Below are 48,808 nucleotides of genomic sequence, written 5' to 3'. Positions count from 1 at the left end.
CGCAGGAGCTGGGCGCCGAAACCGCAACCCTTTCCGATCCGCAGGAAGATAAAGCCATTCTGCGCTACGCGCGGGAGCACAACCTGGGCAAGATTGTCATTGGACGTCGCCAGCACCGCCGCTGGTTTAGCCGCGAATCTTTTGCCGACAGGCTGGCCCGCCGCGCGCCGGATCTTGATTTAGTCATCGTCGCGCTGGATGACAAGCCCGCCCCCCTGCCCAACCGTACGCCGGACGCTCGCACCTTTGGCGATAAATGGCGCATTCAGATCCGGGGCTGCATGGTGGCCGTGGTCCTCTGCGCCCTGATTACGGTGATTGCCAGCCAGTGGCTCATCGCCTTCGACGCCGCCAATCTGGTCATGATTTATCTGCTCGGCGTCGTTGTGGTCGCGCTCTTTTATGGCCGCTGGCCGTCGGTGCTGGCGACGGTGATCAACGTCATCAGCTTCGATCTTTTCTTTATTGCTCCGCGCGGGACGCTTGCTGTCTCGGACGTGCAGTACATTCTGACCTTTGCCGTGATGCTTACCGTCGGGCTGGTGATCGGGAATCTGACGGCAGGCGTGCGCTACCAGGCACGCATTGCCCGCTATCGCGAGCAGCGCACGCGCCATCTGTATGAAATGTCAAAATCGCTGGCGGTTGGCCGCACGCAGCGAGATATCGTGCAGACCAGCGAGCAGTTTATCCGTTCGACCTTTCATGCCAGTAACCTGATTTTGCTCCCCGACGAACAAGGGCGCCTTCGCCCGCTGACCTCCCCTTCGGGGATGACGCCCTGGGATGAAGCGATTGCCCGCTGGAGTTTCGATAAGGGTTTACCTGCCGGCGCCGGCACCGACACGCTGCCCGGCGTGCCTTACCAGATCCTGCCGCTGCGCAGCGCGGATAAAAATCACGGGCTGGTCATCGTCGAGCCGTCTAACCTGCGTCAGCTGATGATCCCCGAGCAGCAGCGCCTGCTTGAAACCTTCACCCTGCTGGTCGCCAGCGCCCTTGAACGGCTGGCGCTCACCGCCAGCGAAGAGCAGGCGCGGCTGGCAAGCGAGCGCGAAAGTATTCGCAACTCGCTGCTGGCAGCGCTGTCTCACGATTTGCGCACCCCGCTTACCGTGCTGTTTGGCCAGTCCGAAATTCTGACGCTGGATCTGGCGGCGGAAGGATCAAAGCACGCGATGCAGGCCAGCGAAATTCGCCAGCACGTGCTGAATACCACGCGCCTGGTGAACAACCTGCTGGACATGGCGCGCATTCAGTCCGGCGGGTTTAACCTCAAAAAAGAGTGGCTCACCCTTGAGGAGGTTGTCGGCAGTGCGCTGAAGATGCTGGAGCCGGGTCTCGGCGGGCGCCATATTGAGCTGGACATGCCGGAACCCCTGACGTTAATCCATGTGGATGGCCCGCTGTTTGAGCGCGTGCTGATTAATCTTCTGGAAAATGCCGCTAAATACGCCGGGGCAAAGGCCCGGCTGGGGATTGCTGCCAGGGTGGATAAACGTGTGCTGCGGCTCGACGTCTGGGATACCGGGCCGGGTATTCCGGCCGGACAGGAGCGCGCCATATTCGAAAAATTTGCGCGCGGTAATAAGGAATCCGCCATTCCTGGCGTTGGGCTGGGGCTGGCGATCTGCCAGGCGATTGTCGACGTGCATGGCGGCACCATTTCCGCAGAGAACCGCCCGGAAGGTGGGGCTCGCTTTTGTGTTACACTTCCTCTGGAAAGCCCACCAGAACTTGATGAATTACCAGAGGATTTGTGATTAACGTTCTGATTGTTGAAGATGAGCTCGCTATCAGCCGATTTCTGCGTACCGCGCTGGAAGGCGACGGTTTGCGCGTTCATGAAGCCGGAACGCTTCAACGAGGGTTGATTGAAGCCGCGACCCGCAAGCCAGATCTGGTGATCCTGGATCTGGGACTTCCGGATGGCGACGGCATCGATTTTATTCGTGAGGTGCGTCAGTGGAGCCAGATGCCTATTCTGGTGCTCTCTGCCCGCACCGAAGAGACGGATAAAATCGCCGCGCTGGATGCCGGAGCGGATGATTATCTGATCAAACCGTTTGGCATTGGCGAGTTACAGGCCCGGCTTCGTGTGGCGCTGCGTCGACACAGTGCCACCTCCCCTTCCGACCCGGTGTACGCCTTTGGCGATATCCGCGTCGATCTTGCTGCACGCCGCATCGTAAGAGGAGAAGAAGAGATCCACCTTACGCCTATTGAGTTTCGTCTGCTGGCCGTGCTGCTCAATAACCATGGTAAAGTGTTAACGCAGCGACAGCTGTTAAGCCAGGTCTGGGGGCCGAATGCTGTCGAGCATAGTCACTATTTACGCATTTATATGGGACACCTTCGCCAGAAGCTTGAAGCCGATCCCGCGCGTCCTCGTCATTTATTAACAGAAACCGGTATCGGATATCGGTTTATGATCTGAATAAGTATTCACTTTAATTTTAAATAAAAACTTACCAACCTGAATATAGCCATGAAAATAACGATGAGATTATTTTCACGGCTATATTCGCCCTCTTTAAACACAATTAAAACATCAATTTAACACCGAACCAACAAAACAGCATTTTGATCTGCGTTATTCACTCAAAACGACTAATTATTTCTGAAATGATCGGTTATTGGTGATCTGTTTCACAGTTAATCCCTTTTTCCTGGATAAAATGACCATGCTTTCAATTACTGAAAGGAAATTGAACATGGAAAACAATAATCGTTTAATGCCCCATATAAGGCGGACAACACATATCATGATGTTTGCCCACCGAAACTGTTTTGACTTTCATCTCTTTAACGCCCGGTAGTCCTTCGACTTCTGGCGCATCTGCTTACAGGTTATCCTGAAACACGCTATTTTACAGGCTGTTGCCTGTGAACACCTGCGCTCATTCCTTGTGATTCAGATTCTCCGCAACCGGGCGGACTGAATTCTACTCAGCAAAAAAGCAATTAACTGATTTCGTATCAGCGGACACGCTTTGCTTTTTTTTCCGGAAATAATCGATTTCTTTACCGCAAGAAGTCGAGGGCCCCATATTGCCTGAAATAAAGAGATAAAGATGAAAACGTTAAAAATTGCCGTCAGCCGTGCCTGCCCTGAATGCTTTACCACTTCGCGCGACATTGTGGATATCACCGCATCGGATTATATTGATGTGGCAGCCGTGGTTCTGGCCGTCAGCGATATTTTCAATGGCGCCATAGAAGAAATAGAAGCCACGGGATTCGGTATTCCGGTGTTTATTGCCACGCATAAAGAAGAAAGGGTTCCGGCTGAATTTCTGTCGCGTATTCACGGCGTTTTTGAGTACTCCGACACCAGCAATGCGTACTACGGACGCCAGCTTGAAGCGGCTGCGCAGAAGTACGAAACCCAGCTCCGCCCGCCGTTCTTCCGCGCGCTGGTCGATTACGTCCAGCAGGGGAACAGTGCGTTTGACTGCCCCGGACATCAGGGAGGCCAGTTCTTCCGCCGCCATCCGGCCGGAAACCAGTTTGTCGATTTCTTTGGCGAAACGCTTTTCCGCGCCGATCTGTGCAATGCCGACGTGGCAATGGGCGATCTGCTGATCCATGAAGGCGCGCCATGCATCGCCCAACAGCATGCGGCAAAAGTCTTTAATGCGGATAAAACCTACTTCGTGCTGAACGGCACCTCCTCTTCCAACAAAGTGGTGCTCAATGCCCTCCTCACGCCAGGCGATCTGGTGCTGTTCGATCGCAATAACCATAAATCTAATCACCACGGAGCACTGTTACAGGCAGGCGCGACGCCGGTGTATCTGGAAACGGCGCGCAACCCGTACGGGTTTATCGGCGGTATTGACGCACACTGTTTCGACGAGAGTTACCTGCGGGAACTGGTGTCAGAGGTCGCGCCTGGTCGCGCGCGGGATGAACGTCCGTTCCGTCTGGCGGTGATCCAGCTGGGCACCTACGACGGTACCATTTATAACGCCCGTCAGGTGGTGGATAAGATTGGTCACCTGTGCGATTACATTCTGTTTGACTCCGCCTGGGTGGGTTACGAGCAGTTTATCCCGATGATGGCCGACTGCTCGCCGCTGCTGCTGGAGCTGAACGAAAACGATCCGGGCATTCTGGTTACCCAGTCGGTGCATAAGCAGCAGGCGGGCTTCTCGCAAACCTCGCAAATCCATAAGAAGGACAGCCATATAAAAGGCCAGGCGCGCTATGTCCCGCATAAGCGCCTCAACAACGCCTTTATGATGCACGCCTCCACCAGCCCGTTCTATCCGCTGTTTGCCGCCCTGGATATCAACGCCCGCATGCACGAGGGGCAAAGTGGGCGCAACATGTGGATGGACTGCGTGGTGACCGGTATCGAAGCACGGAAACTGATCCTTCAGAACTGTCAGTTTATTCGTCCGTTCGTGCCAGAGACGGTGGATGGCCGTCCATGGGAAAGCTGGGATACGGCAGAGATTGCAACCGATCTGCGCTTCTTCCATTTTGTTCCGGGCGAACGCTGGCACGCCTTTGAGGGATATGCCGAGCATCAGTATTTTATCGATCCCTGCAAACTGCTGCTGACCACGCCAGGCATCAACGCCCGCACCGGCGAGTACGATGATTTCGGCGTGCCCGCCACCATCCTCGCCAACTTCCTGCGTGAAAACGGCATCGTGCCTGAAAAATGCGACCTCAACTCCATTCTCTTCCTGCTCACCCCGGCGGAGGACATGGGCAAATTGCAGCAGCTCGTCGCCCAACTGGTGCGCTTCGAAAAACTGCTCCAGAGCGATGTGCCGCTGAAAGAGGTTCTGCCCTCTCTTTATAAGCAACATCCGGAACGTTATGCGGATTATACCCTGCGTCAGATTTGTCAGGAGATGCACGACCTCTATGCCCGCCATAACGTGAAGCAGCTGCAAAAAGAGATGTTCCGCAGGTCTCACTTCCCGCGCGTCATGATGAACCCGCAGGAGGCGAACTATGCCTATCTGCGCGGTGAGGTCGAGCTGGTGTCCCTGCGCGACGCGGAAGGCCGTATCGCCGCGGAAGGCGCGCTGCCTTACCCACCGGGGGTGTTGTGCGTGGTTCCGGGGGAAGTCTGGGGCGGTTCCGTGCTGCGCTACTTCGCCGCGCTGGAAGACGGGATCAATCTGCTGCCGGGCTTTGCGCCGGAGTTACAGGGGGTTTACGTCGAGGAGTGTGACGGTCGCAAACAGGTGCGCTGCTACGTCATCAAACAACCTGCCGCTCAGCCATCGCTGCTGAAAGGAGAAAAATTATGAGTAAGGCCAACAAGATGGGCGTGGTGCAACTCACTATTCTCACCATGGTGAATATGATGGGTTCGGGGATCATCATGCTGCCCACCAAGCTCGCTGAAGTGGGGACGATTTCGATTATCTCCTGGCTTGTTACCGCCGTGGGTTCGATGGCGCTGGCATGGGCCTTTGCCAAGTGCGGAATGTTCAGCCGCAAGTCCGGCGGGATGGGTGGCTATGCCGAATATGCGTTCGGTAAGTCCGGTAACTTTATGGCGAACTATACCTACGGCGTGTCGCTGCTGATCGCCAACGTGGCGATTGCCATTTCCGCTGTCGGTTACGGTACGGAGCTGTTTGGGGCGACGCTGACCCCGGTGCAGATTGGGCTGGCAACCATCGGCGTGCTGTGGATCTGTACCGTCGCCAACTTTGGCGGCGCGCGCATCACCGGACAACTTAGCAGCATTACCGTCTGGGGCGTGATCATCCCGGTTGTCGGCCTGTGCATCATCGGCTGGTTCTGGTTCAGCCCGACCCTGTACGCCAACTCCTGGAATCCGCATCACGTACCGTTCTTCACTGCCGTGGGATCGTCCATCGCCATGACGCTGTGGGCCTTCCTCGGGCTGGAGTCAGCCTGTGCGAATGCGGAAGTGGTGGAAAACCCGGAGAAAAATGTGCCGATCGCGGTACTCGGCGGGACGCTGGGGGCGGCGGTGATCTATATCGTCTCGACCAACGTGATTGCGGGAATTGTGCCCAACATGGATCTGGCCTACTCCACGGCGCCGTTCGGGCTGGCGTTTGCGCAGATGTTTACGCCGGAGGTAGGGAAAGTGATCATGGGACTGATGGTGATGTCCTGCTGCGGCTCGCTGCTGGGCTGGCAGTTCACCATCGCTCAGGTGTTTAAATCCTCGGCTGACGAAGGCTATTTCCCGAAAATCTTCTCCCGCGTGACCAAAGCGGATGCACCTGTGCAAGGGATGCTGGCGATTGTCATCTTCCAGAGTGGTTTGTCGCTGATGACCATCAGCCCGTCACTGAACAGCCAGTTTAACGTGCTGGTCAACCTGGCGGTGGTGACGAACATCATTCCGTACATTTTGTCGATGGCGGCGCTGGTGATTATTCAGAAGGTGGCGAAGGTTGATCCGCGCAAAGCCCGTGCGGCCAATATTGTGGCGCTGATTGGCGCAATTTACAGCTTCTATGCGCTCTATTCCTCCGGCCAGGAAGCGATGCTGTATGGTGCGATGGTGACCTTTATGGGCTGGACGCTGTACGGTCTGGTGTCGCCGAGATTTGAATTGAAGAACAAGCACAGTTAGGTAAAAGCAAAACGGCAACCCTGAGGTTGCCGTTTTTAGTGTTTTCTCTCTCCCCGTGCGAGAGGGCCGGGGTGAGGGCATCAGCCTGCACCAAACACCACTTACGCGTTTTTCAGCACTTCGCTGACAATCTCTACCGCTTCTTTCTCAATCTGCTGACGATGCTCAGCGCCGAGGAAGCTTTCGCAATAGATTTTGTACGCATCTTCCGTACCGGATGGACGCGCGGCGAACCAGCCGTTTTCGGTCATCACCTTCAGGCCGCCGATGGATGCGCCGTTACCCGGCGCCGCCGTCAGACGCGCGGTGATCGGGTCACCAGCCAGGGTACTGGCACTGACCATCTCCGGAGAGAGTTTTGACAGAGCTGCTTTTTGCGCAGACGTGGCGCCAGCCTGGATACGGTTATAGCTTGGCGCACCGAAACGTTCCGCCAGCTCGTTGTAATGTTCCTGCGGGTTCTTACCGGTGACCGCGGTGATTTCCGCCGCCAGCAGGCACATGATGATGCCGTCTTTATCGGTTGACCATGGGGTGCCGTCGAAGCGCAGGAAGGATGCCCCCGCGCTCTCTTCACCGCCAAAGCCGAAGCTGCCGTCGTGCAGACCGTCAACAAACCACTTGAAGCCCACCGGCACTTCCACCAGCTTGCGGCCCAGCGCATCGACCACACGGTCAATCATGGCGGAAGAGACCAGCGTTTTACCCACCGCGACCTCTTTGCCCCACTGCGGACGGTGCTGGAAGAGATAATTAATGGCCACAGCCAGGTAGTGGTTCGGGTTCATCAGCCCAGCCGGGGTGACGATACCGTGACGGTCGTAGTCCGGGTCGTTAGCAAACGCCAGATCGAACTTGTCGCGCAGCGCCAGCAGGCCAGCCATTGCGCATTCGGAGGAGCAGTCCATACGGATCGCGCCGTCTTTGTCCAGGTGCATAAAGCGGAAGGTCTGATCGACGTGATCGTTCACGATGGTCAGATCCAGCTTGTAGTGCTCGGCAATGCGTTTCCAGTATTCAATACCGGAGCCGCCCAGTGGATCCACGCCCAGCTTCAGACCGGCTTTCTGGATAGCGGCCATATCGACGATATCCGCCAGCCCTTCCACGAACGGCTGAACCAGATCCTGCTCTTTCACGTGGCCGGAGGCCATGGCTTCATCCAGTGAGATACGCTTCACGCCGTTCAGACCGTTAGCCAGTAACGCGTTGGCGCGATCTTCCACCACTTTCGTGACGTTGGTATCCGCCGGGCCACCGTTTGGTGGGTTGTACTTGATGCCGCCATCTTCCGGTGGGTTGTGGGACGGGGTGATCACAATGCCGTCAGCCTGCGCGCCACCTTTTTTGTTGTGTACCAGAATAGCGTTAGACACCGCAGGCGTTGGCGTGAAACCGTTGTTCTCCTGAACAATCACGTCTACGCCGTTCGCCGCCAGCACTTCCAGCACGGAGATAAAAGCAGGTTCAGACAGGGCGTGGGTATCTTTCCCTACATAGCACGGACCGGTGACGCCATTTTTGGCGCGCTCTTCCGCGATGGCCTGAGCAATGGCCAGAATGTGCGGTTCGTTAAAGCTGTGGCGCGCCGCGCTGCCGCGGTGGCCAGATGTACCAAACTTCACTGCGTGTTCTGCGTTGCCCACCACCGGTTTCAGCACGTAGTACTGCGCGGTCAGTTGAGCGACGTTAATCAAATCGCGTTGTTGCGCAGGTTGTCCTGCACGGCTGTGATTTGCCATTGCCTGGTCCTTCTGATGCAAGGGTTAAATTGTACCGCAAACCTTTTCGATCAATTCCGCCGGGAACTGCATGGACTGCATGATATGTTCGATCATGCTGCACTTGCGGCCCGTATTGGTATTGGTGATCACCCAGTATGGCGTACCGGGAACGTGTTTGGGTTTGGTTTGGTTGCCATTTTGCAGCAAGGTCTGCTCGTCGCCTGCGAAATAAACGCGCGTGCGACCGTGCAGCGACTCTGTCGCTTCTGCAAATGCGTTGTTATCCAGTGAGTAAAGTGTAGACAGCACCAGCATAAAGCGGTTAACGGCCTTTTTCTGCTCGGCATATTCATCGGACAGCAGCAGCTCGCGCATCGCGCGCACTTTGTCCTTTGCCGGCATGACGGCAGGTTTTACTTGTGCAACAACGCTCGGCTGAGACACGACATCTTTAGTGACAGGAGTGGGCTGTGAGGCGGCGGAAATTTTAAGCATGCGCCGTAAAATGTCGGACGCGCTCTCCCCAATATGCCGCGTCTGGCTGGCAATATACTGATAGAGTTCGTCATCAACTTCGATTGTTTTCATCTTAATCCAGTGCGATATCTTATCTGAATACAAGTCGTTGAGATTATAAGGTCAAATCCCAACAGCGGATAGCGTCAAACCAGGTTGGCGGCAAAAGTCAGATTAAACTGGATCCTTGCCCCCGGGCGGCAGAATGGTCAACATGATACCCTAACCTGACAAACCTAAAAAAAGAACTTTGCCATGAAATTGAATACCCGAGCGCAAACTGCACAATCGCCGAACAATAATTCTCCCATCGTACTGGTTCACGGCCTGTTTGGTAGCCTGGATAATCTGGGTGTGCTGGCGCGCGATTTAGTGACCGATCACGAGATCCTCCAGGTTGATATGCGCAATCACGGTCTTTCAGGGCGCTCGGAGGAGATGACATACGCAGCCATGGCGCAGGATCTGCGGGACACCCTCGATGCGAATAATATTCAGAAAGCGACGCTTATCGGGCATTCAATGGGCGGTAAAGCGGTGATGGCGCTCACTGCGCTGGCACCTGAGCGAATTTCCGGGCTGGTGGTCATCGACGTTGCGCCCGTCAATTACGACGTTCGCCGTCACGATGAGATTTTTGCCGCCATCAATGCGGTCACCGAAGCGGGTGTCGCAACCCGCCAACAGGCGGCTGCCGTTATGCGCGAGCATCTTGATGAAGAAGGCGTGGTCCAGTTCCTGCTGAAATCGTTTGTTGACGGGCAATGGCGCTTTAACGTCCCGGTGCTGTGGGATCAGTATTCGCATATTGTGGGCTGGGAAGCCGTCCCCGCCTGGCCGCACCCTACCCTTTTTATTCGCGGCGGCAACTCCCCTTACGTCACTGACGCGTACCGTGACGCGCTGCTGGCGCAATTCCCGCAGGCTCGCGCTCACGTCATTGCGGGTGCCGGGCACTGGGTACACGCGGAAAAACCGGATGCCGTCCTGCGCGCCATTCGCCGCTATCTTACTGATACAGCGAATTGATTAAAAAGCCAGCGACCGGAAGACGACGGGCTTCCAGTCGTTGGCGTGTGGATTTGGGTGATGTATGATGGCGCGCTTATCGCCCGGGCATTAGCAGGGCGGCGTGTTTCCCCCGAAGTCTCAGAATCATGGCCAAAGAACAAACGGACCGTACGACACTAGATCTGTTCGCGAATGAGCGTCGACCGGGACGACCGAAAACGAATCCGCTTTCGCGCGATGAACAGCTGCGTATCAATAAACGCAACCAGCTTAAACGCGATAAAAATCGTGGGCTTAAGCGTGTCGAACTGAAGCTGAATGCCGATGCCGTCGATGCGCTTAACGAGTTAGCTGACGCGCGCAACATCAGCCGCAGCGAACTGATCGAAGAGATGCTGATCGCCCAGCTTGAGACGTTACGCGGCAAGGCGTGAGTCAGAAAATCCCCAATATTACCTTTTTCATGTAGCACAGAGTGCAGTCCTGCGTGATAGCTGTTTCCGCAGGGTTGCCTGTTCTGCTATTATTGCCCTTATCCGTGGTCAATTTGCGCCACCATACCATTAAGTTTCAAGAGGTTATTTTACTCATGGCAATCATCGGCATTTTCTTTGGCAGTGATACCGGCAATACTGAAAATATCGCAAAAAACATTCAAAAACAGCTCGGTAAAGACGTTGCTGATGTGCATGACATCGCCAAGAGCAGCAAAGAAGATCTCGAGGGCTATGACATCCTGCTGCTGGGCATCCCCACCTGGTACTACGGTGAAGCACAGTGTGACTGGGACGATTTCTTCCCGACGCTGGAAGAAGTAGACTTCAACGGCAAGCTGGTTGCCCTGTTTGGCTGTGGCGATCAGGAAGACTATGCTGAGTATTTCTGTGATGCGCTGGGCACTATTCGCGACATCATTGAGCCACGCGGTGCGGCGATCGTCGGTCACTGGCCAACGGCGGGTTACCATTTCGAAGCTTCCAAAGGTCTGGCAGATGACGATCACTTCGTTGGCCTGGCCATTGATGAAGACCGTCAGCCAGAGCTGACCGCTGAGCGTGTAGAAAAATGGGTTAAGCAGGTTCGGGAAGAGTTGAACCTGGACGATATCCTTAACGCCTGATATCCCTGCGGCGCAACTCCGGTTGCGCCCGTTTTCCAGGTAAAACCGATTAAATTAATTGCTACAAACTTTTAACTTTTTCGCCCAGACCTGTACAATATCCCCCTGGTAAAAAGTGGGTGCCATCGAACAAGTTTGTTGGTGATACCACGTTTTTATAAGCATACTTTGCTTGAGACTTGCAGTTTTCATTTAGCCATGGCAGTTCTATAATGAGACGCATTATCCCAAGTGCATTTTCTGTCACTTCTTCTTTTGAAGTGAATCGTTTAGCAACAGGACAGATTCCGCATGACTGACAACAATACCGCATTAAAGAAAGCTGGCCTGAAAGTAACGCTTCCTCGGTTAAAAATCCTTGAAGTGCTTCAGGGGCCAGACAATCACCATGTCAGTGCGGAAGACCTTTATAAGCGTCTTATCGATATGGGTGAAGAGATTGGGCTGGCAACCGTCTATCGTGTGCTGAACCAGTTTGATGACGCGGGCATTGTTACTCGTCATAATTTCGAAGGCGGTAAATCCGTGTTCGAGCTGACTCAGCAGCACCACCACGATCACCTGATCTGCCTCGACTGTGGCAAGGTCATTGAATTTAGCGATGATTCCATTGAATCGCGCCAGCGTGAAATCGCCGCCCGTCATGGCATCCGCCTGACCAACCACAGCCTGTACCTGTACGGTCACTGTGCTGAAGGTGATTGCCGCGAAAATGAACATGCGCACGACGCAAAATAAGTGAGTGTTCATACTCTGAGCCAGCCGTGAGGTTGGCTTTTTTTTGCCTGAAAAAAGCCCGGTGACGCTGCGCCACCGGGCGTAAAGCAACTTATTTATTGTTATTGCGTATCTCGTTCCAGATCTTATCGCAACGCTTCGCCACTTCCTGATCGTTACCGGTTTTCCGCGCCTGGATACAGGCCTGGTAATCCATCACGCGAACATTTTCCTGCGTCGCAAACTGCTCATGCGCTTTCTCTTTTTTCAGCACATTCAGCACGCTCTGACAGGCTTCAATTTTCTCCGGCGATCCTTCGGCAGTATTAATACAGGCGCTATACGCCTCCTTCAGACGGGAGTCTTCTTTCTGCGCCTGATCATGCGCACACGCCACCAGCCCCGAAGCCAGCAGCGCAACGATTACCATTTTTTTCATCATATGCAGTCTCCATGCTGGCGGGATCTCGCCCGCCAGCGTGTTCATCAGAAGATTGTGAATGGCGCAATGACCATGAATTTCACGTCACGCTCATCCTGGAAGATGTTGCCGTAACCGCCCGCATAGCTCGGGATATCGGAGTGGTTGTCATACTGGGTGAAGTGCAGTTTGAACATCGTGCCTTTCGCACGGCCCTCCTGAAGGGTATAAATCGCATCCAGACTGTATGAAGACTCTTTCAGACGGTAGTTCGGATCGTAGTAGGCGTCTGGCGTAGCCATATCCGCTGGCTTCGCATCCCAGGCGTACGCGTAGGATGCTCCCACTGCCCAGCCGGGCAGGTTCCAGTTTTTCAGGTCATACATTGCCCCGAAGAAGACCGCCTTTTCGCCGTCGGCGTTAAAGTCAGAGCGGTTATCCCACCAGATATCCAGACGACCGTTAGAGGAGGCGTAGGTAGGCGTCATACGTTGCAGGAAGTAACCCTGCTGCCCTTCTGCCTTGACCCATGTTCCCTCCAGACGCAAATCAACCTGACCTACCTTGTAGCCGAAGGTCAGCGCCTGTAACCACGCGGTGCCGTCATAGATATCATTTACGCTGCCATCACTGACCTTGTCGCGCGTACCGTAGAACTGATAGCTGGTGCTCAGCGGGCTACCCGCGATATCAAATTTGTAGCTGGCTTTAGCAAAGTACTGATCGATATAGCCTTCAGCCTGACCAAATGCAGCTTCCAGCACCAGATCGTTTTTAAAGTCGTACTTCGCTCCCAGCGAGTGGAGATAATCAACTTTGGTTTTTTTATCGTTCTGATAGAACTTGTCCATCTCAATGTGCCACGGCGCTTTGTACTCGTTGGTCCACATATAGGAGAAGCTCAACGCCCCCGCATCGCCGTAGTCAAAATTAGCACCGGCTTCCGCCCCCTGATAGGTGCCTGGCATAAAGCTCCAGTGCGGCGCTAACAGCGTCTGACCGGTTGGCTGGATATAACCTCCGCGCGCCCAGACCGGACCATATTTGAATTTTGCAGCCGCTTTATACAGGCTGATTCCGCTTTTATCGCCGGACCAGTCTTCGTCGTAGGCTTTATTGCTGGAGGAGAACGCAATTTCGTTCGGATGGCCGCTGTCGCCATTTTCGGCCATTTCAATTGCGGTGAACGCTGCAATATCGATCCCGAACATATCGGCGGCATATCCCGACTGGAAATCAAGGTTGGCGTTCCAGGTCGAGTGAGAAAGGTTGGTTTTGTATTTATCTTCAGTGACGTCTTTACGGTCACGCTCACGCTGCCAGTAATAAATACCGCCCGTGAGGGTGGAATCTTCGATGAAACCTGCTGCTTTTGCCTCTGGCGCAACCACCAGGCCCGACATTGCTGTCACACCGGCGATAGCAAGCGCCAGCGCACTACGTTTGCCACTGAACGTACGCATAGATTATTCCTCTTTGACGAATTAAAACGCCTTAAACGGCGAAAAACAGAAAAGACCAAGTGGTCAGGGGTAGTCAGAAATACCCTCGAATTAACTACCGTCTTTAGGTTATTTTTCGCGACGCGAATTATCAATGCTTTTAATCAGGCAAAAGTCAGGATTATGACGAAGAGCACATATTTCGTAGTGCTTTGTAACATTTACCGGGAAGCGAGTACTGGCGGGGGAATGCGCTAATTTTCAGTAAGTAACATTGATATTGTGAATATATTTTTCAGTGTTTCTGTTTTTGGAAAACAACAAACTTTTTTAAATAAAATAAGTAGCACCACATTGACCTGGAATATTGGATTTAAATGATTATCCCGATGCTTAACGACATGATCGTTAAATAAAAAAACGCCGCATTACGCGGCGTTTGTTTCTCATTGACCAGAGCAGCGTTATTATTCGCCGATCTTAGTCCAGGTATCACGCAGACCGACGGTACGGTTAAATACCGGTTTTTCTGCCGTGCTGTAACGGCTGTCCAGGCAGAAGTAACCCTCACGTTCAAACTGGAACGCTTTACCGGCTTCAGCGGCTTTCAGAGACGGCTCGGCATACCCCTGCTTGATAATCAGAGACTCAGGGTTAATGACCGCCAGGAAGTCCTCCGCAGCGCCTGGATTAGGCACGCTGAACAGACGATCGTAGAGACGGATCTCAACCGGCAGCGCATGCTGCGCGCTCACCCAGTGGATTACACCTTTTACTTTACGACCATCCGCCGGATCTTTACTCAGCGTCTCTGCGTCGTACGTACAGAAGATGGTCGTGATGTTACCTTCCGCATCTTTCTCTACTCGCTCTGCTTTGATCACATAGGCGTTACGCAGACGCACTTCTTTGCCCAGCACCAGACGCTTGTACTGCTTGTTCGCTTCTTCGCGGAAGTCGGCGCGATCGATCCAGATTTCACCGCTGAACGGCACGTCGCGGGTGCCCATTTCCGGTTTGTTCGGATGGTTAGGCATCGAGACCTGTTCGCTTCCGCCCTGCGGATAGTTTTCGATAACCAGTTTCACTGGATCGATCACTGCCATCGCGCGCGGCGCGTTTTCGTTCAGGTCTTCACGAATGCAGGATTCCAGAGACGCCATTTCGATGGTGTTGTCCTGCTTGGTGACGCCAATACGTTTGCAGAACTCACGAATGGACGCCGAGGTGTAGCCACGACGACGCAGGCCAGAGATGGTCGGCATACGCGGGTCGTCCCAGCCTTCAACGTGCTTGTCGGTGACCAGCAGGTTCAGCTTACGCTTGGACATCACGGTGTATTCCAGGTTCAGACGAGAGAACTCGTACTGACGCGGATGCACAGGAATGGTGATGTTATCCAGCACCCAGTCGTACAGACGACGGTTGTCCTGGAATTCCAGCGTGCACAGAGAGTGCGTAATGCCTTCCAGCGCATCGCTGATGCAGTGGGTGAAGTCGTACATCGGGTAGATGCACCACTTGTTACCGGTCTGGTGGTGTTCAGCGAACTTAATGCGGTACAGCACCGGATCGCGCATCACGATGAACGGAGACGCCATATCGATTTTGGCACGCAGACACGCTTTACCTTCTTCGAAGCCACCGGCACGCATTTTTTCAAACAGCGCCAGGTTCTCTTCCACGCTACGATCGCGGAACGGGCTGTTTTTACCAGGCTGAGTCAGCGTACCGCGGTATTCACGGATTTCGTCAGCTGACAATTCGTCGACGTATGCCAGACCTTTGTTAATCAGTTCAACCGCGTAGGCATACAGCTGATCGAAATAGTCTGAGGAGTAGCAGATATCGCCAGACCAGTTGAAGCCCAGCCATTGCACGTCGTTTTTTATCGACTCAACGTATTCGATGTCTTCTTTTACTGGGTTGGTGTCATCGAAACGCAGGTTGCACTGCCCCTGGTAATCTTGCGCAATACCAAAGTTCAGGCAGATCGATTTGGCGTGACCAATGTGCAGGTAGCCATTTGGCTCCGGCGGGAAACGCGTGTGGACTGTGGTGTGCTTACCACTGGCCAGATCTTCATCGATGATCTGACGAATAAAGTTACTCGGGCGGGCTTCTGCCTCACTCATCGTGGATTCCTCAAAGCGTAAACAACGTATAACGGCATATGATCTTATAAGCCGGACGTAGTGACAACCCTTAAAACGTCCCGGAAGAAAATAATGGGGGCAATTGCTGCAAAAAAAAGCGGCGGAGGATATCCCCCGCCGCTAAAGGCATAACTCTACTCAGGAGCGATTACTTGCCTTTAATCTCATACAGTGGCGTCTGGCCTGCAACTACCTGCCCCTGCGCCTGGATCACCAGACCGCTGAAGTCGTCGATGTTGCTGCACACGACGGGGCTTATCATGGAGCGCGCGTTGGCATTCAGGAAGTCCAGATCCATTTCCAGAATCGGCTGGCCTGCCGCCACTTCAGCACCCTCTTCCACCAGGCGAGTAAAGCCCTGGCCGTTCAGCGCAACGGTATCGATACCCATATGGACAACGATCTCCGCGCCTTTTTCCGTTTCCAGGCAGAACGCATGGTTGGTGTTAAAGATTTTCACGATAGTACCGGCAGCCGGAGAGACCACGGTTTTGTCCGTTGGTTTCACCGCCACGCCGTCACCGACCGCTTTGCTGGCGAACGCTTCGTCAGGCACCTGTTCAAGCGCAACAACGTCACCTGTCACCGGAGAAACCAGCGCAGCGATGGTCACCGCGTTTGGCACAGCCTGCGGTTTTGCAACCGGCGCGTCAGCCACCGGTGCGTTATCCGTTGAGGCGGCAGCGACCGGCCCACGGGCAACCACTTTTTTCATTTCATCGCCGATAGATTCGGCCTTCGCACCCACGATAACCTGGATGGTTTGTTTGTTCAGTTTCACCACACCAGACGCACCCAGGCGTTTGCACATTGCATCGCTCACGCGCGCGGAGTCGCCTACGGTCAGACGCAGACGGGTAATACAGGCATCGATCGCTTTCAGGTTGTCGGTGCCACCCACAGCGGCAATGTAGCTGGTTGCCAGTTGGGTTAAACCCTCTTCGGTATTGCTGTTGGCTTCACTGGTCACAACATCATCTTTCGTATCTTCGCGACCAGGCGTCTTCAGGTTAAACATACGAATAACCGCGCTGAACAGAACGAAGTAGATAACGAAGAAGATCAGGCCCATCACCATCAGGATCCAGACGTTGCTGCTTGCCGCCGGCAGGTTGTACATCAACACATAGTCGATGGCGCCTGCGGAGAAGGAGAAGCCAGCATGGATACCCAGAAGGGTGGCGACGAACAGGCTGATACCGGTCAGGATCGCGTGCATCAGATACAGCAGCGGAGCCAGGAACATGAACAGGAATTCCAGTGGCTCGGTCACGCCGGTCAGGAAGGCGGTGATCGCAACGGACAGCAGCATCCCGCCAACCATTGGGCGACGCGCTTTCGGCGCAGCCAGGTACATTGCCAGCGCCGCGCCAGGCAGACCAAACATCATGATTGGGAAGAAGCCAGACATGAACATGCCCGCGGTGCCGTCGCCTGCGTAGAAGCGGTTGATATCACCGTGGAATACCGCGCCGGCCGCGTTGGTGAACTCACCAATCTGGAACCAGGCGATGGTGTTTAGTACCTGATGCAGACCGGTTGGGATCAGCAGACGGTTAATGAAACCGAAGATGCCCGCGCCCATTGCGCCCGCAGACACGATCCACTCGCCACCCGCATGGATAGCATGCTGCACCGGTGGCCAAACGTAGCCAAAGATGGCGGCGAGGATCAGACAGAAAAAGCCCGTCGCAATCGGCACAAAACGTTTACCGCCGAAGAAGCTCAGGAAGTCAGGAAGTTTGATACCTGCCCAACGGTTGTACACGGCGCCACCCACCAGGCCAGTAATGATACCTGCCAGCACACCCATGTTGATTTCAGGATTGATGGTTACCATCGCTTTCGTGAGGATGAAGTAACCGACAGCCCCTGCCAGTGCCGCGGCACCCGCGCTGTCTTTTGACCAGCTTGACGCCACACCGATGGCGAAAATCAGCGCCAGGTTGTCAAAAATTGCGCCGCCTGCCTGGGCAATAAACGGCACGTTAAGAAGATCGGGTTGCCCGAATCGCAGCAGCAATGCTGCAACCGGTAGCACGGCGATAGGGAGCTGCAAAGCCCTACCGAGGCGCTGGAAAAAACCTAAAATATTCATCCTATTCCCCCTACGAGACCCTTTGTTAAGACTCGCGCATAAACTATGTTTTTATTGTGTCACGAACGATAGATACAGTTGATGATTCACTGGCAGTGTGAGTGTGTGAAAAATTAATTCGTATCGCAAATTAAACACCTATTTTTTGTGATTATTGTCACCAAATATCGTATTAAACCCTCCCTGTCACTGGCTAACGACGAAAACTTATTTTATCATTCAAAAAATCAAGGCGGATTGATCCGGCCTGAAAGGTTCCAGGTTACGCTTAGTTCAGGTTGCACTAATCATCCGCCCACTTTTACTTAAACTTTAGAGGTGAATAATGAGACTGATTCCCCTGGCAACAGCTGAACAAGTCGGAAAATGGGCTGCTCGTCATATCGTTAATCGCATCAACGCGTTCAAACCAACAGCCGATCGTCCTTTCGTTCTCGGTCTTCCAACCGGCGGCACGCCCCTGACCGCGTATAAAGCTCTGGTTGAAATGCACAAAGCGGGCCAGGTTAGCTTTAAACACGTTGTGACCTTCAACATGGACGAATATGTCGGCCTGCCAAAGGAACATCCGGAAAGTTACCACAGCTTTATGCACCGTAATTTCTTCGATCACGTTGATATTCCGGCTGAAAACATTAACCTGCTGAATGGAAACGCGCCTGATATTGACGCAGAATGCCGTCAGTATGAAGAAAAAATCCGTTCCTACGGTAAAATCCACCTGTTTATGGGCGGCGTAGGCAACGATGGTCATATCGCGTTCAACGAACCGGCATCTTCACTGGCTTCCCGTACCCGTATTAAAACGCTGACCCATGATACGCGCGTGGCTAACTCCCGCTTCTTTGACGGCGACGTCAATCAGGTGCCTAAATACGCGCTGACCGTGGGCGTGGGCACGCTGCTGGATGCCGAAGAAGTGATGATTCTGGTGCTGGGCGCGGTGAAAGCGCAAGCGCTTCAGGCTGCCGTTGAAGGCAACGTGAACCATATGTGGACGATCAGCTGCTTACAGCTGCATCCAAAAGCGGTTGTCGTGTGTGACGAACCGTCCACCATGGAGCTGAAAGTGAAAACGCTGAAATACTTCAACGAGCTGGAAGCTGAGAACATCAAAGGTCTGTAATTGAATAACCGCCTCTTTTATCCGGGGCGGTCGTTTTTTTTAACCGGGGGTCGATATGTACGCTTTAACCCACGGTCGGATTTATACCGGCCATGAAATTCTGGATGACCATGCGATTGTAATCGCCAATGGCCTGATTGAACGTGTTTGCCCGCTGGCGGAACTGCCGCCGGAGATCGAACAGCGTTCACTCAATGGAGCTGTAATCTCCCCCGGTTTCATCGACGTACAGCTTAACGGCTGCGGCGGTGTCCAGTTTAACGATACCGCAGAAGCGGTGACGGTTGAAACGCTGGAAATTATGCAGAAAGCCAACGAGAAATCGGGCTGCACCAGCTATCTGCCAACGCTGATCACCAGCAGCGATGACCTGATGAAACAGGGTATCCGCGTCATGCGCGAATACCTGGCAAAACATCCGAATCAGGCGCTGGGCCTGCACCTGGAAGGGCCCTGGCTGAATATGGTCAAGAAAGGCACCCATAACCCAAACTACGTGCGCAAACCGGATGCCGAGCTGGTGGATTACATGTGCGCCAATGCCGATGTGATCACCAAAGTGACGCTGGCCCCGGAAATGACCGGCACGGACGTTATCAGCAAACTGGCCGCCGCCGGGATTGTGGTATCTGCGGGCCATTCGAACGCGACGCTGAAAGAGGCGAAGGCCGGTTTCCGCGCAGGCATTACATTTGCCACACACCTTTATAACGCGATGCCCTATATTACTGGCCGCGAACCGGGACTGGTTGGCGCAATTCTGGATGAACCAGACGTCTACTGCGGCATTATCGCCGACGGCTTGCATGTCGATTACACCAACATCCGCAACGCCAAACGCCTGAAAGGCGACAAGCTCTGCCTGGTGACGGATGCTACCGCTCCGGCAGGAGCGAATATTGACCAGTTCATTTTTGCTGGTAAAACAATATACTACCGGAATGGACTGTGTGTGGATGAGAACGGCACGCTGAGCGGTTCTTCTCTGACGATGATCGAAGGGGTACGTAACCTCGTTGAACATTGCGGCATCGCACTTGAGGAAGTGCTGCGCATGGCCACGCTTTATCCGGCGCGCGCCATTGGCGTCGATAAACAGCTCGGTGGTATTGCGCCAGGTATGGTTGCAAACCTGACGGCGTTCACACACGATTATAAAATTATTAAGACCATCGTTAATGGTAACGAGGTCGTCACTGAGTAAGTAAAAGTATGACACCAGGCGGACAAGCTCAAATCGGTAATGTCGATCTCGTTAAACAACTTAACAGCGCGGCAGTTTATCGCCTGATTGACCAGCACGGGCCAATCTCACGCATTCAGATAGCCGAACAAAGCCAGCTTGCTCCCGCCAGCGTGACAAAAATTACACGTCAGCTTATTGAGCGCGGCCTGATCAAAGAAGTCGATCAGCAGGCCTCCACCGGGGGCCGCCGCGCGATTTCCATCGTCACGGAAACCCGCAATTTTCAGGCCATTGGCGTTCGCTTAGGACGTCATGACACCACGCTTACGCTCTACGACCTGAGCAGCAAGGCCATTGCCGAAGAGCATTACCCCCTTCCTGAGCGCACGCAGGAGACGCTTGAACATGCGTTACTGAATACCATTGCGCAGTTTATCGAAAGCTGTCAGCGCAAGATCCGTGAACTCATCGCCATCTCGGTGATTTTGCCCGGCCTGGTTGACCCGGAAAGCGGCGTTATTCGCTACATGCCGCATATTAAGGTAGAGAACTGGGGGCTGGTTGAGGCGCTGGAAAAGCGCTTCAAGCTGACCTGCTTTGTTGGTCACGATATTCGCTCGCTGGCGCTGGCGGAGCACTACTTTGGTGCGAGCCAGGACTGCGAAGACTCTATTCTGGTGCGCGTTCACCGTGGTACAGGTGCGGGCATCATCTCGAATGGCCGCATTTTTATTGGTCGTAACGGTAACGTAGGCGAGATTGGTCATATCCAGGTGGAACCGCTTGGCGAGCGCTGCCACTGCGGTAATTTTGGCTGTCTTGAAACCGTTGCCGCCAACGCCGCCATTGAACATCGCGTTCGCCATCTGCTGGAGCAGGGTTACCAGAGCCGCGTCACGCTGGACGATTGTAAGATCGGCACCATCTGCAAAGCGGCAAACAAAGGCGATGCGCTGGCCTGCGAAGTGATCGAACAGGTAGGACGCCACCTGGGTAAGACCATCGCCATTGCCATCAACCTGTTTAATCCGCAAAAGGTGGTGATTGCCGGCGAGATCGTTGAAGCCGAAAAAGTGTTACTGCCCGCCATTGAAGGCTGCATCAATACCCAGGCGCTGAAGGCATTTCGCCAGAATTTGCCGGTGGTGCGATCTACGCTCGATCACCGCTCGGCAATTGGCGCATTCGCCCTGGTAAAACGTGCCATGCTGAACGGGATCCTGCTGCAACATTTGCTGGAATCCTGATCGGATCTTATAGTAACGCCTTCTTTTTTTGATGTCGGATTGTCCATGACCATTAAGAATGTAATTTGTGATATCGACGGCGTGCTGATGCACGACAACGTTGCCGTGCCGGGTGCTGCGGAGTTTCTTCACCGCATCATCGATAAAGGAATGCCACTGGTTCTTCTCACGAACTACCCTTCACAGACTGGTCAGGATCTGGCAAACCGCTTTGCTACTGCGGGCGTCAACGTCCCGGACAGCGTGTTCTATACCTCTGCGATGGCGACCGCGGATTTCCTGAAGCGTCAGGAAGGCAAAAAAGCCTATGTGGTTGGTGAAGGTGCGCTGATCCACGAGCTGTATAAAGCGGGCTTCACCATCACCGACGTGAACCCGGACTTTGTCATCGTGGGCGAAACGCGCTCCTTTAACTGGGAGATGATGCATAAGGCAGCCTACTTTGTCGCCAACGGTGCGCGTTTTATCGCCACCAACCCGGACACGCACGGTCGCGGTTTTTATCCCGCCTGCGGTGCGCTGTGTGCCGGTATCGAAAAAATCTCGGGCCGTAAGCCGTTTGTTGTCGGTAAACCGAGCCCGTGGATTATCCGCGCCGCACTGAATACGATGCAGGCACACTCAGAAGAAACCGTCATTGTGGGCGACAACCTGCGTACCGATATTCTTGCTGGCTTCCAGGCGGGGCTTGAAACCATCCTGGTGCTTTCTGGCGTTTCACAGCTTGATGACATTGATACGATGCCGTTCCGGCCAAGCTGGATTTACCCCTCTGTCGACGAAATCGACGTTATTTGATTCAGAACCACGCCTCAGGGCGTGGTTTTTCATTTCTGCTGTCTTAAAACATCACTTCATCTAACGAAATCAGCTCTTCATTGAGAAATCATCAATAGAATCGCTTAAGGCATACACTTTTTTTAAGATTCGGCAATTGCCATTGCACTTTTTACGTTTTCATCGGTAAAACGCTTGCGCCCCCTCCCCTTTTTGCGGCATTTTCATAAGCAAGCAACATCACAACGCAACAGGGTTAACGGAGAAGGTTATGTGTTCTATTTTTGGCGTACTGGATATTAAAACTGACGCGGGCGAACTGCGTAAAAAAGCACTCGAATTGTCCCGCCTGATGCGCCATCGCGGTCCGGACTGGTCAGGCGTTTACGCCAGCGATAAAGCGATTCTGGCTCACGAACGTCTCTCCATTGTTGATGTCAACGCTGGCGCACAGCCGCTGTATAACGAGAAAAAAACGCACGCGCTGGCTGTTAACGGTGAAATTTACAACCATCAGGCGCTGCGCGCTGAGTACGGCGATCGCTACGCGTTTCAGACCGGCTCAGACTGCGAAGTGATCCTGGCGCTGTATCAGGAGAAAGGCCCGGAGTTCCTCGACGACCTGCAAGGTATGTTCGCCTTCGCCCTGTACGACAGCGAAAAAGACGCTTACCTGATTGGCCGCGACCATATTGGTATTATCCCGCTGTACATGGGACACGATGAACACGGTAACTTCTACGTTGCCTCAGAGATGAAAGCCCTGGTACCGGTATGCCGCACCATCAAAGAGTTCCCGGCAGGTAGCTACCTGTGGAGCCAGGACGGCGAGATCCGCCCGTACTACCAGCGCGACTGGTTTGATTATGAAGCGGTGAAAGACAACGTGACGGACAAAGCGGAACTGCGTCAGGCGCTGGAAGAGTCAGTGAAAAGCCACCTGATGTCAGATGTCCCCTACGGTGTACTGCTCTCCGGCGGTCTGGACTCCTCCGTGATCTCCGCGATCACCAAGAAATTCGCCGCACGTCGCGTGGAAGATCAGGAGCGCTCTGAAGCCTGGTGGCCACAACTGCACTCCTTTGCCGTGGGTCTGGAAGGGGCACCTGACCTGAAAGCCGCCCAGGAAGTGGCGAACCATCTTGGCACGGTGCACCATGAAATTCACTTCACCGTACAGGAAGGTCTGGATGCGATCCGCGATGTGATCTATCACATTGAAACCTATGATGTGACCACCATTCGCGCCTCCACGCCGATGTATTTGATGTCGCGGAAGATCAAAGCGATGGGCATCAAGATGGTGCTCTCCGGCGAGGGTTCTGACGAAGTGTTTGGCGGTTACCTCTATTTCCACAAAGCACCGAACGCCAAACAGCTGCATGAAGAAACGGTGCGTAAGCTACAGGCGCTGCACATGTTTGACTGCGCGCGCGCCAACAAAGCGATGTCCGCCTGGGGTGTGGAAGCCCGCGTGCCGTTCCTCGATAAGAAATTCCTCGATGTGGCGATGCGCATCAACCCGCAGGACAAAATGTGCGGCAACGGCAAAATGGAGAAACATATCCTGCGTGAATGTTTTGAATCCTACCTGCCGGCGAGCGTGGCGTGGCGTCAGAAAGAGCAGTTCTCCGATGGCGTAGGCTACAGCTGGATCGACACCCTGAAAGAGGTGGCGGCGAAACAGGTTTCTGATCAACAACTGGAAACTGCGAGCTTCCGTTTCCCGTACAACACGCCAGCCTCGAAAGAGGCGTATTTGTACCGTGAGATCTTTGAGGAGCTGTTCCCGGTTCCAAGCGCAGCCGAGTGCGTACCGGGTGGTCCTTCGGTCGCCTGCTCTTCAGCTAAAGCCATTGAATGGGACGAATCCTTCAAAGCCATGAACGATCCGTCAGGACGCGCGGTGGGCGTTCACCAGTCTGCTTATAAATAATGTCCAGACTATAATCAGGCCCTCCGGGGCCTGATTTTTTTGCCTCTCTTTTCCCGGCATAAAATCGATTAATAACCAATAATTGTCGAATATTCGGCCTCGCTGTTCGCAACCTAACCAAACAGTCACATTCCGGCTATTTTCATTGAAAAAGGTGTTGACGCTGCAAGGGTCTATACGCATAATGCGCCCCGCAACGCCGATAAGGTAACGCGAAAAAAAGATGGCTACGTAGCTCAGTTGGTTAGAGCACATCACTCATAATGATGGGGTCACAGGTTCGAATCCCGTCGTAGCCACCATCTTTTTTGCGGGAGTGGCGAAATTGGTAGACGCACCAGATTTAGGTTCTGGCGCCGCAAGGTGTGCGAGTTCAAGTCTCGCCTCCCGCACCATTCCCAGGTAAGCGTTGCACGGATGGGGTATCGCCAAGCGGTAAGGCACCGGTTTTTGATACCGGCATTCCCTGGTTCGAATCCAGGTACCCCAGCCATATTTCTTCGATCATGCGGTTCTCCGCGGTATTGGGGTATCGCCAAGCGGTAAGGCACCGGTTTTTGATACCGGCATTCCCTGGTTCGAATCCAGGTACCCCAGCCATCGAAGATTGCAGTACTGGCTACGTAGCTCAGTTGGTTAGAGCACATCACTCATAATGATGGGGTCACAGGTTCGAATCCCGTCGTAGCCACCATATTTACGTTATCGAATACGATTCGGTAAACTGAACATTGTTGGGGTATCGCCAAGCGGTAAGGCACCGGATTCTGATTCCGGCATTCCGAGGTTCGAATCCTCGTACCCCAGCCACTTTAAAGTCGTTAAGCAGTTTGTTTAACGCAATTGGGGTGTCGCCAAGCGGTAAGGCTCTGGTTTCTGATACCAGCATTCCGGGGTTCGAATCCCTGCACCCCAGCCACTTTAAACAAACAAGCCCGCTCTGCGGGCTTTTTTGTTTTTGTTGTTCAGAATAGTGCGGCCTGATGCCTTCACCCTAACCCTCTCCCACGGGGAGAGGGAATAAAGATCAGAGTCCGAGGGCGTACTTCAGGGCCTGACGCTTCAGACCACCGGCACGTTCCGCTGCCATCAATCCAATATTGCGCACTATACGCACCGGACCAACATCATTGCTGAACCCGGCATAGAACAGATCCATCCCCGACTGCATAATGAAGTTATCCGCCATACGGCGCGTCTGGTAGCGCTTCAGAACCTGATGGCTGGCCCAGGCTTCCGCGTGGGCGCGAGCGTTACCCAGCACATCCAGTAACGCATCGACGTCACGGTATCCCAGATTCACCCCCTGCCCCGCCAGCGGATGAATGGTGTGCGCCGCGTCCCCCACAAGCACCAGTCCTTCACGGGCATACTGCAACGCATGGCGTCGCATCAGCGGGAATGCGCCGGCGGCAACCGGGGTCACGTTGCCCAGACGGCTCGGGAAGTGCTGGCGGATTTCGCGCTGCAACTGATCCATGGACAGCCCCTGCAACTGTCGAATGCGCGCCGGTTTGTCGTACCACACCAGCGAAGCCCAGTTATCAAACAGCGGTAAGAATGCATGCGGGCCGTTCGGCGTAAAATGCTGCCAGGTGCTTTCGCCCGGCGCGTTTTCTGACTGAACAGTGATCAGCATGCAGGACTGCTGGTACTGCCAGGCATGGATCCCAATGCCTGCCATCTGCCTGACCTGCGAGTTCGCGCCATCCGCCCCCACCACCAGCTTCACGGCCAGCTCATCGTCGTTGTCCAGCGTCAGGAGATACCCGCCCTCATGACGATGCAGGCCTTTCAGCGAGTCCGGCACGCGCAGCGTCACCTTCGGGTGCGCCTCCAGCGCCTGCCAGAGTGCCTGCTGGAGCACGTTGTTTTCCACCATATAGCCCAGGCGCGGCAGTTTCAGCTCGGCGGCATCAAACGACACGTGAGCATTTTCCCACTCCCAGGTTTCGAGACGGCTGTAAGGATGCGCGCGCATCGCCAGCACCGCCTCCCAGACGCCCAGCCCGCGAAGCAGATCAACAGAGGCCGCGCTGATGGCGGAAATACGTACGTCCGGTTGGCTGGCAGGATCGAATGCCGGCGGAGCCGCCTGTTCAATAACGGTTACGTCAAATCCCTGCTGCGCCAGCCCCAGCGCCAGTGCGCCGCCGACCATACCGCCGCCAACAACGGCAACTTCGGTGTTCAGGAGTGTCATGGTCACTATTCCTTATTGAAGAATACCTTAAGTTTACCGGATTTTTGCGGCCCTGAGGTTGACAACCTTCATACTGGTCACAACCGCACCAAAGCATTACAATACGCGGCTTGCAATCCTGAGCTGAGCAAGTCGATGACTAAAAAACTCCATATAAAAACCTGGGGCTGTCAGATGAACGAATACGATTCATCGAAGATGGCCGATCTGCTGGATACCACCCACGGATACCAGCTGACTGAAAATGCGAAAGAAGCCGATGTGCTGCTGCTGAACACCTGTTCAATTCGTGAAAAAGCACAGGAAAAAGTCTTTCATGTGTTAGGCCGCTGGAAGCTTCTCAAACGGAAAAATCCGGACCTGATCATTGGCGTGGGTGGCTGCGTCGCATCGCAGGAAGGTAAGCTGATCCGCCAGAGAGCCCCCTATGTGGATATCGTTTTTGGCCCTCAGACCCTGCACCGCCTGCCAGAGATGATTAATCAGGTTCGCGGCAGCCGTAGCCCGGTGGTTGACGTGAGCTTCCCGGAGATCGAGAAATTTGACCGTCTGCCAGAGCCGCGCGCTGATGGCCCGACCGCCTTCGTCTCCATCATGGAAGGCTGCAACAAATACTGTACTTACTGCGTGGTGCCTTACACCCGCGGTGAAGAAGTGAGCCGCCCGGCAGACGATATCCTGTTTGAAATCGCGCAGCTTGCCGCGCAGGGCGTTCGCGAAGTGAACCTGCTGGGGCAGAACGTGAACGCCTGGCGCGGGGAAAACTACGACGGTACCACCGGCAGCTTTGCTGAACTGCTGCGTCTGGTGGCGGCGATTGACGGCATCGACCGCATTCGTTTTACCACCAGCCATCCGATGGAATTTACCGACGACATTATTGACGTCTATCGCGATACGCCAGAGCTGGTGAGCTTCCTGCACCTGCCTATCCAGTGCGGCTCTGACCGCGTGCTGAACCTGATGGGTCGTCCACATACGGTGCTGGAGTATAAGTCCACCATCCGCAAGCTGCGTGAAGCGCGCCCGGATATCCAGATTAGCTCCGACTTTATCGTCGGCTTCCCTGGCGAAACCGCTGATGACTTCGAGCGCACCATGAAGCTCATCGGCGAGGTGAATTTCGACGTCAGCTACAGCTTTATCTTCTCTGCGCGCCCGGGCACCCCTGCGGCCGATATGGTTGATGATGTACCGGAAGAAGAGAAAAAGCAGCGTCTGTATATTCTACAGGAGCGTATCAACCAGCAGGCCAACGCCTGGAGTCGTCGCATGCTCGGCACTGTCCAGCGTATTCTGGTGGAAGGCACCTCCCGTAAGAGCATCATGGAACTGTCTGGTCGAACCGAAAATAACCGCGTGGTGAATTTTGAAGGCACCCCGGACATGATCGGTAAGTTTGTGGACGTCGAGATTGTCGAAGTGCTCACGAACTCGCTGCGCGGGAAGGTGGTACGCACTGAGGATGAAATGGGTCTGCGAATTGCACAGACTCCGGAATCCGTTATCTCTCGCACCCGCAAGGTCAACGACTCTGGCGTAGGTATTTACCAGCCGTGATCCTCCTGGCCTGCCTGTCCGGCAGGCCTTGTATTTCCTCTCATCACCCCCAATATCTACCGCAACGCTTGCGCCTTTATTCTGTGGCGTGAATAATTTCGGTAATGACCGTTTTATTACGCCGTGTGGCCACAGGTCAGTTAACCAATTAAAGAGGAACAGTTTGAACATAGATACGCGTGAAATTAGCCTTGAGCCCGCAGACAACGCTCGCCTGCTGAGCCTGTGCGGGCCGTTTGATGACAACATCAAACAACTGGAGCGACGTCTGGGTATCGAAATCAATCGTCGCGATAACCATTTCAAACTCACCGGACGCCCAATCTGCGTTAACGCCGCGGCAGATATTCTCCGCAGCCTGTATGTTGATACCGCCCCGATGCGCGGTGAGATCCAGGACATTGAACCTGAACAGATCCACCTGGCCATCAAAGAGGCGCGCGTGCTTGAGCAGAGCGCGGAGAGCGTGCCGGACTATGGCAAAGCCATCAACATCAAAACTAAACGCGGCGTGATTAAGCCTCGTACCCCGAACCAGGCGCAGTACATCGCCAATATTCTCGACCATGACATCACCTTCGGCGTGGGCCCGGCGGGTACGGGTAAAACCTATCTGGCCGTTGCTGCTGCGGTCGATGCGCTTGAGCGTCAGGAGATCCGCCGTATCCTGCTGACCCGCCCTGCTGTTGAAGCCGGTGAAAAACTGGGCTTCCTGCCGGGCGATCTGAGCCAGAAGGTCGACCCGTATCTGCGCCCGCTGTATGACGCGCTGTTCGAAATGCTCGGCTTCGAGAAAGTTGAAAAGCTCATCGAGCGTAACGTGATTGAAGTGGCCCCGCTGGCCTACATGCGTGGCCGTACGCTTAACGACGCGTTCATCATTCTGGATGAGAGCCAGAACACCACTATCGAACAGATGAAGATGTTCCTGACGCGTATTGGCTTTAACTCGAAAGCGGTTATCACCGGTGACGTCACCCAGATTGACCTGCCGCGTAACACCAAATCGGGTCTGCGTCACGCCATCGAAGTCCTGGCCGAGGTAGAGGAAATCAGCTTCAACTTCTTCCACAGTGAAGACGTGGTACGCCATCCGGTGGTCGCGCGTATCGTTAACGCTTATGAGGCCTGGGAAGAGGCAGATCAGAAGCGCAGGGCCGAACTGGCCGCAGAACGTAAGCGCGAAGCGCAGGAGCATGAACAGAAATGAGTCAGGTGATCCTCGATTTACAGCTGGCCTGTGAAGATAATTCCGGCATGCCAGAAGAGGCACAGTTTCAGAAATGGCTGGATGCCGTTATCCCCCAGTTTCAGGAAGAATCAGAGGTCACGATTCGCCTGGTGGATGAAGCAGAAAGCCATGAGCTCAACCTGACCTACCGCGGGAAAGATAAGCCGACCAACGTGCTCTCTTTCCCGTTCGAAGCCCCTCCGGGCATTGAGATGCCGCTGCTGGGCGATCTGATCATCTGCCGTCAGGTGGTTGAGCAGGAAGCCAAAGAGCAGCAAAAGCCGCTGGAAGCGCACTGGGCACACATGGTGGTGCACGGTAGCCTGCATCTTCTGGGTTACGACCATATTGAAGATGACGAAGCGGAAGAGATGGAATCCCTCGAGACAGAGATAATGCTTGCTCTGGGCTATGAGGATCCGTACATTGCCGAGAAAGAATAGTCAGTCACTGACTACCATGCCGCCGCGCAGGGACATAGCGCGGCGGTTAACGTTGAACTAACAAGAGAACCCTTAACAAACGCCATGAGCGACGACAATTCACACAGTAGCGACACGACAACCACTAAAAAGGGATTTTTCTCCCTCATTCTGAACCAGCTTTTCCACGGCGAACCGAAAAACCGTGATGAACTGCTGGAGCTGATTCGTGATTCCGGGCAGAACGACCTTATCGACGAAGATACGCGCGAAATGCTCGAAGGGGTGATGGACATCGCCGACCAGCGCGTCCGCGACATCATGATCCCCCGCTCGCAGATGATTACCCTGAAACGCAACCAGACGCTGGACGAGTGCCTCGATGTGATTATCGAATCGGCTCACTCACGTTTCCCGGTCATCAGCGAAGATAAAGATCACATTGAAGGGATTTTGATGGCGAAAGATCTGCTGCCGTTTATGCGCAGCGATGCCGAAGCCTTCAGTATGGAAAAGGTGTTACGCCCGGCCGTGGTTGTGCCGGAAAGTAAGCGTGTGGATCGGATGCTGAAGGAGTTTCGCTCCCAGCGCTATCACATGGCGATTGTTATTGATGAATTTGGTGGCGTTTCCGGTCTGGTCACAATCGAAGACATCCTTGAGCTGATCGTGGGCGAAATCGAAGACGAGTATGACGAAGAAGAGGATATCGACTTCCGTCAGCTGAGCCGCCACACCTGGACCGTGCGCGCGCTGGCCTCCATTGAAGACTTCAACGATACCTTTGGCACCAGCTTCAGAGATGAAGAAGTGGACACCATTGGTGGTCTGGTGATGCAGGCCTTCGGCCATCTTCCGGCCCGCGGTGAAACCGTTGACATCGATGGTTACCAGTTCAAGGTCGCAATGGCTGACAGCCGACGTATTATTCAGGTTCACGTCAGAATGCCGGACGACTCACCGGTGCCAAAACTGGAAGATTAATGTAAATGGCATTTGCCCCACTCTTTGAACGCCAGCGCGTCCGTTTGCTGCTGGCGCTGTTACTCGGAGCCAGCGGTACGCTGGCTTTTTCTCCTTACGATATCTGGCCAGCCGCTATTCTCTCCCTGATGGGGCTACAGGGGCTTACCCTGAACCGTCGTCCGGTACAGGCCGCGGCCATCGGCTACTTCTGGGGGCTGGGACTGTTTGGCTCTGGTATCAACTGGGTCTACGTCAGTATCGCGCAATTTGGCGGAATGCCGGGGCCGGTTAACGTCTTCCTGGTTGTGCTGCTCGCCGCCTATCTTTCGCTCTACACTGGCCTGTTCGCGGGCATCCTGTCTCGCCTGTGGCCAAAAACGACCTGGCTGCGCGTGGCGATAGCGGCACCCGTTGTCTGGCAAATCACCGAATTTCTGCGCGGCTGGGTACTGACCGGCTTCCCGTGGTTGCAGTTCGGCTATAGCCAGGTAGACGGCCCGCTGAAAGGCCTGGCCCCGGTCATGGGCGTGGAAGCCATCAACTTCCTGTTGATGATCGTCAGCGGCCTGCTGGTGCTGGCCCTGGTGACACGTAACTGGAAGCCGCTGGTTGCCGCGTTAATCCTGTTTGCCCTGCCCTTCCCGCTGCGTTATATCCAGTGGTTTACGCTGGAGCCCGCGCGCGCCACGCAGGTTTCTCTGGTCCAGGGCGATATCCCGCAGTCCCTGAAATGGGATGAGAATCAGCTGCTGAACACGCTGAAAATCTACGCCAACGCCACTGAAAAGGTGATGGGCAAATCGCAGCTCATCATCTGGCCTGAGTCTGCGATCCCAGACCTGGAGATCAATCAGCAGCCCTTCCTGAAGATGATGGACGATCTGCTGCGCGCACGCGGCAGTACGCTGATCACCGGAATTGTGGATGCGCGTCTCAATCAGCAGAACCGCTATGACACGTACAACACGATCATTACGCTCGGTAAGGGCAGCGAATACAGCTATACCTCCACCAATCGCTACAACAAAAACCACCTTGTACCGTTTGGCGAATTTGTTCCGCTGGAGTCTATTCTGCGCCCACTGGCACCGTTCTTTGATTTGCCGATGTCCTCATTCAGCCGGGGCCCTTACGTTCAGCCGCAGCTGCATGCGCACGGTTTTGCCCTGACGGCCGCCATTTGCTACGAGATTATCCTCGGCGAGCAGGTGCGCGATAATTTCCGCCCGGACACTGACTATCTGCTGACCATCTCAAACGATGCGTGGTTCGGTAAATCGATTGGCCCGTGGCAGCACTTCCAGATGGCGCGAATGCGCTCTCTGGAGCTGGCACGTCCGTTGCTGCGCAGCACCAATAACGGCATTACCGCCGTGATTGGTCCGCAGGGTGAAATCCAGGCCATGATCCCGCAATTTACCCGTGAGGTGCTGACTACTAACGTCACGCCAACTACCGGGCTTACGCCTTACGCGCGCACCGGGAACTGGCCGCTGTGGATTTTGACCGTGCTGTTCGGCTTTGGCGCAGTGCTGATGAGCCTGCGTCAGCGTCGTAAATAACCTTACCTTCTGTTGCCGGGTGGCGGCTACGCCTTACCCGGCCTGCTCTCCGGCGCCGGCGCCGCCCGACAATTTCCTCCCAAACTTCAATTCTGGCACGCCTGTTGCTTTGTTTAATTACATCAACGCTGTCTGGCTTAACGTGCAGCCTTGTCGCACCAGCGTAGATCATCGGTAGCACCGAAACGGTGCAACGAGGGATTATTGCCTCTGAATGGTGCGGCGCGCTTCGCAAAAATAAACAATAACGCAGCAAAATCTTTACATTAAGCCAGACTAAATGTTAACAAGCTTGCATAACACTGCACTCGCATTGCGCGAGATATAACAACATCACAATGGGTATCTATGCGTCACTGGCGCTGATAAGAAAGGAGTTGGGTATGCAATTACGTAAACTGGCCACAGCAATGCTGGTTATGGGAATGTCTGCGGGGGTTGTCCACGCTGAAGACGCTCCGGCAGCAGGAAGCACTCTCGACAAGATTGCCAAAAACGGCGTGATCGTGGTCGGCCACCGTGAATCTTCTGTCCCGTTCTCTTACTACGACAACACGCAAAAAGTCGTGGGCTATTCACAGGATTACTCCAACGCCATCGTTGAAGCCGTGAAGAAAAAGCTGAACAAACCTGACCTGCAAGTGAAGCTGATCCCCATCACTTCACAGAACCGTATTCCTCTGCTGCAAAACGGCACATTTGATTTTGAATGTGGCTCAACCACCAACAACCTTGAGCGTCAGAAACAGGCCGCGTTCTCGGACACCATCTTCGTTGTGGGCACCCGCCTGCTGACGAAGAAAGGCGGCGACATCAAAGATTTTGCTGACCTGAAAGGCAAAGCGGTTGTCGTGACCTCCGGTACCACGTCCGAAGTGCTGCTGCACAAGCTGAACGACGAAAAGAAAATGGACATGCGCATCATCAGCGCGAAAGACCATGGCGACTCCTTCCGTACCCTGGAAAGCGGCCGTGCCGTCGCGTTTATGATGGATGACGCTCTGCTGGCAGGCGAGCGCGCCAAGGCGAAGAAACCAGACAACTGGGAAATCGTCGGTACCGCCCAGTCGAAAGAAGCCTACGGCTGTATGCTGCGTAAAGGTGACGAGGACTTCAAGAAACTGATCGATGACACCATCGCTCAGGCGCAAACCTCCGGCGAAGCGGCAAAATGGTTCGACAAATGGTTCAAGAACCCAATTCCACCAAAAAACCTGAACATGAACTTTGAACTGTCTGACGACATGAAAGCGCTGTTCAAATCACCAAACGACAAAGCTCTTAACTAATTAGAACGACAGGGGCGGGATCTCCTGCCCTCTCGATTGTCGGGAAGCATGGACAGACTATACGTTGAGTGGTCGTTCCCCACTCAGCGCAAAAATTGAGCTTCTCACCAATCTTCGAGGGTAGCGCTGCTACCCTTTTTTTTCTGGAGTTTACTATGTCAATTGACTGGAACTGGGGCATCTTTCTGCAACAAGCCCCGTTCGGCAACACCACCTATCTCGGCTGGCTGTGGAGCGGCTTTCAGGTTACCGTTGCGTTATCGATAACGGCGTGGATTATCGCGTTTCTTGTCGGTTCGCTGTTCGGTATTCTGCGTACCGTCCCTAACCGTTTTCTCTCTTCGATTGGCACGCTCTATGTGGAACTGTTCCGTAACGTTCCGCTGATCGTGCAGTTCTTTACCTGGTATCTGGTGATCCCGGAACTGCTGCCGGAAGATCTCGGCATGTGGTTTAAGGCCGAGCTGGATCCTAACGTACAATTTTTTGTCTCCTCTATGCTGTGTCTGGGGCTGTTCACCGCTGCGCGCGTCTGCGAGCAGGTACGTGCCGCCATACAGTCACTGCCGCGCGGGCAAAAGAATGCGGCACTGGCGATGGGCCTGACTCTGCCTCAGGCCTACCGTTACGTACTGCTGCCGAACGCTTACCGCGTCATCGTTCCGCCGATGACCTCCGAGATGATGAACCTGGTAAAAAACTCGGCTATCGCCTCAACCATTGGTCTGGTAGATATGGCGGCGCAGGCGGGCAAACTGCTGGATTATTCCGCTCACGCATGGGAATCCTTCACGGCGATCACGCTCGCCTATGTTCTGATTAACGCATTCATCATGCTGGTGATGAACCTGGTTGAACGCAAAGTACGCCTGCCGGGCAATCTGGGGGGCAAATAAATGTACGATTTTGACTGGAGTTCCATTGTTCCCTCCATGCCCTATCTGCTGGATGGACTGGCAATCACCTTAAAGATCACCGTTATCGCCATTATCGTCGGTATTGTCTGGGGCACCCTGCTGGCAGTGATGCGCCTGTCGAGCTTTAAGCCGCTCGCCTGGTTTGCCACGGCTTACGTTAACGTGTTCCGCTCCATTCCACTGGTCATGGTGCTGCTGTGGTTTTATCTGATTGTTCCCGGCTTTTTACAGAACGTACTGGGACTGTCGCCAAAGACCGATATCCGCCTGATCTCTGCCATGGTGGCGTTTTCCATGTTTGAAGCCGCCTACTACTCAGAGATCATCCGCGCCGGTATTCAGAGTATCTCGCGCGGGCAGTCCAGCGCTGCGCTGGCGCTCGGTATGACGCACTGGCAGTCTATGAAGCTCATTATTCTGCCGCAGGCGTTTCGCGCCATGGTTCCGCTGCTGCTGACGCAGGGCATCGTCCTGTTCCAGGATACCTCCCTGGTCTACGTGCTGAGCCTGGCAGACTTCTTCCGTACCGCCTCCACCATTGGCGAACGTGACGGAACGCAGGTTGAGATGATCCTCTTCGCGGGCGGGGTCTATTTTGTGATTAGTTTAAGCGCATCGCTGTTGGTCAGCTGGCTGAAGAAAAGGACGGTATAATGATTTCCCTGAAAAATGTTTCTAAATGGTATGGGCACTTTCAGGTGCTGACCGACTGCTCAACAGAAGTGAAAAAAGGCGATGTGGTGGTGGTATGCGGTCCGTCCGGTTCCGGTAAGTCCACGCTTATCAAAACCGTTAATGGGCTGGAACCTGTCCAGCAGGGCGAGATTGTCGTTAACGGCACCAAAGTGAATGACCGCAAAACCAACCTTGCCCAGCTTCGCTCCCACGTAGGGATGGTGTTCCAGCATTTTGAGCTGTTCCCTCACCTCTCCATCATTGAGAACCTGACGCTGGCGCAGGTGAAAGTGCTGAAGCGCGACAAAAAAGCGGCGCGCGAAAAGGGGCTGAAGTTGCTGGAACGCGTCGGGCTGTCTGCACATGCGGATAAGTTCCCGGCGCAGCTTTCGGGCGGCCAACAGCAGCGTGTGGCAATCGCGCGTGCGCTGTGCATGGATCCGGTGGCTATGCTGTTTGATGAGCCGACGTCCGCGCTCGATCCTGAGATGATCAACGAAGTACTGGACGTCATGGTGGAGCTGGCGCACGAAGGGATGACCATGATGGTGGTGACGCACGAAATGGGCTTCGCCCGTAAAGTGGCCAACCGCGTGATCTTCATGGATGAAGGGAAAATTGTTGAAGACTCACCAAAAGAAGAGTTCTTCGCAAATCCTAAATCTGAACGTGCAAAAGACTTCCTCGCCAAAATCCTGCATTAATCTTTTTAGTGCGCAATCTGCGGATTGCGCACTGCTTCACGCTTTAGATCTCTTTTTCTATTCGGCGTCACATCGCAGCGTTAACCTTGTCACAAATAATGCTGAGAATGGAGAACGCTATGGCACAGCCAATTATTCTCGACTGCGATCCGGGTCATGATGACGCGATCGCACTCGTCCTTGCTCTTGCTTCCCCTGAACTGGACGTAAAAGCTGTCACCTCCTCCGCCGGAAACCAGACGCCGGATAAAACCTTGCGAAACGTGTTGCGCATGTTGACGCTGCTGAAACGCACCGATATTCCTGTCGCAGGTGGCGCCGTTAAGCCGCTGATGCGCGAGCTGATCATTGCGGATAACGTTCACGGTGAAAGTGGGCTGGATGGTCCGGCGCTGCCGGAGCCGGATTTCGCACCGCAAAACTGCACTGCCGTCGAGCTCATGGCGAAGGTGCTGCGTGAGAGCGCAGAGCCCGTGACGCTGGTGGCGACCGGCCCGCAGACCAACGTTGCGCTGCTGCTGAACAGCCATCCTGAACTGCACAGCAACATCGCCCGTATCGTCATCATGGGCGGGGCAATGGGGCTGGGGAACTGGACGCCAGCCGCGGAGTTCAACATTTTCGTTGACCCGGAAGCCGCGGAAATCGTCTTCCAGTCGGGCCTGCCGATTGTGATGGCGGGGCTGGACGTTACCCACCGCGCACAAATTATGGCGCAGGACATTGAACGATTCCGTTCTGTGGGCAACCCGGTTGCAACAACCCTGGCAGAGCTGCTCGATTTCTTTATGGAGTATCACAAAGCCGAGAAGTGGGGCTTCCACGGTGCCCCGCTGCATGACCCATGCACCATCGCCTGGCTACTGAAGCCGGAAATGTTTACCACGGTCGAGCGTTGGGTTGGTGTGGAAACACAGGGGAAATATACCCAGGGAATGACGGTGGTGGACTATTACTCGCTGACGGGAAACAAGCCGAATACCACGGTGATGGTGGATATCGATCGGGAAGCGTTTGTGGATTTGCTGGCGGAGCGTCTGGCTTATTATATGTAGTCCGAAAAAACAGTACATTATTGGGCATTTTAGGCGGTTCTGCTGCCTAATGCCCTTATCATGCCTCCCTCATACTAAAAACTTCATTAAATAAAACAAGCAAGAAAAAACAGAACGCTTTTATTTGATAATAGCTAAACCATTAGCCCCACCCATTTGTCACAATTATTATTACTTGCTACTGATTCACTCCTCAAATAAAAACAATGAATTCTTTTATGGATACTTTCAAAAGTGAGATAAACATCACTTTGCTTCGCAAGGACATGTTCGATGATCGAATGAACATAGCAAGGGAGCACGTTATGTATTACAGCGAAGAAATTATCAAGCAACCTGGAACTGACAAAGAGCTAGCTGTGCGGTTAGATAAAGCGTTAATAGGCGTTAAAGAAGGTGTACAAGATTATGTAAATGGTCTTGGCGATGCCACAACACGCTTACTTTATTATACATCCTGTCTTACAGAAAATTATCAAGATGTTTGTAAAAAACTTGGTTCTGAAGATGTCAGATTTATTTGCGCTCTATATGAACTAGTCAAACATAGAAATGTTATATTTCGAATGTTGAATATATATAGAAACCCTCTTAAAAAATAAAAGCGATGTAGAAAAGAAAACAATCCTTGAAAACTTAACGCCATTCGCCAAAAACTATTCCATTAAATACATTTCAAAAATGGTTTGATTTACTTTATAACATCATATATATGCTACGGAAACAAAATGAATTTATCTGTTCAGAATGCATTAATGAAAAAAATAGGAAGCAGAGTTGGGTGGGTCATAGGAGGACTGAATATTTATGGGATTGTACAACGTGCTGCTGATAGCGCAGATAATCTAAAAAATTTCTGCCCAATATTTTATAACGCCTTATATAGAGAGGGGTTAGAAATGATGTATTTCTTGATCGAACCCATGATCATGAAGTCTTGCTATCTAAATATTAGCACAGCATCTGATGAAGAAATTGTCAGAGCACTTAAGAGAATGATGTGAAAATGCTTAATTTGATGAATAATCTATTAAGAAGATATATCAGGCGTTTTTATAATAATATCAAAGATGATTGCATCAACAATATTATAGGCTGTGGAATAATTTTCCTTATAGCCATAATCTCCATTTTGGTTTCTATTTTTGTCGATAATAACAAAATTGCATTTGGAATTATCGCCTTGATAGTAACACTGACATTTTCACTAATATTTTTTTACAACGGAAAAGAATGAAATGACTATCCCGGCACATATTTGGCTCATCGATGACAATGGCTCACCTTTGACAGGAGAGTGTTTAATGCCATCACGATTGGGTTCCACTGAGCTTAAGTCCTTTAATCATTCGGTATGGATTCCTACAGACCATAATACAGGGAAACTGACTGGAACACGTCTTCATGTACCGATTAGATTTAAAAAAGAGATAGACCGGCTCACACCCTATCTATTCAGAGCCGTATGCGAAGGAAGAATACTGAAAGAAGCTTTAATAAAAATGTATAAAATTAATGATGCAGGAATAGAACTGGAATATTTCAATATAAAGCTGGAAAATGTAAAGATAACTCAAATCTCCCCCGTTCTATTTCCAGTAGGTATTGCAAGTAAGCATATGGAAGAAGTTGAAATTCGCTATGAGTCTATAGAATGGAAGTACACTGAAGGAAACATAATGTACAAAGACTCGTGGAATGAAAGGGTCACAGCCTAAAGAGGGTGGAAATCTTTCGGGAAACGTTTGGATATTTACTGGCGGAGCGGCTGGCTTATTATTCTGCGGCCTGATGCCCTCACCCCGACCCTCTCCCACAGGGAGAGGGTGCAAACAGTTTTGCTTTTACCTACGGCTCAAACGGCCGACGCTGGAACTGGTCGTGCCCGCACTTCGGACACAGCGACAACACCTCCGGCGTATACACGGCGATATGGTGGTGGCACTTCTCACACACCAGGTTCCCCAACCCCACTACTTCGCCGCTGTGGACACCGTGGTGGTTTAAATCCTGAAACACCTCACGCCATTCCAGCTGAGTTTTATCGGTAATATCCGCCAGCTCCTGCCACAGGCTCTCTTTGATGACCCGCATAAAAACGCTGTCGGCGATCTCGTCCTGGCTCTCTTCATAGCTTCGCGCGAACTCCTCCAGGTCACGGCGCACGGCGCGCGTCACCTCTTCCACTTCGGTTCGCGTTAACTCACCCGTTTGCGTCACGCGTGCGCGTGCCTGTTCGACCAGCGCGTCGATATCACGCTCGCCGTTACGCAGCCGTTCCGTCAGAGTCGCTACCAGTTCACGGTAAAATTGAGCAACCTTGTTCATCATTTTGCCTCCCGGGTAAGTAACTGTCTCTAATAATAGACCTTATTTCGCCGCCGCTTTGTCAGGTGAAGCACAGACCCGGTAAATTCCTGCAAAGTGCATTTGCGTGAAAGGCTGTTTTGACGCGGGCGTTTGGGCTATGCTATGCGGATCTGAATTACCACATCCATTGGCTACATTTGTAGCTGTATTGAACACAGGACCACTGGCTGCCATGCAAGAGCAATACCGCCCGGAAGAGATAGAATCAAAAGTCCAGCAACACTGGGACGAGAAGCGCACCTTTGAAGTAACCGAAGACGAGAGCAAAGAGAAGTATTACTGCCTGTCGATGCTTCCCTATCCTTCTGGTCGACTACACATGGGCCACGTGCGTAACTACACCATCGGTGACGTGATTGCACGCTACCAGCGCATGCTGGGCAAAAACGTTCTTCAGCCTATCGGCTGGGATGCGTTCGGCCTGCCTGCTGAAGGCGCGGCGGTGAAAAACAACACGGCACCGGCTCCGTGGACGTACGACAACATCGCGTACATGAAAAACCAGCTGAAAATGCTGGGCTTCGGCTATGACTGGAGCCGCGAGCTGGCAACCTGTACCCCGGAATACTACCGCTGGGAGCAGAAGTTCTTCACCGAGCTGTATAAAAAAGGCCTGGTGTACAAGAAGACCTCTGCCGTTAACTGGTGCCCAAATGACCAGACCGTTCTCGCGAACGAACAGGTTATCGATGGCTGCTGCTGGCGCTGCGACACCAAAGTAGAGCGTAAAGAGATCCCGCAGTGGTTTATCAAAATCACCGCCTACGCTGACGAACTGCTGAACGATCTGGACAATCTGGACCACTGGCCAGATACCGTTAAGACCATGCAGCGCAACTGGATCGGCCGTTCCGAAGGTGTGGAAATTACCTTCAACGTTGAGAACTACGATCAAACCCTGACCGTCTACACCACCCGCCCGGACACCTTCATGGGCGCGACCTACCTGGCCGTGGCCGCAGGTCACCCGCTGGCGCAGAAAGCGGCAGAAAACAATCCAGAACTGGCGACCTTTATCGACGAATGCCGCAACACGAAAGTGGCCGAAGCCGACATGGCGACGATGGAGAAAAAAGGCGTTGATACCGGCTTCAAAGCGATCCACCCGCTGACGGGCGAAGCGATCCCTGTCTGGGCCGCCAACTTCGTACTGATGGAATACGGCACAGGCGCCGTGATGGCCGTGCCGGGTCACGACCAGCGCGACTACGAATTTGCCACCAAATACGGCCTGACCATCAAGCCTGTTATTCTTGCTGCTGACGGCTCTGAACCCGATCTCTCTGAGCAAGCGCTGACTGAAAAAGGCACCCTGTTTAACTCCGGTGAGTTCAGCGGCCTGAGCTTTGAAGAGGGCTTCAACGCCATCGCCGACAAGCTGGCCTCCCTGGGCGTGGGCGAGCGTAAAGTGAACTACCGTCTGCGCGACTGGGGCGTTTCCCGTCAGCGTTACTGGGGTGCGCCAATCCCAATGGTGACGCTGGAAGATGGTACCGTGATGCCAACGCCAGAAGATCAGCTGCCGGTGATCCTGCCGGAAGACGTGGTCATGGACGGCATCACCAGCCCGATCAAAGCCGATCCTGAGTGGGCGAAAACCACCGTCAACGGTCAGCCAGCGCTGCGTGAAACCGACACCTTTGACACCTTTATGGAATCCTCCTGGTACTATGCGCGCTACACCTGCCCGCAGTACAAAGAAGGCATGCTGGATTCTGATGCAGCAAACTACTGGCTGCCGGTAGACATTTACATCGGTGGCATTGAACACGCCATCATGCACCTGCTCTACTTCCGCTTCTTCCACAAACTGATGCGTGACGCAGGCCTGGTCAACTCCGACGAGCCGGCAAAACAGCTGCTGTGTCAGGGTATGGTGCTGGCAGATGCGTTCTACTACGTTGGCGCGAACGGCGAGCGTAACTGGGTTTCTCCGGTTGATGCGATTGTCGAGCGCGACGAGAAAGGCCGTATCGTGAAGGCGAAAGACGCTGAAGGTCATGAACTGGTTTATACCGGCATGAGCAAGATGTCCAAGTCTAAAAATAACGGCATCGACCCGCAGGTGATGGTTGAGCGTTATGGTGCGGATACCGTGCGTCTGTTCATGATGTTCGCCTCCCCGGCAGATATGACCCTTGAGTGGCAGGAATCCGGCGTTGAAGGGGCCAACCGCTTCCTGAAGCGCGTCTGGAAACTGGTTTACGAGCACACCTCTCAGGGCGATGCGCCAGCGCTGAACGTAGCTGCACTGACTGAAGATCAACAGGCGCTGCGTCGTGATGTTCATAAAACTATTGCGAAAGTCACCGATGATATTGGTCGTCGTCAGACCTTCAATACTGCAATTGCGGCTATTATGGAACTGATGAACAAGCTGGCGAAAGCCCCGCAGGACGGCGAGCAGGATCGCGCGTTAATGCGTGAAGCGCTGCTGGCGGTCGTTCGCATGCTTAACCCGTTCACGCCGCACGTTAGCTTTACCCTGTGGCAGGAGCTGAAAGGCGAAGGCGATATCGACAATGCGCCGTGGCCAGTGGCGGATGAATCCGCTATGGTGGAAAACACCACGCTGGTGGTGGTGCAGGTTAACGGTAAAGTGCGCGGTAAAATTACCGTCGCGGTCGACGCAACCGAAGAACAGGTTCGCGAGCGCGCAGGCCAGGAGCATCTGGTCGCTAAATACCTTGAGGGCGTTACCGTACGTAAAGTGATCTACGTACCTGGTAAACTGCTGAATCTGGTCGTTGGCTAAGCGCGGGAGGAAACGTGCGACAACTGGCAACAATACTCTTATCTCTGGCGGTGCTTGTCACCGCTGGCTGCGGCTGGCACCTGCGCAACACCACGGCAGTGCCTGCGCAGATGAAAACGATGATCTTCGACTCATCCGATCCGAACGGACCGCTGAGCCGGGCCATTCGTAACCAGCTGCGTTTGAACGATGTTAAGCTGATCGAGAAGGGAACCCTACGTCAGGATGTTCCTTCGCTCCGTGTCCTGAAATCAACGCTGTCACAAGATACGGCCTCGATCTTCCAGGATGGGCGGACGGCGGAATATCAGATGGTGCTTACCGTTGATGCGGCCGTCTTGATGCCAGGTAAAGATATTTACCCTATCAATACCAAAGTCTACCGCTCGTTCTTCGATAACCCGCAGACGGCGCTGGCAAAAGACGCCGAACAGCAGATTATCATCAAGGAAATGTATGATAAGGCCGCGGAACAGCTGATCCGCAGGCTGCCTGCCATTGCCGCGTCGACGAAAAAAGGCGCTGACGTTATCGAAACACCGGATGCCAGCACGCCGGATATGCCAACGTCTCTGGGTAACTGATGATCAGGTTGTATCCTGAACAACTCCGCGCGCAGCTCAACGAAGGGCTGCGCGCGGCCTATCTGCTACTCGGCAACGACCCCCTGTTACTACAGGAAAGCCTTGATGCGGTTCGCCATGCGGCAGCCGCGCAGGGTTTTGATGAGCATCATACGTTCCAGATCGATAACAGTACCGACTGGAACGCTATCTTCTCGCTTTGTCAGGCCATGAGCCTGTTTGCCTCTCGTCAGACAATCCAGATCCTGCTGCCTGAGAATGGTCCTAACGCTGCCATCAATGAACAGCTGGCTATGCTGGTGAGTTTGTTACACGGCGATCTGCTGCTTATCGTACGCGGCAACAAACTCACAAAAGCGCAGGAAAACGCTGCCTGGTTTACCCGGCTAACCCCCAGTGCGGTGCTTGTCTCCTGCCAGACTCCAGAGCAGGCGCATCTGCCAAAATGGGTTGCCGCGCGAGCAAAGCAGCACAATTTGCAGCTGGATGAGGCCGCCAGTCAGCTCCTGTGCTACTGCTACGAAGGCAACCTTCTGGCACTGGCGCAGGCGCTGGACAGGCTCGCCCTGCTGTGGCCCGATGGCAAGCTGACGCTGCCGCGCGTGGAACAGGCGGTGAATGATGCCGCGCACTTTACCCCCTTCCACTGGGTTGATGCGCTGCTGTCGGCGAAAAGTAAACGTGCTCTGCACATCCTGCAACAGCTGCGCCTGGAAGGGAGTGAGCCGGTCATCCTTCTCCGTACGCTCCAGCGCGAATTACTGCTGCTGAACAACCTTAAACGCCAGTCAGCACACACGCCCCTGCGCGCCTTATTCGACAAACATCGCGTCTGGCAAAACCGTCGGGCGATGACCACGGAGGCGATAAACCGCCTTAGCCAGGAGCAGTTGCGTCAGGCAGTGCAACTTCTGATGCGCGCCGAACTGACGTTAAAACAGGATTACGGTCAGTCTGTCTGGGCGGAGCTGGAGAGTCTCTCTTTGCTGCTCTGCCATAAGGCTCTGGCAGACGTATTTATCGATGGGTGATATGCATTCTTTACAGGCAATGTATGGCGGGACCTTCGACCCGGTGCACTATGGGCATCTTAAGCCGGTAGAAATCCTCGCGAATTTGATTGGCTTGCAGCGGGTGATCATCATGCCCAACAATGTTCCGCCGCACCGTCCTCAGCCAGAAGCAACCAGCGAGCAGCGTAAAGCGATGCTCGCGCTGGCTATCGCCGATAAGCCTCTCTTCACACTGGATGAGCGTGAACTGCGTAGAGATACCCCTTCCTGGACATCGCAAACGCTGCGGGAGTGGCGCGCTGAGCAGGGGCCCATGAAACCGTTGGCGTTTATCATCGGCCAGGATTCCTTGCTCAACTTTCCCAGCTGGTACCAGTACGAAACCATTCTGGAAAACAGTCATCTGCTGGTCTGCCGCCGTCCGGGCTACCCGCTGACCATGCGCGACGCGCAGCATCAGCAGTGGCTTGACGCACATCTGACGGACAATATAGAAGACCTGCACAGTCTCCCCGCCGGGAAAATTTACCTCGCTGAAACGCCGTGGTTTGATATTTCCGCGACCCTCATCCGCGAGCGTCTCCAGCAGGGTTTAGACTGTGACGATCTCCTCCCCTCGCCCGTGCTGGCCTATATCCATGCGCACGGTCTGTATCAGAAAAGTACAGATGTCTGAGCATCGCCGGCGAAATTGTCCGTTAATGATTATCCTGCCTTGACAGGCTAAGCCATACTGATATCCTCCGCTGCCAGACTTTCCCGCCGATCGCTGCTTTACAGAAATTGTTTTACAAAAATGGCGATGCAATCTCAGGCGGAGGGTGGGATGATACCCGCCTTCAAAAGCCGGGCGGTGACATTTGTCCCGCGACTGGCGTCAGTTCAGGTATACTGACTGGCCACGAATTCATAGTTGTACAATCTCATTCACCCAGGGGGAAAACTTGCAGGGTAAAGCACTCCAGGATTTTGTTATCGACAAAATTGATGACCTGAAAGGTCAGGACATCATCGCTATCGACGTTAAGGGTAAATCCAGCATCACCGACTGCATGATCATCTGCACCGGCACCTCAACTCGTCACGTTGTTTCGATTGCTGACCATGTTGTTCAGGAATCGCGCGCGGCAGGGCTGCTTCCGCTGGGCGTTGAAGGTGAAGCGACCGCTGACTGGGTGGTTGTCGATCTCGGCGATGTGATTGTCCACGTCATGCAGGAAGAGAGTCGTCGCCTGTATGAGCTGGAAAAACTCTGGGGTTAATGCGTGAAGTTGCAACTGGTCGCCGTCGGCACCAAAATGCCGGACTGGGTACAAACCGGTTTTACTGAGTATCTGCGTCGTTTCCCAAAAGATATGCCGTTCGAACTGGTGGAGATCCCAGCAGGAAAGCGCGGCAAGAACGCAGATATCAAACGTATTCTCGATAAAGAGGGAGAGCTGATGCTGGCTGCCGCAGGCAAAAACCGCATCGTGACCCTCGATATCCCGGGCAAACCCTGGGATACGCCGCAGCTGGCGCACGAACTGGAGCGCTGGAAGCAGGATGGTCGGGACGTCAGTCTGTTGATTGGCGGACCAGAGGGGTTATCTCCCGCCTGCAAAGCGGCAGCAGAACAAAGTTGGTCACTCTCGGCGCTGACGCTGCCCCACCCGCTTGTACGGGTTCTCGTGGCAGAAAGTTTGTATCGCGCATGGAGCATCACTACCAACCACCCTTATCACCGCGAGTAATGACTGACCAGGGTAATTTAAGCAGCGGATGAAACTACAGAATTCTTTTCGCGACTATACGGCTGAGTCCGCGCTGTTTGTGCGCCGGGCGCTGGTCGCCTTTACGGGGATTTTGCTGCTTACCGGCGTGCTGATCGCCAACCTTTATAATCTGCAAATTGTCCGCTATACCGATTACCAGACCCGCTCAAACGAAAACCGTATCAAGCTGGTGCCCATCGCGCCCAGCCGCGGCATTATCTACGATCGTAACGGCACGCCGCTGGCGCTTAATCGCACCATCTACCAGATAGAGATGATGCCCGAGAAAGTGGATAACGTGCAGGATACCCTGAACGCGCTGAGAAGCGTTGTCGACCTGACTGATGACGATATCGCTGCGTTCAAAAAAGAGCGCGCACGTTCTCACCGCTTCACCTCCATTCCGGTAAAAACCAACCTGACAGAAGTGCAGGTCGCCCGTTTTGCCGTTAACCAGTACCGTTTCCCCGGAGTGGAAGTCAAAGGCTATAAACGCCGCTACTATCCTTACGGCTCCGCGCTGACGCACGTCATTGGTTACGTCTCCAAAATCAACGATAAAGACGTCGAACGCCTTGATAAAGACGGCAAGCTGGCTAACTACGCCGCAACCCATGATATTGGCAAGCTGGGGATCGAACGTTATTACGAAGATGTGCTGCACGGTCAGACCGGGTATGAAGAGGTTGAAGTTAACAACCGTGGCCGCGTGATCCGTCAGCTGAAAGAGGTGCCCCCGCAGGCGGGGCATGACGTCTATCTGACGCTCGACCTGAAGCTACAGCAGTATATCGAGACGCTGCTGGCGGGTAGCCGTGCTGCGGTTATTGTGACCGACCCGCGTACCGGCGGCATTCTGGCGATGGTTTCGATGCCAAGCTACGATCCGAACCTCTTCGTGGATGGCATCTCCAGCAAGGATTACTCCGGCCTGCTCAACGATCCAAACACGCCGCTGGTAAACCGCGCGACGCAGGGGGTTTATCCTCCAGCTTCAACGGTTAAACCGTATGTCGCCGTGTCTGCGCTGAGCGCGGGCGTCATCACCCGTAATACCAGTCTGTTTGACCCCGGCTGGTGGCAGTTGCCTGGCTCTGAGAAACGCTACCGCGACTGGAAAAAATGGGGCCACGGCCATCTGAACGTGACCAAATCACTGGAGGAGTCGGCGGATACCTTCTTCTATCAGGTCGCCTACGACATGGGTATTGACCGTCTGTCTGAATGGATGAGCAAGTTCGGCTACGGGCATTACACCGGTATAGATTTGGCGGAAGAGCGTTCCGGCAACATGCCAACCCGCGAATGGAAGCTGAAGCGCTTTAAAAAACCCTGGTATCAGGGTGACACCATTCCGGTGGGGATCGGCCAGGGCTACTGGACGGCAACGCCGCTGCAAATGAACAAGGCGATGATGATCCTCATCAACGATGGCGTCGTGAAAGTGCCGCACCTGCTGCAAAGCACCGTTGAAGACGGCAAAAAAGTGCCATGGATACAGCCGCACGAGCCGCCGGTGGGTGACATTCATTCCGGATACTGGGAAATCGCGAAAGACGGCATGTACGGTGTAGCCAACCGCCCTAACGGGACGGCGCACAAATATTTCGCTGGCGCACCGTATAAGGTAGCCGCGAAATCAGGTACGGCTCAGGTCTTCGGTCTTAAAGCGAATGAAACTTACAACGCACATAAAATTGCCGAACGTCTGCGTGACCACAAGCTCATGACGGCGTTTGCCCCTTATGATAACCCGCAGGTTGCGGTGGCGATGATTCTGGAGAACGGCGGCGCAGGCCCGGCGGTGGGTACCATCATGCGTCAAATCCTCGACCACATCATGCTGGGTGACAACAACACCGAACTGCCAGCTGAAAACCCGGCAGCCGCTGCGGCGGAGGACCAATAATCATGACGGATAATCCGAATAAAAAATCGCTGTGGGACAAGATCCACATTGACCCAGCCATGCTGCTGATTCTGCTGGCTCTGCTGGTCTATAGCGCCCTCGTTATCTGGAGCGCCAGCGGCCAGGATATCGGCATGATGGAGCGTAAAATCGGCCAGATCGCCATGGGTCTGGTTATTATGGTGGTGATGGCGCAAATACCGCCGCGCGTGTACGAGGGCTGGGCGCCCTATCTCTATATTTTCTGTATCATTTTGTTGGTGGCAGTAGATGCTTTCGGCGCCATCTCGAAGGGGGCACAGCGCTGGCTGGATCTGGGGATTGTCCGCTTCCAGCCGTCGGAAATCGCCAAAATCGCCGTCCCGCTGATGGTGGCGCGCTTTATTAACCGCGACGTCTGCCCGCCGTCGTTGAAAAATACCGCCATTGCGCTGGTGCTGATTTTCCTGCCGACGCTGCTCGTGGCCGCACAGCCGGACCTCGGTACCTCGATTCTTATCGCCCTCTCCGGCCTGTTCGTCCTGTTCCTGTCCGGCCTGAGCTGGCGTCTGATTGGTATCGCCGTGGTGCTGGTTGCCGCGTTTATCCCTATCCTCTGGTTCTTCCTGATGCATGATTACCAGCGTCAGCGCGTTATGATGCTGCTCGATCCCGAGACCGATCCGCTGGGCGCAGGCTATCATATTATTCAGTCGAAGATTGCGATTGGCTCCGGCGGCCTGCGCGGCAAAGGCTGGCTGCACGGTACGCAGTCGCAGCTCGAATTTTTACCGGAACGCCACACCGACTTTATCTTTGCCGTTCTGGCTGAGGAGTTAGGGCTGGTTGGCATCCTGGTTCTGCTTGCACTCTACGTGCTGCTGATCATGCGAGGTTTGTGGATTGCCGCACGCGCCCAAACCACCTTTGGTCGCGTGATGGCAGGCGGATTAATGTTGATTTTGTTCGTTTATGTCTTCGTAAATATTGGTATGGTGAGTGGGATTCTGCCGGTTGTCGGCGTACCGCTGCCGCTGGTGAGTTATGGGGGCTCGGCACTGATCGTGTTGATGGCCGGGTTTGGTATCGTCATGTCGATCCATACCCACAGGAAAATGTTGTCCAAAAGCGTATAAAAATAAGGGGATCGCAATGCGTAAGCAGTGGCTGGGGATCTGCATCGCAGCAAGTTTACTTGCCGCCTGTACAAGTGATGATGGTCAGCAACAGGCAACCGTCGCGCCGCCGCAGCCTGCGGTCTGTAATGGCCCGATTGTCGAGATTAGCGGTGCCGATCCCGTTTATGAACCGCTGAACGCCAGCGTGAATCAGGATTATCAGCGCGACGGTAAAAGCTATAAAATCGTTCAGGATCCTTCCCGTTTCAGCCAGGCTGGCTTTGCTGCCATCTATGACGCTGAGCCCGGTAGCAACCTGACCGCGTCGGGTGAAACCTTCGATCCGATGCAGATCACGGCGGCACACCCGACGTTGCCTGTCCCGAGCTATGCACGCATCACTAACCTGGCGAATGGCCGAATGATCGTGGTGCGTATCAACGATCGCGGTCCTTACGGCACCGATCGCGTGATCTCCCTGTCCCGCGCGGCGGCCGACCGTCTGAACACCTCAAACAATACTAAAGTGCGTATCGACCCAATTATCGTGGCGCAGGATGGTTCGCTGTCTGGCCCGGGCACGGCCTGTACCACGGTCGCGAAACAGACCTATGCCCTGCCCGCTCGCCCGGATCTGAGCGGTGGTATGGGGGGCGCTTCAACGCCGGCAGTGCCCGCGCAG

Annotated in this window: 44 protein-coding genes, 7 tRNA genes and 1 pseudogene; 44 read left to right on the top strand and 8 right to left on the bottom strand. The window is 54.0% G+C overall.

Translation table 11 applies throughout. The annotated features are described in order from the left end of the window. The 5 genes from DD606_RS13035 to potE all read left to right on the top strand — a co-directional run. Positions 1-1,763 (top strand): DUF4118 domain-containing protein (locus DD606_RS13035; protein ID WP_129258743.1); only part of this gene is annotated, 1,763 nt, incomplete at its 5' end. After that, positions 1,760-2,437 carry a two-component system response regulator KdpE gene (gene kdpE, locus DD606_RS13030; RefSeq protein ID WP_003858643.1) on the top strand — a complete coding sequence of 226 codons (678 nt, stop codon included), beginning with the start codon at positions 1,760-1,762 and terminating at the stop codon, positions 2,435-2,437. The genes DD606_RS13035 and kdpE, both read left to right, overlap by 4 nt. Before the next feature lie 277 nt (positions 2,438-2,714). Continuing rightward, positions 2,715-2,819, top strand: coding sequence for a leader peptide SpeFL (gene speFL, locus DD606_RS13025; protein ID WP_003858645.1), 105 nt, complete (start codon positions 2,715-2,717; stop codon positions 2,817-2,819). 255 nt (positions 2,820-3,074) lie between these two features. Beyond that, positions 3,075-5,273 (top strand): ornithine decarboxylase SpeF, encoded by a 2,199-nt coding sequence (gene speF / locus DD606_RS13020; protein WP_022650609.1) that lies wholly within the window; start codon positions 3,075-3,077, stop codon positions 5,271-5,273. Further along, complete coding sequence (gene potE / locus DD606_RS13015; protein WP_129258741.1) at positions 5,270-6,583, top strand: putrescine-ornithine antiporter; 1,314 nt, start codon at positions 5,270-5,272, stop codon at positions 6,581-6,583. The genes speF and potE overlap by 4 nt, the downstream gene beginning before the upstream one ends. 101 nt (positions 6,584-6,684) lie before the next feature. On the opposite strand, the gene pgm is transcribed toward potE, so the two are convergent. Both pgm and seqA read right to left on the bottom strand, forming a co-directional pair. Further along, the gene (pgm, locus tag DD606_RS13010) at positions 6,685-8,325 is read right to left on the bottom strand and encodes a phosphoglucomutase (alpha-D-glucose-1,6-bisphosphate-dependent) (RefSeq protein ID WP_003858649.1); all 1,641 of its coding nucleotides are present in this window, start codon (positions 8,323-8,325) and stop codon (positions 6,685-6,687) included. Between the two features lie 24 nt (positions 8,326-8,349). Beyond that, on the bottom strand, positions 8,350-8,895 hold the full coding sequence (seqA, locus tag DD606_RS13005; protein WP_003858650.1) for a replication initiation negative regulator SeqA: 546 nt from the start codon (positions 8,893-8,895) through the stop codon (positions 8,350-8,352). Positions 8,896-9,078: 183 nt separating this feature from the next. Between seqA and ybfF the strand changes: the two genes are divergently transcribed. From ybfF to fur, 4 genes are all read left to right on the top strand, one after another. Beyond that, positions 9,079-9,852, top strand: coding sequence for an esterase (ybfF, locus tag DD606_RS13000; RefSeq protein WP_003858651.1), 774 nt, complete (start codon positions 9,079-9,081; stop codon positions 9,850-9,852). A gap of 128 nt (positions 9,853-9,980) precedes the next feature. After that, a complete protein-coding gene (gene ybfE / locus DD606_RS12995) occupies positions 9,981-10,268 on the top strand; it encodes a LexA regulated protein (RefSeq protein WP_003858652.1) in 288 nt (95 codons plus the stop codon). 155 nt (positions 10,269-10,423) lie between these two features. Then, positions 10,424-10,954 (top strand): flavodoxin FldA, encoded by a 531-nt coding sequence (gene fldA, locus DD606_RS12990; RefSeq protein WP_003858653.1) that lies wholly within the window; start codon positions 10,424-10,426, stop codon positions 10,952-10,954. 291 nt (positions 10,955-11,245) lie between these two features. After that, positions 11,246-11,692: a ferric iron uptake transcriptional regulator gene (gene fur, locus DD606_RS12980; RefSeq protein ID WP_003858655.1), complete on the top strand. Its 447-nt coding sequence runs from the start codon at positions 11,246-11,248 to the stop codon at positions 11,690-11,692. A gap of 91 nt (positions 11,693-11,783) precedes the next feature. Here the strand turns inward: fur and chiQ are convergent, their stop codons facing one another. Together chiQ and chiP are read right to left on the bottom strand one after the other, a co-directional pair. Beyond that, positions 11,784-12,110, bottom strand: a complete 327-nt coding sequence (chiQ, locus tag DD606_RS12975; RefSeq protein WP_003858658.1) for a ChiQ/YbfN family lipoprotein — start codon at positions 12,108-12,110, stop codon at positions 11,784-11,786. 47 nt (positions 12,111-12,157) lie between these two features. Beyond that, a complete protein-coding gene (gene chiP, locus DD606_RS12970; protein ID WP_017694280.1) occupies positions 12,158-13,555 on the bottom strand; it encodes a chitoporin in 1,398 nt (465 codons plus the stop codon). 87 nt (positions 13,556-13,642) lie between these two features. Between chiP and DD606_RS26455 the strand changes: the two are divergent. Continuing rightward, a pseudogene (locus tag DD606_RS26455) lies at positions 13,643-13,741 on the top strand (methionine synthase); the annotation flags it as partial. 260 nt (positions 13,742-14,001) lie between these two features. On the opposite strand, the gene glnS reads toward DD606_RS26455, so the two are convergent. Both glnS and nagE read right to left on the bottom strand, forming a co-directional pair. Continuing rightward, positions 14,002-15,669, bottom strand: coding sequence for a glutamine--tRNA ligase (gene glnS / locus DD606_RS12960; RefSeq protein ID WP_023315634.1), 1,668 nt, complete (start codon positions 15,667-15,669; stop codon positions 14,002-14,004). 169 nt (positions 15,670-15,838) lie between these two features. Next, a complete protein-coding gene (nagE, locus tag DD606_RS12955; protein WP_003858662.1) occupies positions 15,839-17,788 on the bottom strand; it encodes a PTS N-acetyl glucosamine transporter subunit IIABC in 1,950 nt (649 codons plus the stop codon). Between the two features lie 325 nt (positions 17,789-18,113). Between nagE and nagB the strand changes: the two genes are divergently transcribed. The 12 genes from nagB to DD606_RS12890 all read left to right on the top strand — a co-directional run bounded on the left by nagB (position 18,114) and on the right by DD606_RS12890 (position 24,979). Beyond that, a complete protein-coding gene (gene nagB / locus DD606_RS12950) occupies positions 18,114-18,914 on the top strand; it encodes a glucosamine-6-phosphate deaminase (RefSeq protein ID WP_003858663.1) in 801 nt (266 codons plus the stop codon). 55 nt (positions 18,915-18,969) lie between these two features. Further along, a complete protein-coding gene (gene nagA / locus DD606_RS12945; RefSeq protein ID WP_003858664.1) occupies positions 18,970-20,118 on the top strand; it encodes an N-acetylglucosamine-6-phosphate deacetylase in 1,149 nt (382 codons plus the stop codon). 8 nt (positions 20,119-20,126) lie between these two features. After that, the gene (locus tag DD606_RS12940) at positions 20,127-21,347 is read left to right on the top strand and encodes an N-acetylglucosamine repressor (protein WP_003858665.1); all 1,221 of its coding nucleotides are present in this window, start codon (positions 20,127-20,129) and stop codon (positions 21,345-21,347) included. A 45-nt stretch (positions 21,348-21,392) separates the two neighbouring features. Continuing rightward, positions 21,393-22,145: a ribonucleotide monophosphatase NagD gene (gene nagD, locus DD606_RS12935; RefSeq protein WP_003858667.1), complete on the top strand. Its 753-nt coding sequence runs from the start codon at positions 21,393-21,395 to the stop codon at positions 22,143-22,145. A 250-nt stretch (positions 22,146-22,395) separates the two neighbouring features. Beyond that, positions 22,396-24,060 (top strand): asparagine synthase B, encoded by a 1,665-nt coding sequence (gene asnB, locus DD606_RS12930; protein ID WP_129258739.1) that lies wholly within the window; start codon positions 22,396-22,398, stop codon positions 24,058-24,060. 225 nt (positions 24,061-24,285) lie between these two features. After that, a tRNA-Met gene (locus DD606_RS12920) sits at positions 24,286-24,362 on the top strand. 8 nt (positions 24,363-24,370) lie between these two features. Further along, positions 24,371-24,455: transfer RNA gene (locus DD606_RS12915), tRNA-Leu, on the top strand. A gap of 23 nt (positions 24,456-24,478) precedes the next feature. Further along, positions 24,479-24,553: transfer RNA gene (locus tag DD606_RS12910), tRNA-Gln, on the top strand. Positions 24,554-24,585: 32 nt separating this feature from the next. Continuing rightward, positions 24,586-24,660, top strand: a tRNA-Gln gene (locus DD606_RS12905). 17 nt (positions 24,661-24,677) lie between these two features. Beyond that, positions 24,678-24,754 (top strand) — tRNA-Met (locus DD606_RS12900). Positions 24,755-24,795: 41 nt separating this feature from the next. Next, positions 24,796-24,870 (top strand) — tRNA-Gln (locus DD606_RS12895). A 34-nt stretch (positions 24,871-24,904) separates the two neighbouring features. Continuing rightward, a tRNA-Gln gene (locus tag DD606_RS12890) sits at positions 24,905-24,979 on the top strand. A 108-nt stretch (positions 24,980-25,087) separates the two neighbouring features. Here the strand turns inward: DD606_RS12890 and ubiF are convergent. Further along, positions 25,088-26,263, bottom strand: coding sequence for a 3-demethoxyubiquinol 3-hydroxylase (ubiF, locus tag DD606_RS12885; RefSeq protein WP_003858670.1), 1,176 nt, complete (start codon positions 26,261-26,263; stop codon positions 25,088-25,090). 135 nt (positions 26,264-26,398) lie between these two features. Between ubiF and miaB the strand changes: the two genes are divergently transcribed. From miaB to DD606_RS12820, 13 genes are all read left to right on the top strand, one after another. Continuing rightward, positions 26,399-27,823: a tRNA (N6-isopentenyl adenosine(37)-C2)-methylthiotransferase MiaB gene (miaB, locus tag DD606_RS12880; RefSeq protein ID WP_003858672.1), complete on the top strand. Its 1,425-nt coding sequence runs from the start codon at positions 26,399-26,401 to the stop codon at positions 27,821-27,823. A 163-nt stretch (positions 27,824-27,986) separates the two neighbouring features. Beyond that, positions 27,987-29,033, top strand: a complete 1,047-nt coding sequence (locus DD606_RS12875) for a PhoH family protein (protein ID WP_003858674.1) — start codon at positions 27,987-27,989, stop codon at positions 29,031-29,033. Further along, on the top strand, positions 29,030-29,497 hold the full coding sequence (gene ybeY / locus DD606_RS12870; RefSeq protein ID WP_003858677.1) for an rRNA maturation RNase YbeY: 468 nt from the start codon (positions 29,030-29,032) through the stop codon (positions 29,495-29,497). Before DD606_RS12875 ends, ybeY begins: the two co-directional genes overlap by 4 nt. A gap of 84 nt (positions 29,498-29,581) precedes the next feature. Beyond that, positions 29,582-30,460: a CNNM family magnesium/cobalt transport protein CorC gene (gene corC, locus DD606_RS12865; protein WP_129258737.1), complete on the top strand. Its 879-nt coding sequence runs from the start codon at positions 29,582-29,584 to the stop codon at positions 30,458-30,460. Positions 30,461-30,465: 5 nt separating this feature from the next. After that, the gene (gene lnt, locus DD606_RS12860) at positions 30,466-32,004 is read left to right on the top strand and encodes an apolipoprotein N-acyltransferase (RefSeq protein WP_023315631.1); all 1,539 of its coding nucleotides are present in this window, start codon (positions 30,466-30,468) and stop codon (positions 32,002-32,004) included. A gap of 383 nt (positions 32,005-32,387) precedes the next feature. Next, positions 32,388-33,293 (top strand): amino acid ABC transporter substrate-binding protein, encoded by a 906-nt coding sequence (locus tag DD606_RS12850; protein ID WP_003858681.1) that lies wholly within the window; start codon positions 32,388-32,390, stop codon positions 33,291-33,293. Positions 33,294-33,448: 155 nt separating this feature from the next. Further along, on the top strand, positions 33,449-34,189 hold the full coding sequence (gltJ, locus tag DD606_RS12845; RefSeq protein WP_015571133.1) for a glutamate/aspartate ABC transporter permease GltJ: 741 nt from the start codon (positions 33,449-33,451) through the stop codon (positions 34,187-34,189). Then, the gene (gene gltK, locus DD606_RS12840; protein WP_003858686.1) at positions 34,190-34,864 is read left to right on the top strand and encodes a glutamate/aspartate ABC transporter permease GltK; all 675 of its coding nucleotides are present in this window, start codon (positions 34,190-34,192) and stop codon (positions 34,862-34,864) included. Next, positions 34,864-35,589, top strand: a complete 726-nt coding sequence (locus tag DD606_RS12835; protein ID WP_006809622.1) for an amino acid ABC transporter ATP-binding protein — start codon at positions 34,864-34,866, stop codon at positions 35,587-35,589. The genes gltK and DD606_RS12835 overlap by 1 nt, the downstream gene beginning before the upstream one ends. 119 nt (positions 35,590-35,708) lie before the next feature. Then, a complete protein-coding gene (rihA, locus tag DD606_RS12830) occupies positions 35,709-36,644 on the top strand; it encodes a pyrimidine-specific ribonucleoside hydrolase RihA (protein WP_129258734.1) in 936 nt (311 codons plus the stop codon). Between the two features lie 305 nt (positions 36,645-36,949). Further along, on the top strand, positions 36,950-37,246 hold the full coding sequence (locus DD606_RS26450; protein WP_032628366.1) for a hypothetical protein: 297 nt from the start codon (positions 36,950-36,952) through the stop codon (positions 37,244-37,246). A 126-nt stretch (positions 37,247-37,372) separates the two neighbouring features. Then, complete coding sequence (locus tag DD606_RS26445) at positions 37,373-37,648, top strand: hypothetical protein (protein WP_032628170.1); 276 nt, start codon at positions 37,373-37,375, stop codon at positions 37,646-37,648. A gap of 234 nt (positions 37,649-37,882) precedes the next feature. After that, positions 37,883-38,362, top strand: coding sequence for a type VI secretion system tube protein TssD (locus DD606_RS12820; protein ID WP_023324317.1), 480 nt, complete (start codon positions 37,883-37,885; stop codon positions 38,360-38,362). A gap of 130 nt (positions 38,363-38,492) precedes the next feature. Here the strand turns inward: DD606_RS12820 and DD606_RS12815 are convergent, their stop codons facing one another. Continuing rightward, positions 38,493-38,972 carry a zinc ribbon-containing protein gene (locus tag DD606_RS12815; protein WP_129258745.1) on the bottom strand — a complete coding sequence of 160 codons (480 nt, stop codon included), beginning with the start codon at positions 38,970-38,972 and terminating at the stop codon, positions 38,493-38,495. Positions 38,973-39,186: 214 nt separating this feature from the next. On the opposite strand from DD606_RS12815, the gene leuS reads away from it, so the two are divergent. The 9 genes from leuS to rlpA all read left to right on the top strand — a co-directional run. Beyond that, positions 39,187-41,769, top strand: a complete 2,583-nt coding sequence (gene leuS, locus DD606_RS12810) for a leucine--tRNA ligase (protein ID WP_022650605.1) — start codon at positions 39,187-39,189, stop codon at positions 41,767-41,769. Between the two features lie 14 nt (positions 41,770-41,783). Then, on the top strand, positions 41,784-42,353 hold the full coding sequence (lptE, locus tag DD606_RS12805; RefSeq protein ID WP_022650604.1) for an LPS assembly lipoprotein LptE: 570 nt from the start codon (positions 41,784-41,786) through the stop codon (positions 42,351-42,353). Further along, entirely contained in the window at positions 42,353-43,384 is a 1,032-nt protein-coding gene (gene holA / locus DD606_RS12800) for a DNA polymerase III subunit delta (protein ID WP_022650603.1), read from the top strand. The genes lptE and holA overlap by 1 nt, the downstream gene beginning before the upstream one ends. Further along, positions 43,377-44,042, top strand: a complete 666-nt coding sequence (gene nadD / locus DD606_RS12795) for a nicotinate-nucleotide adenylyltransferase (RefSeq protein ID WP_003858694.1) — start codon at positions 43,377-43,379, stop codon at positions 44,040-44,042. Before holA ends, nadD begins: the two co-directional genes overlap by 8 nt. A 268-nt stretch (positions 44,043-44,310) precedes the next feature. Further along, the gene (rsfS, locus tag DD606_RS12790; RefSeq protein ID WP_003858696.1) at positions 44,311-44,628 is read left to right on the top strand and encodes a ribosome silencing factor; all 318 of its coding nucleotides are present in this window, start codon (positions 44,311-44,313) and stop codon (positions 44,626-44,628) included. Between the two features lie 3 nt (positions 44,629-44,631). Beyond that, on the top strand, positions 44,632-45,099 hold the full coding sequence (rlmH, locus tag DD606_RS12785) for a 23S rRNA (pseudouridine(1915)-N(3))-methyltransferase RlmH (protein WP_003858701.1): 468 nt from the start codon (positions 44,632-44,634) through the stop codon (positions 45,097-45,099). A 28-nt stretch (positions 45,100-45,127) separates the two neighbouring features. Next, positions 45,128-47,029, top strand: a complete 1,902-nt coding sequence (mrdA, locus tag DD606_RS12780) for a peptidoglycan DD-transpeptidase MrdA (protein WP_015571138.1) — start codon at positions 45,128-45,130, stop codon at positions 47,027-47,029. 2 nt (positions 47,030-47,031) lie between these two features. Next, entirely contained in the window at positions 47,032-48,144 is a 1,113-nt protein-coding gene (gene mrdB / locus DD606_RS12775; RefSeq protein ID WP_015571139.1) for a peptidoglycan glycosyltransferase MrdB, read from the top strand. 16 nt (positions 48,145-48,160) lie between these two features. Continuing rightward, a partial coding sequence (gene rlpA, locus DD606_RS12770) for an endolytic peptidoglycan transglycosylase RlpA (RefSeq protein WP_129258732.1) occupies positions 48,161-48,808 on the top strand: 648 nt, incomplete at its 3' end.

The organism is Enterobacter cloacae complex sp. GF14B, assembly GCF_004136805.1.
Lineage (GTDB): Bacteria > Pseudomonadota > Gammaproteobacteria > Enterobacterales > Enterobacteriaceae > Enterobacter > Enterobacter hormaechei_C.
Note: the sequence above shows the minus strand (reverse complement) of the source record. Positions and strands in the feature narration are given on the sequence as shown.

Bases quoted from the DNA above. Each gene is read 5' to 3' on its own strand.
- lnt (WP_023315631.1), top strand. From the start codon at position 30,466: ATGGCATTTGCCCCACTCTTTGAACGCCAGCGCGTCCGTTTGCTGCTG.
- chiQ (WP_003858658.1), bottom strand. From the start codon at position 12,110: ATGAAAAAAATGGTAATCGTTGCGCTGCTGGCTTCGGGGCTGGTGGCG.
- mrdA (WP_015571138.1), top strand. From the start codon at position 45,128: ATGAAACTACAGAATTCTTTTCGCGACTATACGGCTGAGTCCGCGCTG.
- ybfF (WP_003858651.1), top strand. From the start codon at position 9,079: ATGAAATTGAATACCCGAGCGCAAACTGCACAATCGCCGAACAATAAT.
- nagB (WP_003858663.1), top strand. From the start codon at position 18,114: ATGAGACTGATTCCCCTGGCAACAGCTGAACAAGTCGGAAAATGGGCT.
- rihA (WP_129258734.1), top strand. From the start codon at position 35,709: ATGGCACAGCCAATTATTCTCGACTGCGATCCGGGTCATGATGACGCG.
- DD606_RS12850 (WP_003858681.1), top strand. From the start codon at position 32,388: ATGCAATTACGTAAACTGGCCACAGCAATGCTGGTTATGGGAATGTCT.
- nadD (WP_003858694.1), top strand. From the start codon at position 43,377: ATGGGTGATATGCATTCTTTACAGGCAATGTATGGCGGGACCTTCGAC.
- asnB (WP_129258739.1), top strand. From the start codon at position 22,396: ATGTGTTCTATTTTTGGCGTACTGGATATTAAAACTGACGCGGGCGAA.
- fur (WP_003858655.1), top strand. From the start codon at position 11,246: ATGACTGACAACAATACCGCATTAAAGAAAGCTGGCCTGAAAGTAACG.
- DD606_RS12940 (WP_003858665.1), top strand. From the start codon at position 20,127: ATGACACCAGGCGGACAAGCTCAAATCGGTAATGTCGATCTCGTTAAA.
- speF (WP_022650609.1), top strand. From the start codon at position 3,075: ATGAAAACGTTAAAAATTGCCGTCAGCCGTGCCTGCCCTGAATGCTTT.
- ybeY (WP_003858677.1), top strand. From the start codon at position 29,030: ATGAGTCAGGTGATCCTCGATTTACAGCTGGCCTGTGAAGATAATTCC.
- holA (WP_022650603.1), top strand. From the start codon at position 42,353: ATGATCAGGTTGTATCCTGAACAACTCCGCGCGCAGCTCAACGAAGGG.
- pgm (WP_003858649.1), bottom strand. From the start codon at position 8,325: ATGGCAAATCACAGCCGTGCAGGACAACCTGCGCAACAACGCGATTTG.
- gltK (WP_003858686.1), top strand. From the start codon at position 34,190: ATGTACGATTTTGACTGGAGTTCCATTGTTCCCTCCATGCCCTATCTG.
- DD606_RS12815 (WP_129258745.1), bottom strand. From the start codon at position 38,972: ATGAACAAGGTTGCTCAATTTTACCGTGAACTGGTAGCGACTCTGACG.
- corC (WP_129258737.1), top strand. From the start codon at position 29,582: ATGAGCGACGACAATTCACACAGTAGCGACACGACAACCACTAAAAAG.
- potE (WP_129258741.1), top strand. From the start codon at position 5,270: ATGAGTAAGGCCAACAAGATGGGCGTGGTGCAACTCACTATTCTCACC.
- leuS (WP_022650605.1), top strand. From the start codon at position 39,187: ATGCAAGAGCAATACCGCCCGGAAGAGATAGAATCAAAAGTCCAGCAA.
- nagA (WP_003858664.1), top strand. From the start codon at position 18,970: ATGTACGCTTTAACCCACGGTCGGATTTATACCGGCCATGAAATTCTG.
- miaB (WP_003858672.1), top strand. From the start codon at position 26,399: ATGACTAAAAAACTCCATATAAAAACCTGGGGCTGTCAGATGAACGAA.
- DD606_RS12835 (WP_006809622.1), top strand. From the start codon at position 34,864: ATGATTTCCCTGAAAAATGTTTCTAAATGGTATGGGCACTTTCAGGTG.
- DD606_RS12820 (WP_023324317.1), top strand. From the start codon at position 37,883: ATGACTATCCCGGCACATATTTGGCTCATCGATGACAATGGCTCACCT.
- gltJ (WP_015571133.1), top strand. From the start codon at position 33,449: ATGTCAATTGACTGGAACTGGGGCATCTTTCTGCAACAAGCCCCGTTC.
- speFL (WP_003858645.1), top strand. From the start codon at position 2,715: ATGGAAAACAATAATCGTTTAATGCCCCATATAAGGCGGACAACACAT.
- fldA (WP_003858653.1), top strand. From the start codon at position 10,424: ATGGCAATCATCGGCATTTTCTTTGGCAGTGATACCGGCAATACTGAA.
- nagE (WP_003858662.1), bottom strand. From the start codon at position 17,788: ATGAATATTTTAGGTTTTTTCCAGCGCCTCGGTAGGGCTTTGCAGCTC.
- mrdB (WP_015571139.1), top strand. From the start codon at position 47,032: ATGACGGATAATCCGAATAAAAAATCGCTGTGGGACAAGATCCACATT.
- ubiF (WP_003858670.1), bottom strand. From the start codon at position 26,263: ATGACACTCCTGAACACCGAAGTTGCCGTTGTTGGCGGCGGTATGGTC.
- nagD (WP_003858667.1), top strand. From the start codon at position 21,393: ATGACCATTAAGAATGTAATTTGTGATATCGACGGCGTGCTGATGCAC.
- glnS (WP_023315634.1), bottom strand. From the start codon at position 15,669: ATGAGTGAGGCAGAAGCCCGCCCGAGTAACTTTATTCGTCAGATCATC.
- chiP (WP_017694280.1), bottom strand. From the start codon at position 13,555: ATGCGTACGTTCAGTGGCAAACGTAGTGCGCTGGCGCTTGCTATCGCC.
- ybfE (WP_003858652.1), top strand. From the start codon at position 9,981: ATGGCCAAAGAACAAACGGACCGTACGACACTAGATCTGTTCGCGAAT.
- DD606_RS26445 (WP_032628170.1), top strand. From the start codon at position 37,373: ATGAATTTATCTGTTCAGAATGCATTAATGAAAAAAATAGGAAGCAGA.
- seqA (WP_003858650.1), bottom strand. From the start codon at position 8,895: ATGAAAACAATCGAAGTTGATGACGAACTCTATCAGTATATTGCCAGC.
- DD606_RS26450 (WP_032628366.1), top strand. From the start codon at position 36,950: ATGTATTACAGCGAAGAAATTATCAAGCAACCTGGAACTGACAAAGAG.